The following is a 55,463-nucleotide window of genomic DNA, read 5'->3' as shown; positions in this document are numbered from 1 at the left end:
CGTCATCGCCACGCTTGTGTCGATCGGGCTGAGCCTTGTTCTGGCATCGACGATCTCCAACCCGATTTCAAACCTGGCCGACGCGGCAGAGGTCGGGCGCGACCGCAACCGACGCAATGTGTCCTCCGGCCGAATTCGCATCCCCGACCTGACCGCACGACCCGACGAGATCGGGCGGCTGTCCGGCGCGCTGCGGGGTATGGTGGCAGCCCTTTACGACCGGATCGACGCTAATGAACAATTCGCAGCCGACGTGGCGCATGAAATCAAGAATCCCCTGGCCTCGCTGCGGTCGGCGGTAGGCACCTTGCGTCTGGCGAAACGTCCAGATCAGGTCGAACGCCTTCTAGATGTGATCGACCACGATGTGCGTCGCCTTGACCGGCTTGTCAGCGACATCTCAAACGCGTCGCGTCTGGACAGTGAGCTGGTCAAGGAGGAAGAGGCCGAGTTCAACCTTCTGGATATGCTCAAGAACCTGTCGCAGTTCCTCGGGGACGACGCGAAACGCCGGGGCATCGAATTCATCTCCGACCTGCCGGATCGACCGATCCTTGTCCACGGGCTTGAGGCACGGCTGGCACAGGTCTTCGTCAACCTGATCAGCAACGCGGTCAGTTTCTGCGAAGACGGGGATGCCATTCGAATCTGGGCGCGTCGCCGCGAGAACCGCGTTCTGATCGTGGTCGAGGATACCGGGCCGGGCATTCCCGATGAGGCTTTGACCAAGATTTTCAAACGCTTCTACTCGCAGCGGCCCGAAACCGATTTCGGCAATAATTCCGGGCTTGGGCTGGCGATCTCCAAGCAGATCGTCGAAGCGCATGGCGGCGTGATCTGGGCCGAAAACATCCGCCCGACCGAAGCTGACGCGACATCCGAACCGCTCGGGGCGCGCTTTGTTGTCGGCCTGCCGCTCTAGGCTCCGCGATGGCCTCGACCGACACGCTTGTCCTTCATGCCACGGCAGTTGCCGTCGGTGACCGCGCGGTTCTGATCACGGGCGCGTCCGGCAGTGGGAAATCCTCGCTCGCGCTGGAGATGATGGCGCGGGGCGCGACACTGGTGGCTGATGACCGGGTGATTCTGTCAAAGTCAGGCACGGATGTGATGCTGACATGCCCCGACCCGCTCTGCGGCATGATCGAAGCGCGCGGCGTGGGCCTTTTGCATGCGCATCACCGCTCGCCCGCTGGCCTTGCGCTGGTTGTCGACATGGATCAGACGGAAATCGACCGGCTGCCGCCGCATCGCGTCATCACCTATCTTTCACAAACGTTCCCATTGCTTCACAATGTAGACACGCGGCATTTCCCTGCGGCTGTCCTGCAATATCTACATGGCAAAGGGCGTGCCGATTTGCGGCCCTGAGCGCGGAAACACAGACATGGCGACCCAGCCCAACCCCACGCGCGTGGTTCTGGTGACCGGTCCTTCGGGAGCGGGCAGGAGCACCGCGATCAACGTTCTCGAAGATTTGGGCTTCGAGGCGATCGACAACATCCCCCTTCGCATGATCCCCCGGCTGTTCGAAGGGGAGCCGCTGGCGCATCCGATGGCCCTTGGCATCGACGTGCGGAACCGCGATTTCTCACTGGCGCGGCTGTTGGAGTTGCACGATGACCTGCTGCGCGAGACCGAGGGCAATGCCACCCTGCTGTACCTCGATTGCCGACCGGATATCCTGTTGCGGCGCTATTCCGAAACGCGTCGCAGGCATCCGATGGCGCAGGCGGAAACGCCCGAAATCGGCATCGCCCGCGAAATCGAGCTGCTACGGCCTGTCGAAAGCCGGGCGGATATCCTGATCGATACGTCAAACCTGTCGCCGCATGATCTCAAGGCCGAGTTGCACCAGTGGTTTGCCGATGCAACATCGCAGAAACTGTCGGTGGCGCTGCAGTCCTTTTCGTACAAGCGCGGGATTCCGCATGGTGTGGATATGGTGTTTGACTGCCGATTCCTGTCCAATCCGCATTGGGAAGCGCATCTGCGTGGAAAAACCGGGTTGGATGCCGAGGTTCGGGAGTTCGTGGCGTCGGACAGCCGTTTGTCGACCTTCCTTGGCAAGATCAGCGATATGCTGGCATTTCTGCTGCCCGAGGTGGACCGAGAAGGGAAAACGCATGTTTCCATCGGGATCGGGTGTACCGGGGGGCAACACCGTTCGGTTGTCGTGACGGAACAGGTGGCACGAACCCTTGCAGTACAGGGCTGGCGAGTGTCAATTGGGCACAAGGAACTGGAGCGGCGCGGAATGGTGCCCGCTGTCACCGCAGCGTCGGCTGATCTTGGAGGGACGACAGAGTGATCGGGATCGTGATCGTGGCGCATGGTGGCTTGGCGCACGAATACCTGTCTGCGGTCGAGCATGTCGTCGGTCAGCAACCCGGCATGGCCGCGGTTTCGATCAATGCGGACCACAACCGGGAGGCCAAGCAATCCGAAATCTGTGCGCTGGCTGACGAGGTGGATGTCGGCAAGGGTGTTGTCATCGTGACGGATATGTTCGGCGGCTCACCCTCGAACCTGAGCCTCCGGGCCTGTCAGCCGGAAAACCGCAGGATCGTCTACGGTGCAAATCTGCCGATGCTGATCAAGCTGGCGAAAAGCCGCGACAAGACCGTGCCCGAAGCCGTGCGGGCTGCACTTGATGCTGGTCGGAAATACATTGACAGCCAAGACATTACTCTGGATCAGAACGCCTGATCACGAGGGTTAAGGGAGGCCCGTCATCATGTCCGCCACGGCGCATCGCGTTTTGAAAATCGTTAATGAAAAGGGATTGCACGCCCGGGCGTCGGCAAAGCTTGTCGAGGTCGTCGAAGGCTTTGATGCCACCGCGGAAGTCAGCAAAGATGGCATGAGCGCGTCAGGTGACAGCATCATGGGGCTTTTGATGTTGGCAGCGTCCAAAGGAACCTCTATTGAGGTAGTTACTTCCGGGCCGGACGCCGAGGCCCTTGTCACCGCAATCGAAACCTTGGTGGCCGACCGCTTTGGAGAAGGCAACTGATCTTCCGGGTCAGTCGCGCCAACCGAAAACAGGACGTCTCGCTGCCATATGGTTGATAGCTACCAGCACACATCGACGGACCAGCGCCCTGTGGCGCCCGGAGATGTGCCATATGACAAGCGCAAGCTGAGCTACGCCAACACATTTACCAATCCCTGGAAAGCCAACACCATCCGCACACTGGAATGGATGACGGGCAAGATTCCTTTGCTGCGTCTGGTGCGCAAGTTCGAACGGATGGGTCCCGCCGAAGGGCAGGCGTTCTGGGGACAGGCTTTGGGTTTGATGAAGATCGCGGTTCAGACGCCCGTGGAACAGTTGGCGCGCATTCCCAAGGACGGTCCTGTGATCGTGGTGGCAAACCACCCGCACGGGCTGGTCGACGGGATGGTTCTGGCCGAGCTGATCGGACGCGTCCGGACAGATTACAAGATCCTGACGCGGTCTTTGCTCACCGGTGTGACCGAAGTCGAAGACTTCATGATTCCCGTGCCTTTTCCACACGAGGAAGATGCGAGGGAGCAAAGCCTCGAGATGCGCAGCCGCGCGATGGGGCATTTGAAAGAGGGCGGCGTGATCGCGCTGTTCCCGTCGGGTGTGGTTGCGTCCAGTGACACCCTCTTCGGACCTGCCATAGAGCGCAATTGGAACCCGTTCACCGCCAATCTGATTCAGCGCTCTGGGGCGGCCGTTGTGCCCATTCACTTTCCAGGCCAGAATTCGCGGTATTATCAGATTGCGAACAGGCTTTCGCCGACCCTGCGCCAGGGCTTGCTGATCAATGAAGTCATTCACGCCTGCGGCAAGCCGCAAAAGCCGATTATCGGTGAGCCGATTTCACCCGAACTGATTCAGAGCTTCAACGGCCGCGGTCGCGAATTCATGGTGGAATTGCGCAGAATCACGATGTCCCTGGCCGAAAAGCCCTAACGCGTCGGGACCGGCACGTCGCCGCGATAATCATAGAAGCCGCGTTGCGTCTTGCGACCAAGCCAGCCCGCCTCGACATATTTCGTCAGCAAAGGGCAGGGGCGGTATTTCGTGTCGGCCAGCCCGTCATGCAGCACGTTCATGATCGCAAGGCAGGTGTCGAGACCGATGAAATCGGCCAGTTCAAGTGGCCCCATCGGATGGTTCGCGCCCAGCTTCATCGACTGGTCGATCGAGTTCACGTTGCCGACGCCCTCGTAGAGCGTATAGACCGCCTCGTTGATCATCGGCATCAGGATGCGGTTGACGATGAAAGCGGGGAAATCCTCGGCCGAGGCGGCTGTCTTGCCAAGTTTTTCGACAACACCCAGGCAGGTTTCGTAGGTTTGCTTGTCCGTGGCGATGCCGCGGATCAGTTCGACCAGTTGCATCACCGGAACCGGGTTCATGAAGTGGAAGCCCATGAATTTTTCCGGACGATCCGTGCGGCTCGCCAATCGTGTGATCGAAATCGACGAGGTGTTCGATGTCAGGATCGTGTGTTCGGCCAGATGCGGGAGCAGGCTGTCGAAGATCTTTTGCTTGATCGTTTCCTGTTCTGTCGCGGCTTCGATGATCAGGTCGGTTCCTGCGACATGCGGCAGATCCTGCGTGGTAACGATGCGCCCCATCGCCTGATCCCGTTCGTCCTGCGTGATCTTTTCGCGACTGACCTGGCGGTCCATGTTGCGTCCGATCAGGTCGGTCGCGCGGTCAAGGGCATCTTTGCTGATATCATTCAGGACAACATCATAGCCTGCCAAGGCCATCACATGGGCGATCCCGTTGCCCATCTGGCCAGCCCCGACCACGCCGATTGAATTGACCGTCATGCGAATGCTCCGTCCGTTTCGCCGCAACAATGACTTGTGGGGGAGTGGGCTGCAAGGCGGATCGGGGTGATCCGTCGATTTTTAGCTTTAGCGTTTTGGGAACCGAATCGCGCCAGTTTCATCACCGGGTGAAGAAAAGGGTGTGGTGTATGGATATTTCGTCCACGCGCAATCAAGGTATTGATTATGCGCCGTGTCGCTATGGTGGATCGCGTTTGTGGTTTCGGGGGCCGCGGCGGGCGTTGCGGTCGCCCTATGTGGCCTGTCTTGGGGGCTGTGGCGTCTACGGGCGTTACGTGGCGCATCCCTGGTCACAGCAGCTCGAGGCGCGTGTCGGCAGCACGGTTGTCAATCTGGGTGTCGAAAACGCAGGTATTGACGCCTATTTGAACGATCCCGGTGCGCTTGCCACGGCGGCGCAAGCGCGGGTTGCCGTGATCCAGGTGACCGGCGTGCACAACATGTCGAACCGGTTTTACGCGACCCATCCGCGCCGGAATGACCGTTTCCTCAAGGCGTCTCCGCCGTTGAAATCGCTCTATCCCGAGATGGATTTTACCGAAGTCCATTTTACCCGGCATCTGCTGGGGCGCTTGCACGCCATCTGCCCGGACCGGTTCGACATGGTGGCGCAAGAGGTGAAAGACGCATGGCAGGCGCGGATGCGGTCGATGATTGCGCAAATGAATGGCGAGGTGTTTCTGCTGTGGTTCGCGCCGCAGGCGTTGCCCGAAGATGCCGTTGGCGTGACCGGGAGCGAGCTGTTCCTGACGCGCGGCATGGTCGAGGCGCTTGCGCCGCATGTCCGAGGGTTGATCGAAGTTGTGCCGACCAAGTGGCGTGCCGAGGATGAGTTCCTGGATGTGCCCCCGCTGGAGACGTCTCGCGCGGCCTGTCTGCCTGGTCCGACAGCGCATCATCACGTTGCCGAGGCCGTCGCGCGGGCGATCATTCCGGTGCTGCACTAAAAAACGGCGCGCTTGGCAAAAGCGCGCCGTCTGTATCAAGATTGCAGGTTGGGTCAGCCCAGCTTTTCGGTGAGTTCCGGCACAGCTGTGAACAGGTCCGCAACAAGCCCGTAATCCGCAACCTGGAAGATCGGGGCTTCTTCGTCCTTGTTGATGGCGACGATGATCTTGCTGTCCTTCATGCCGGCAAGGTGCTGGATCGCACCCGAGATACCGACCGCGATATAGAGATCCGGTGCCACGACCTTGCCGGTCTGACCGACCTGCCAGTCGTTCGGCGCAAAACCGGAATCCACAGCGGCACGCGACGCGCCAACTGCGGCGCCCAGCGTGTCTGCCAGTTTCTCGATCATCGCGAAGTCGCTTTCCGACCCGACGCCACGGCCACCAGAGACCACAATCCCTGCCGAGGTCAGTTCCGGACGGTCGCTTGCGGCAACCTTGTCTTCAACCCATTCGGACAGGCCCGGATTGTCGGCGGCTGCAATCGCTTCGACCGAGGCGGAACCGCCGGTCGCTGCCGCATCGAAGGTCGAGGTGCGGAACGAGATCACCTTGGTCGCATCCGAGGATTTGACTGTCTGGATCGCGTTGCCCGCGTAGATCGGACGTTCGAACGTGTCCGCATCGATCACGGCTGTCACGTCGGTCAGGATCATCACGTCAAGCAGGGCTGCCACGCGGGGCAGGATGTTCTTGGCGTCTGTGGTCGCCGGGGCGACGATGTGGGTGTAGTCGCCCGCAATCGACGCGATCAAGATCGAGACAGGCTCGGCCAGGCGGTGACCGTAAAGGTCATCCTCGGCCAGCAGCACCTTCGACACACCGTCGATGGTCGCGGCTTGGTCAGCGGCGGCCTTGGCGCTGGCACCGGCGGCCAGAACCACGACATCCCCAAGCGCCTTGGCGGCGGTCACGGTCTTGGCTGTGGCGTCCATCGAAAGCGCGCCATCGGTAATCTCGGCAATCAGAAGAACGGCCATTATACAGCTCCTGCTTCTTTGAGTTTCGCAACCAGTTCGTCGACCGACCCCACCTTGATGCCTGCCGCGCGCTCTGCGGGCTCGGAGGTTTTCACGATCGCAAGGCGCGGTGTGACATCGACACCGTAATCGGCGGCCGTCTTTTCATCCAAGGGCTTTTTCTTGGCCTTCATGATGTTCGGCAGCGACGCGTAGCGCGGCTCGTTGAGGCGAAGGTCAGTCGAGATGATGGTCGGCATCTTGACCTTCACGGTCTGAAGGCCGCCATCCACTTCGCGCGTCACAACGGCATGATCGCCGTCGATATCCACGTTGTTTGCATACATCGCCTGCGACCAGCCCAGAAGCGCCGACAGCATCTGGCCTGTCGCGTTCATGTCGTTGTCGATGGCCTGTTTGCCGCAGAGCACGAGACCCGGCTCTTCTTCCTTGACGATGGCGGCAAGGATTTTCGCCACGGCCAGAGGTTCGATATCGGTGTGCACGTCATCAGCAGCAATCACAAGGATCGCGCGGTCCGCGCCCATCGCGAGGGCGGTGCGCAGCGTTTCCTGGCTTTGCTTGACGCCGATGCTGACGGCCACGATCTCGTCGGCCTTGCCTGCTTCTTTCAGACGGATCGCCTCTTCGACGGCAATCTCGTCAAACGGGTTCATCGACATCTTCACGTTGGCGAGATCGACACCGGAACCATCCGCTTTGACGCGAACTTTCACGTTGTAGTCGATGACGCGTTTGACAGGTACCAGGACCTTCATGGGCGTGTTCCTCTCGTTGGGATCGCGGGGAAATCCGCGATTCTGACGTTTCTTCCGGGCAAGGGATACCCAACCCTGAACAGCGGAAACAGGGCAAAATCGTCACGTTAGCGCCATTGGACGTCGCGTTTTCCCGTAAACGCGGCTCCGGAGGGCGCAAGCGGCTTCAATCGCAGATATTCTGCAGCGCGCGCCATTCCTGTGCCGTGAGCAGCGGCACCGCGTCGAACCCGGCTGGTGTCGCATCGCGCGCGGCCTGAATCCGGTCGCCAAGGGTGGGGTGGCTCAGGAAATGTGAAACAATGGGGCTGGCATCGCCGCCAAGCGCAAGAAAACGCTCGAACATCGTGGCAAGGGCGGAAGGCGCGATTTGGGCGTCCAGCATGACGGCATGGGCGAATACATCGGCATCCGCTTCCGCCTCCTGGCTGTATTGCGCCTCGATCAGACGCTCTGCCAGCAGCAGCACGGCGGCGCCTCCCGCGAAATCTCCGAACAACAGCCCCAGCACACCCAGAGACCCTGCGGATCGCAGCGCATGGCGTGTCGGATCGCGGCTGACCACGTGGCCGATTTCATGCGCAAAGACCGCAGCCACCTCTTCCGGGGTCTCGGCCTTTTCGATCAGGCCGCGAAAGAACACGATGTAGTTGCCGGGCAGGGCGAAGGCGTTGATCATCTCGTGATCCAGCACCGACACAGTCAGGATCTGCTCTTCAGGCAAAGCAGCCTGCAGCCGCGCCTCCATCTTGGACAGTGCAGCCATCCCCTCGGGGTTGTCGCAGACCGGCACGGGGTTCAGCCCGGTCTGATCCAGCGCGCTGCGGATCTGGTTGAACGTCACCTCGCCCAAGGCGCGTTCGCCTTCGGGTGGGATGAAGCGCGCCAATTGGTTGGCCATGGTGGGCACAAGCACGAAGATGATCAGCGCCACCGAGGTGATGGCAGCCAAGGCCCAGCCGATCAAGGGTCCGCGCTTGGTGACCTTGGGGCGCTTGGAGCGGTTGGGCAGGCGGGGCGTGAGGCTGTGATCGTTCAAAAGGATGCGCTGAACCGGATCATTCGAGAGTTGCAGCAGCATCTGATCGCCGCCCGCCTGATCCGGCACTTCGCGGATGTCTGTCAGCGGCCATGTTATGCGGACGCCGCTGTCGGTCAGTCCGACCAGCGCCTGTGCGTCTTCATCCACCGTCACCGCGACTTGTGTCGCCGCAGCAGCGATACCGTCGAAATAGGTTCCGGTGGCCGAGAACGGTTCCGGGCTGCGACCCACGCGCAAGACGGTCATAGCGACGCCCCCACATCCAGCGCATCGGCGAACCCTTCAGCCTCTTCGAATTCATCGCGCGGGCGTTGGCGGATGCTGTTGGCGGCAGAGGCTGGCGAGAGGGTCAAAGACGAGAAATAGTGACGGATCACGGGCAGGGTGATGAACACGTTGGTCAGCGCCGACCACAGCAGGAAGATGGTGAAATAGATCATGACGCTGGCCGTGATGATGGCATATCGGCCCATCCCCGCAATCGGCGCGATCATGTCCTCAAGGCCCATGTCCGTCAGCATGTCGCCGGATTGGATCAGCAGCATCAGAATGCCCAAAAGGACGAGCGGAAAGAACACGGCAGCCGCAGCCAGCAGCGAGCCCAGGACGTAGATCATCAGCACACGGAACGCGTTGGGCGACAGGGTGAAGCCCACGCCGTTGATCGTCTTCGCCTCGGTCAGCCGCCGCAAGGTGTCGACACGGTAATAGACCAGCCCGTAAAGCCCGATAAAACCGGAAAAGATGCAAATTCCGGAGCCAACGGCGATGTTGTCGGACAGGATCGCGGCACCACCCGCCAAAGCGACCGCAAGGGCCAGGAACATGGGTTTCATCGCGGGATAAAGCATCGTCCACGTGCCGCCTTGCGCCATACGGGCGGTGCCGAAAAAGGTTCGGTCAGCCTTGTATTTCTCAAGCCAGAACGTCATGCGCGGCAAGAGCAGCCCAAGGCTGAGGATCGTCACCGCCCAATGCGTCATGGCGCGCCACGCGTAGCCCCATGCCCCCGGCTCGAGGCCGAAACGCAGGCCGCGCCACCGGGTGCGCGCAAGAACGTAGCGCCGCGCGCGGTACTGGGCATAGAACCAGAGCGGGATCACCCCGACGAGGCTTGTGGCATAGGCCGCAAAATTGTCCTGAAACAGCGAGAAGCTGGCGAACATCAGGATCAGGTTCACGATCCCGATGTAGAAGGCCAGCACGACCACTGCGAACAGGAAGCCCAGCAGTTTTTCAATCGGATCGCCCACGTATTCGAGAGGATGCCCACCGGGACGGATCGCCGACCAGTACCAGCGCCGCAGCCGTGTCCGCATCCAGAAGCGGTAGAAGCCAAGTGTCAGAACGGTCAGGACACCGGTCCTGAGCGCCAGCCAGAAGAGCGTCTTGCGCGTACCGACCACTTCTGTGGCCAGTGTTTCCGTGTCAGTTGAAGAGGTTGTCTCTCGGGAAACCGCGCGGGGCCATGCGTCCGATGCCTGCGCGTTTTCCTGTCCACTCGGCAAGGTCGGCTTCGGTTCTGGTGCGTCCGGCTGGATCGCGCCAGGAGAGGCCTTCTCCCAGGGTGAAGGTGGTTGCATCCGACAGGCCCCCGTCCTTGTACTTTTGCAGCCGCACGCCTTTACCGCGCCCCATTTCAGGTAGTTCGTCCAGAGCAAAAACCAGCACCTTGCGGTTTTCTCCGACGACGGCCACAGAATCACCAGTTACGGGCTTGCACACTCTGGCGCGCACATCGCCCTTTACATTCAACACCTGTTTGCCCGCGCGCGTCTGCGCCACCACTTCGGCTTCAGGCACGACAAACCCGTCGCCCGCGTTCGATGCGACAAGCAACTTGCGGTCGGGCTGGTGGATGAACAGGTCCACAATGGCGGCCTCGTTCGGCAGGTCCACCATCAGGCGCAGCGGTTCGCCCATGCCGCGCCCGCCAGGCAGGTTGGCAGCCGGAATCGTGTAAAAGCGCCCGTTCGATCCGAACACCAGCAGACGGTCGGTGGTTTCGGCATGGAAGACAAAGCGCGGACCGTCGCCATCCTTGAACTTCAATTCGCGATTCAGGTCGATATGACCGGTCATCGCACGGATCCAGCCCATCTCGGAACAGACCACGGTGATTGGTTCGCGGTCGATCATCGCCTCGATCGGCACGTCCTCGACCTCGCCCGCTTCGGCGAAAGTGGTGCGCCGTGCGCCGCCCACGTAATTCTTGCCGAATGTCTTTTTTGTCTCGCGCAACTGGTCTGCGATGGCGTCCCACTGCAACTCGCCACTGTCCAGAAGGTCCTCCAACCCGGCGCGTTCCTCCATCAGGCGGTCACGCTCGGCCACCAGCTCCATCTCTTCGAGCTTGCGCAGCGACCGCAGCCGCATGTTCAGGATCGCTTCGGTCTGAACCTCGGTCAGACCGAGTTCATCCTCGCCCGTGACCGTCGGCGGCGAGACATAATCCCGCTCGTTCATGGCGCGCGGATGGTCCTTGCCCCAATCCTCGCGCATCAGCGCGGCCTTTGGCTCGTCATCGTAACGGATGATGTCGATCACGCGGTCGAGGTTGAGGAAGGCGACGATCAGGCCTTCCAGCACTTCGAGCCGGTGGTCGATCTTGTCCATCCGGTGCTGGCTGCGGCGGATCAGAACTTCGCGCCGGAAATCCAGGAAGGCGCGCAGCACTTCCTTCATCGAACAGACCTTGGGCGTCAGCCCGTCGATCAGCACGTTCATGTTCAGGCTGAACCGCGTTTCCAGGTCGGAATTGCGGTAGAGCATGTTCATCAGGACATCCGGGTCCACGTTCTTGGATCGCGGTTCCAGCACCATGCGGATGTCATCGGCGGATTCGTCGCGGATATCGGCAAGGATCGGCACCTTCTTGGTCTGGATCAGCTCGGCCAACCGTTCCACCAGCTTGGATTTCTGTACCTGGTAGGGGATTTCGGTGACGATGATCTGCCACTGCCCCCGGCCCAGATCCTCGATCTCCCAACGGCAGCGCAGGCGGATCGACCCGCGCCCGGTGCGATAGGCCTGAGCGATGTTCGCGCGATCCTCGACGATCACGCCACCGGTCGGAAAATCCGGCCCCGGCACGTATTTCATCAACGTGTCATCCTGCGCATCGGGCGCCTTGATCAGATGCAGGCAGGCGTCGATCAGCTCGGAAATGTTGTGCGGCGGGATATTGGTCGCCATGCCGACCGCGATTCCGCTTGATCCATTGGCCAGCAGATTGGGGAATTGCGCTGGCAGAACAATCGGTTCTTCCAGTGTGCCATCATAGTTGGGACGGTAATCGACCGCGTTTTCGTTCAACCCGTCGAGAAGCGCTTCGGCGACCGCGGTCAGGCGCGCCTCGGTGTAGCGGGCGGCGGCCGGGTTATCGCCGTCGATATTGCCGAAATTGCCCTGGCCATCGACCAGCGGGTAGCGGACGTTGAAATCCTGCGCCAGCCTCGCCATGGCATCATAGATCGCGGCATCGCCATGCGGGTGATAGTTTCCCATCACGTCGCCACTGATCTTGGCGGACTTTCGGAAGCCTCCGGTGGAACTCAACCGCAGTTCGCGCATTGCATAAAGGATACGACGGTGGACCGGCTTCAACCCGTCCCGCGCATCCGGCAGTGCCCGATGCATGATCGTCGACAAAGCATAAGTCAGGTACCGCTCACCGATCGCGCGGCGCAGCGGTTCCGCAAAGTCGCGGGGGGTCATCTTGGGGTCGTCGACATCATTGGCCATAGATCGTGTGATACTCACCCCCTCTGAGGCCGTAAAGCAATTGCGGGAAAATTTTTTGTCTTTCCCCTTCGGAACGAACGGAGAATCACGGTATTCCACGCCCCGTGGTAGAGTAATCCGGGCTGTGTTTGAGTGGAGTCCGCCCTGGGGGTTGTTATGAACAAATATATTTTGATCGCGTTCGCGGTCATGGCCATGGCATTTTACGAGTTGTCCGGCGGTGCCGATTTTGAACCCGGCGAGACATCACTGGTGGTTTTCGCCGATCCCAAGCTCAGCGTTGTCCCATCGCAGCCGAGGCCCGAAATTGTTGCGAGGTCCGACAATGGCGGTTCTGTCCTGACAGATATCGCGCCCACCCGTGCCCTGATCGAGCCGGTTGTCACGAATGCGGCAGTCACCCCAACGTCGGCCGTGCTTGAAACCGAGGTGGTGCCGGACGCGCCGGGTCAAGATGCTGCTTCGGTCGAAAAGCCCCAGACAATCGCTCAGCGTGACCTGCGATTTGTCGACGGTGACACAGTGAACTTGCGCGGAGGTCCGGGAACGGACTATGCCGTAGTCGGAAGGCTGGTGCGCAATGACATGGTCGAAATCTTGCAGGATGAAGGCAACGGCTGGCTGCATTTGCGCGCGACCGAGACAGGTGATGAAGGGTGGATGGCCGAACGGCTTGTGACGGCTGCCAATTGACGTGAACTCGAAAACAATCCTGATTACCGGCTGCTCTTCGGGGATCGGCCTCGATACGGCGCGGCGGTTCAAATCGCTTGGGTGGACGGTTTTTGCGTCCTGTCGTGGGCAAGAAGATTGCGACGCGCGGGCCGCCGAAGGGTTCAGCGCTCCGCAACTCGATTACCAAGACGCAGCCAGCATCGCCCGCTGTGCCGCAGATGTCTTGCGCCAGACGAACGGCAGGCTGGATGCCCTGTTCCACAATGGCGCTTACGCCTTGCCCGGACCTTTGGAGGACATTCCCGCTGACGGGATGCGCGCGCAGTTCGAGGCGAATTTCCTCGGATGGCATGATCTGAACCGTCACCTGATCCCGGCGATGCGGGCACAGGGTGGGGGCCGTATCCTGTTCAACTCATCCGTCCTTGGCCTTGTCGGGATGAAATACCGCGGGGCCTATGTTGCGACGAAATTCGCGCTGGAAGGCTACGCCGATGTGTTGCGCATGGAGATGGCCGAGACGGGCATCGATGTCGTCCTGATCGAACCGGGGCCGATCGAGACCGATTTCCGCAAGAACGCGATCAAGCAGTTCGACCAATGGGTCGACTGGCAATCGTCACCGCGCCGCGCGCAATACGAATCCACGCTTCTCGACATGCTCAAAAAAGGCAGCAGTTCCAAAGCGCAATGGCCCGCTTCTGCGGTCACCGAGGCGGTCGAGAAAGCCCTGACGGCCAAGCGACCCAAGGCGCGCTACCGCGTGACGACCCCGACCCATGCGATGGCAATTGCCCGCCGGTTGCTTCCGACACGCATGCTGGACTGGGTTTTGTCCAAAGGCTGACTTTTCATTCGCCTTGCGCCGCGCTACGGCTACATCCCCGGGAACACCAATCGAAGGAAGACCCTGCCATGATGCAAGATCCGTTGTTCGTTATTGCCGCCATTGCCTGTTTGGCGGTCGTGGCTGTCCTCTTTTTCGGCATCGGCAGCTTTGCCAAGGGTGGCGAGTTCAACAAGAAATATGCCAACAAGGCGATGCGCTGGCGGATCATCGCACAGTTCGCGGCAGTGGCTCTCATCCTGCTGTTCGTCTGGCTGCGGGGAGAGTAAATCATGGTTGTCCTGAACAAAATCTACACCAAGACCGGCGATGATGGCGAAACCGCGCTGGGCAACGGCGCGCGCGTGGCCAAGCACTCCATGCGAGTGACCGCCTATGGCACGGTGGACGAGCTGAACGCGATTGTCGGGCTGGCCCGTCTGCACACGGACGGAGAGCTTGACGCCAACATGTCGCGGATTCAGAACGATTTGTTCGACCTCGGTGCCGACCTGTGTCGCCCCGATATCGAAAAGGACGCAGAGTCCGAGTATCCACCGCTGCGCATCGTCGGGTCACAGGTGGACCGGCTCGAGTCCGAGATCGACGCCATGAACGCCAAGCTGGAACCGCTGCGCAGCTTCATCCTGCCCGGTGGATCGCCTTTGTCGGCGCATATGCACCAGTGCCGCACCGTGGCGCGTCGCGCCGAACGGCTGACGGTCGAACTGGCAACGATGGAAAGCGTCAACCCGGACGCGGTCAAGTACCTCAACCGTCTGAGCGACTGGTTCTTCGTGGCGGCCCGTGTTGCCAATGACGACGGCAAGGCGGATGTGCTCTGGGTGCCGGGGGCGAACCGCTAACGGGACAGGTGGACCAGTCTTGGTTGACCAGGACTGGCCCTGCCTCGGTCAGCCGTTCTTGTCGGTGACGTTTTCCTTGAACGCGACGTCGAACGCGGCTTTTTGCGTGTCGCTCGCCTCGGTCTGGTAGCGCTCTTTCCACTCCGACATGGACATGCCGTAGAACGCCTCGCGCCCAGCGTCCTTGTCCATCTCGATCCCGCGCTCATTGGCGGCTTCCTGGTACCAGCGGCTCAGGCAGTTCCGGCAGAACCCGGTCAGGTTCATCATGTCAATGTTCTGTACCTCGGGCCGGTCTTCGATCAGGTGCTGACGCAACCGGCGAAATGCGGCTGCCTCGATTTCAAGTTGGGTCTGTTTGTCCATCTCTGCTGTCCTCTGGTTCAGTCGGTCGTTTGGGCCAAGGCCGCCTTCAGCATCGGCGCAAGGCGTTCGCCCCATGCCGCCTGCGTCGCTTCGGTGGCGATCAGATCGTTGCGCAATTCGATAAGTGTGTTCTGCCTGCCGTGATGCAAGGCGTGGCGGTCGATCGCATCACCGGGCAGGTGACCGGGATAGGGCTCGTTGCGCCCGACAACGAGATCGGGCTCTGCCTTCAGCGCGGCGATCAGCGGATCGGACAAGCGGCTGTCATAGCCGTGCAGAATACCGACATGCCAGGGCCGACTGGGACGCGCCCGCAATTGCCGGGTGAAGGAATGCACCGCAACGATCACCGTGTCGTCGCGGCGGGCGGCCAGAGCGGTCAGCGCGTCGTGATAGGGGCGGTAATAGGCATCCAGCCTGCGGGCTTTTTCGGCGGCACCCGCCATGCGATTGCCCGGAATGACCGACCCGTCATAAAGACGCATCAGCAGCGTGGGGTCATCCTCACCCCGGTTCGGGTCGATCACCAGCCGCGAAAAATTCGACAGGATGGCGATGCCGCCAAGTGCATCCGCCAAGGCACGCGTGACACCCGCTGCACCGGGATCGAAGGCGATATGCCGGGCCATGTCGGCCTCTGGCAGGCCCAGCGTGCCGCCCAGATCGGGCGGGACAGTGTTGGTCGCGTGATCGCAAGTGATCAGCCAACGCGAGGACCGGTTCTCTCCGTGCACAAAAAACGGTTCATATGTCATAGCTGTGTGATCTCCCGACCGCATCAGATAGTTGAGTTGCGCCTGAAAGGGAAATGGGCAATAACGCGAACAGCAAGTTAGCGGTAACATGATGCTGTTATCCCGGTGCGGGCAACGCGCCAATGGCAGCGACGGTCGACCAGAACACAGGTGAAGGACGGATATCCCGATGAGACGTTTGCGGAGTGTGAAAATCGTGGCCACCCTTGGCCCGGCGTCAAGCAGCTACGAGATGATCCGTGCGCTGCACGAGGCAGGGGCAGATGTCTTTCGCCTGAACATGAGCCATGGCAGCCATGCCGAGATCGCAGAGCGTCATGCCATCATCCGGCAGATCGAAAAGGATCTCGGCAGCACCATCGGCATCCTTGCCGACCTTCAGGGGCCGAAACTGCGGGTCGGTGTCTTTGCGAATGGCGAGGAAGAACTGGTCGAGGGCGCGGCGTTCCGGCTGGATCTGGCCGACGAGGACGGGTCCATCGACCGGGTCACGCTGCCCCATCCCGAGATTTTCGCGGCGCTCGAACCGGGTGCGCATCTGCTGGTCAATGACGGCAAGATCCGCCTCAAGGTCGAGACATGCGGCAAGGATTTTGCCGATTGCGTCGTGATCGCAGGGGGGACCATCTCCAACCGCAAGGGGGTGAACGTGCCCGACGTGGTGCTGCCTCTCGCGGCGCTGTCGGACAAGGACCGTGCGGATCTGGAATTCGTGGCCGAACTGGGTGTCGATTGGCTCGCGCTCAGCTTCGTCCAGCGCGCTCAGGATGTCATCGAGGCGCGCGAACTGTGCAAGGGGCGCGCCGCGATCCTGTCCAAGATCGAAAAGCCCGCAGGGGTCAAGGCGTTCGAGGAGATCCTCGAAGTGTCCGACGGCATCATGGTCGCGCGTGGGGATCTGGGTGTCGAACTGCCCGTACAGAATGTCCCGCCGATCCAGAAGCGCCTGATCCGCCGCTGCCGTGCCGCTGCCAAGCCGGTGATCGTGGCGACGCAGATGCTCGAGTCGATGATCGAGTCGCCCATGCCCACCCGCGCCGAGGTGTCCGACGTTGCGACCGCGATCTACGAAGGCTCCGACGCGATCATGCTGTCCGCTGAATCCGCGGCAGGCAGCTACCCGGTCGAAGCGGTCACCACGATGAACAACGTGGCCATCGAAGTGGAAAGCGATCCGACCTATACCGAGATCATGGAAGCCTCGCGTGTGGCCAAGCGGGTCACCGTGGCAGATGGCATCGTCGCAGCAGCCCGCGAGATTGCCGAAACGACTGACATCAAGGCGATCTGCTGTTTCACCTCGTCGGGCACAACCGCGCTTTTGACAGCGCGGGAACGACCGCGCGTGCCGATCATCGCCATGACAAGCTCTGTTCGGACCGCGCGCCGGCTTGCTCTGACCTGGGGCACGGAATGTGTCATCACCGGCGAATTGGAGCGGTTCAAGCAGGCCGTCGTGAACGCCGCCCGTGCGGCCCGTGCCGGTGGGTACGCAGAAGCCACAGACCAGATCCTTGTCACTGCGGGTGTGCCGTTCAACACGCCGGGCACAACGAACATTCTTCGTGTGGCACCCTGCGACGAACGTTTGATCTACAACACCGATCCGGAGTAATCTGCCCCACGTGTAACCAGTGGGAGCAGATCGCAATGGATCCTGACACGTTATTTGTCATCGGCCTCGGGCTTGGGGTTTTGTCCATCCCGGCGGTCGTCTCTGCCATTTCCAAGGGCGAAAGGCCCAGGATCGCCACGATCACACTGATGATTGCGGGGGCTATGGTGGTGTGGGCGATGTCGAACAAACCGGGTGGATACGCGATCGAAGCCATCCCGGCGGTGGTCGCCAAGGTGCTTCGGAGCTTTACCTGAGCCCCGTCGCAATGTCTTGTGACGTTCGATCACTATAGATCAATGCGGCAGATGCCTTTAGCACTTCTGTGAACACATTGCCCATGCCGTGGAGGCGACGGGGCGATGCCATGGGAGGAGAAAATGGCATGACAGCTGAGGCGCGTCCGTGGACGGCTTTTTATGGGCCGAATGTCCGGAAGGACATCGAGACCGCATCGTATCGCACGCTTGCGGACCTGATCCGGTCGGTGTCGAACACCTATGGCGATGCGCCGGCGTTCACGACCTGTCTGCCCAATGGCATGAACGGCACGCTGAGTTTTCAGCAGGTCGACGAGATGTCGGATGCCTTTGCGGTCTACCTGCGCGAAGTGGCGGGGCTTGCACAGGGGGATCGTGTCGCGCTTCAGATGCCCAATTGCCTGTCCTTCCCGGTTGCGGCCTTCGGCATCCTCAAGGCCGGGTGCATCCTCGTGAACGTCAACCCGCTTTATACCGCTGACGAGATGGGCAAGCAGTTCGCCGATGCCCAGCCGCATGCGCTGGTGATCGTGGACATGTTCGCCGACAAGATCCCGGCGGCCACTCAGGGCCATCCGATCCCCAACATCATCGTCACGCGGGTTGCCGAATTCCTGCCATCGCTGCCCCGCGGGATCGTCGGGCTGGTGCAGAAGCACTGGGACAAATCCGTCAAGCGGATCGAGGTCGCCCATATCCGCCTGCCGGACGCGCTGGCCGCCGGGCGTGACCACATGAGCCGCCAACGGATCGAGGCGGATGTCTACACCCAGAGCGTCGACGCCAATGACGTGGCCTGCCTGCAATATACCGGCGGGACAACCGGTGTTGCCAAGGGCGCGATGCTGACCCATGCCAATCTGATCCTGAACATGGAACAGACGATGGAGATGCTGGAAGGCGTGGAAAAGGGCAAGGAAATCGCCCTGACCGCGCTGCCGCTCTATCACATCTTCGCCTTCACGGTGAACATGCTGGCCTTCTACTGGTTGGGTGCCCGCAACATCCTGATCCCCAACCCGCGTCCCCTGTCGAACCTCAAACGGGCGTTCGAAAACTACAAGATCACGTGGATGAGCGGCGTCAACACCCTCTTCAACGGGCTGACCAACGAGGTCTGGTTCACCGACAGCCCGCCCAAATATCTCAAGTTCTCGTCGGCCGGGGGCATGGCGCTTCAGGCGGCGGTTGCGCAGAAATGGCAGGGCGTCACCGGCAAGCCGGTGCTTCAGGGCTACGGCCTGACCGAAACCTCGCCCGTACTGACCTTCAACCCCTTGGGCAAGATGCGCGACGGCTCCATCGGCATCCCGGTGCCGGGCACGGACATTGCCTGTCTCGATGAGGCGGGAAACCCGGTGGCGCAGGGTGAAACCGGCGAAATCGCGGCAAAAGGCCCGCAGATCATGGCGGGCTATTGGAACAAGGCCGAGGAAAGCGCACATGCGCTGCGCGATGGCTGGTTCCTGACCGGCGATATCGGTGTGATGGACCCGGACGGGTATTTCCGCATCGTTGACCGCAAGAAGGACATGGTGGTCGTGTCCGGCTTCAACGTCTACCCGAACGAGGTCGAAGACTGCCTTGCCCTGCACCCCGGCATTCTTGAATCAGCCGTGATCGGCGTGCCAGATGACTCCACCGGCGAGGCGGTCAAGGCCTATGTCGTACGGCGCGATCCCGGTTTGTCAGAGGCCGACATCCGCGCGCATTGCAAGCAACATCTCACCGCCTACAAGGTACCGCGGCGTGTCGAATTCCGCGACGAGCTGCCGAAATCGAATGTCGGTAAAATCCTCAGAAAAGACCTGCGCGCCGAAGAACTGGCCCGCATCGCAGCGGAGTAACCGGCATGGTCGGAGCATTCGAACAGGCGCTGCTGGCGCTGATGATCTTTGTGATCATGCTCGGGATGGGCGCATCGCTCACGCCGCGCGATTTCTATCTTGCGCTGCGGCGCCCCTACGGATTGGCCATCGGGGTGATCTCGCAATACGGGTTCATGCCGCTGATCGGCTTCCTGCTGGCGACATTTCTTGTCGTGCCGGAAACCATCGCACTGGGTATCCTCATCATGGCCTGCATGCCGGGCGGGACCACGTCGAACATCTTTACCTATTTTTCCAAGGGCAATCTCGCGCTGTCGGTGCTGATGACAGTGACCTCCACGGTGATCGGTGTGGTGATGATCCCGCTGGTGCTGGTGCTCTATGCCTCGGCGCTGAACCTCGAGATCCCGCGAGAGAACATCATCGTCACGCTGGTCCTGCTGCTGGTTCCGGTGGCCATCGGCATGGTGCTGCGCAAGCTCAGTGCGAATGTGGGCGCGGTGACCGAGTTCTTCGGATCGGCGCTGGCGCTGTTCTTCATCCTGTTTCTGATGGTCAGCTGGATTCCCCGCAACTGGCAATTCCTGCTGGAAACCACATCCGCGACCTACGTGGCCTCCATCGGGCTGGGCGTGTTCGGGATCACCATCGGATACCTGTTCGCCCGCGCGCTTCGGCTGCATCCGCGCAATGCGCGCACCGTGGCGCTTGAGACCGGCATCCAGAACGGGCCATTGGCCATCGCGATCATCGTCTTCACCTTTCAGGGGGCAGAGGCACAGGCGATCATGGCGGTGCCCGTACTTTATTCGCTGTTCATCGTGATCGTGTCGACCTGCGTGACCCTGATCTTCCGTCGGGCCAACACCGCAGCCGAACAGAAAATCCCAGACAGCCTGTTGTGAAACGGTTGCAAAGCCTTCGAACCCCGCCTATACGGCGCGCTCTACCCCGTGCGGCCGGTCGTATTGGCATACCGAGTCGCGCGTAAACCGACCCAATGACAGGAGACGGAAATGCCGAAGATGAAGACGAAGTCGAGCTGCAAAAAGCGGTTCAAGGTGACGGCCACGGGCCGCATCAAGGCGGGACAGGCCGGCAAACGCCACGGCATGATCAAGCGTACCAAGAAATTCATCCGCGACGCGCGCGGAACCACCGTGTTGTCGAAGGCTGATGAACAGATCATCAAGCCGATGATGCCCTACGCGCGCTGAGGAGGATCAGACATGTCCCGAGTAAAAGGCGGAACCACCACACACGCCCGTCACAAGAAGGTCATCAAGGCCGCCAAAGGTTACTATGGCCGCCGCAAGAACACCTTCAAGGTTGCACGTCAGGCCGTCGACAAGGCCAACCAGTACGCCACACGCGACCGCAAGAACCGCAAGCGCAATTTCCGCGCGCTGTGGATCCAGCGGATCAACGCGGCTGTGCGTCTGCATGACGAAGCGCTGACATATTCCCGCTTCATCAACGGCCTGAACCTGGCCGGGATCGAAGTGGACCGCAAGGTGCTGGCCGATCTGGCCGTGCACGAGCCCGAAGCGTTCAACGCGATCGTTGATCAAGCCAAGGGCGCGCTGGCCGCGTAAGCGACCCAGAGTTTCAAATTCAGAAAGCCCCGCTGGTTCAGCGGGGCTTTTTTTGTTGCGGGACCAGACACCCGAAACCACCGATCCCGCAACACGACCAAAGTTTCCCTAGCGTCAAAGGGTCGCTGTTGGCAGTCTCAGATCAGAACGGCAAAAATCTGGGAGGAATTTATGCTCGATTCATCACTGTCCGACACGATGCAGGCCTTTCTTGACGATTTCGGAAAGGCGCTTGAGGACTGCGACATTGCACGCGCCCGCGAGATGTTCGTGGATGATTGTTATTGGCGCGACCTTGTCACCTTCACCTGGAATCTCAAGACCGTCGAAGGCAAGGATCAGGTCGAGGACATGCTGAAACATCAGCTGGTCACGACCAAACCGCACAACTGGGCCATCGCCGAGGGCGAGGTGGTGACCGAGGATGGCGGCATCACAACGGCCTGGATCACGTTCGAGACCGAAGTGGCACGCGGCTATGGCCTGATCCGGCTTCGTGACGGCAAGATCTGGACGCTGCTGACCACGATGGTCGAACTCAAGGGCTTCGAGGAACCCAAGGGTTTTGATCGACCGCTTGGCGCCAAGCATGGCGCGGGAAAGAACCGTGAAACATGGGCAGAAGAACGGGACCGTGAGGCGGCTGAACTCGGCTACACGACCCAGCCCTACACCCTGATCATCGGCGGTGGCCAAGGCGGGATCGCACTGGGCGCTCGGCTGCGGCAACTGGGCGTGCCGACCATCATCATCGAACGGAACGACCGGCCCGGCGACAGCTGGCGCAAGCGCTACAAGTCGCTCTGCCTGCATGACCCGGTCTGGTACGACCATCTGCCCTATATCAAGTTTCCCGAGAACTGGCCCGTCTTTGCCCCGAAGGACAAGATCGGTGACTGGCTGGAAATGTACACCAAGGTGATGGAGCTGAATTATTGGACCCGCACCACCGCCAAATCCGCCACCTATGACGAGGCCAAACAGGAATGGACCGTCGTGGTCGATCGCGATGGAGAGGACGTCATCCTGCGGCCCAAGCAATTGGTGATGGCCACCGGCATGTCCGGCAAGGCGCGCATTCCCGATTTCCCCGGCATGGACACGTTCAAGGGCGACATGCATCATTCCTCGCAGCATCCCGGCCCGGATCGCTACAAGGGCAAGAAATGCGTCGTCGTCGGCTCCAACAATTCGGCCCACGACATCTGTGCGGCGCTTTGGGAACACGATGCCGATGTGACGATGGTGCAGCGGTCCTCGACCCATATCGTGCGCTCGGACACGCTTATGGAGATCGGTCTGGGCGATTTGTACTCTGAACGCGCGTTGAATGCCGGTGTGACCACCGAAAAGGCTGATCTCATCTTTGCCTCGCTGCCCTACGCGATCCTGCACGAATTCCAGATCCCGGCCTATGCCGCGATGAAGGAGCAGGACAAGGAGTTCTACGAGGGACTGGAAAAAGCAGGTTTCTGGCTGGATTGGGGGGATGACGAGTCCGGTCTGTTCCTGAAATACCTGCGGCGTGGGTCGGGCTATTACATCGACGTGGGCGCAAGCCAGCTTATCATCGATGGCGAGATCAAGCTCAAGCGTGGTCAGGTTGAGGAGATCGTCGCGGACGGGGTGATCCTCGATACCGGAGAAAAGCTTGAGGCCGATCTGATCGTCTTTGCCACCGGCTACAATTCGATGAACGGCTGGGTTGCCGACCTCATGGGCCAAGAGATGGCCGACAAGGTGGGCAAGGTCTGGGGTCTTGGGTCGGACACCACCAAGGATCCCGGTCCGTGGGAAGGTGAACAGCGCAATATGTGGAAGCCGACGCAGCAGGACAACCTGTGGTTCCACGGCGGCAACCTGCACCAGTCGCGCCACTATTCCCAGTTCCTCGCGCTGCAGATCAAGGCCCGGATGGAGGGTGTACCGACCCCGGTCTATGCGCTGCAAGAGGTGCATCACCTGTCCTGAGCCATGCGACGGGGCCGGCAATCCTGCCTGCCCCATTGCACGCAGTCGTGATCCCCGCGCTGTGGACATGGAAGGCGCGGGGTTTACACCGAAATCCATGATGAACCGACGGACATTCCTCGCTGGCACCGCTGCAACCCTCGGCGCGCCCTACATTGCCCACGCGCAGACAGATGACCTCCGCAGCGCGATCGACGCCTTGCCGCAATTGCATTCGATCCAGATCAGCCGAGGTGCGGATCCTGTTCTGGCCGAAGCCCCGCGCGGTCCGGGGCTGGAGAGGCTGGCCAATATCAAGTCCTGCTCCAAGAGCCTTGTCGCGCTGCTTCTTGGTGCGGCCATCGACCGGGGCGAGGTGCCCTCGGTGCAGGCATCATTGTCCGAGATTGCGCCGGGCATCCTGCCCTCCAACGCGACCCAAGGCGCGGGCGACATCACGCTGCAAGACCTCGTCACCCTGCGCGCCGGGCTGGAGCGCACGTCGGGCGCCAATTACGGCGCGTGGGTCAATTCCCGGAACTGGCTTGCCGATGCGCTGTCGCGACCGATGGTGGCCGATCCCGGCGGGCAGATGCTCTATTCCACCGGATCGACGCATATCCTTGGCGCTGCCCTGACCGAAGCGACCGGCAAGAGCCTGCTGGAACAGGCGCGCGAACGGCTGGGCGGACCCTTGGGGATCGAGATCCCGCCATGGACCCGCGATCCGCAGGGGTATTACATGGGCGGCAACAACATGGCGCTGCGTCCGACCGCCATGCTGAAGATCGCCAAGCTGATGCGCGATGGCGGGCAGTATGACGGTGAACAGATCATCCCGCAAAGTTGGGTCGCGGCGTCGACCGTGGCCTATGCACGCTCGCCGTGGTCGGGGCTGTCCTATGGCTATGGCTGGTTCCTGTCGCCCTCGGGCTACACGCTGGCGCGCGGCTATGGTGGGCAGGTCATCGCGGCCCATGCGGAGCGCAATCTGGCCGTTGCGATCACCTCCGACCCGAACCAGCCAGCAAGGTCCGGCGGATATTTCGGCGCGTTGATGCAACTGCTGGATGGACCCGTGCTGGCTTTGGCCTGACACCGACACCACTTGCCAACGACCGCATGGCACGCAACAAGAGCCGAACGCTCAAGTTGCGAGTAATTTTATGCCCCTGCCGCCCCTCTGGCTGCTTGTCGCCCTTCAGGCCACCGTTTCGGCGGCCTCCATGGTGGTCGAGATTGTAGCAGGCCGTATGCTCGCGCCTTACGTGGGCATGTCGCTCTATACATGGACCTCGGTGATCGCAGTGGTTCTGGCTGGATTTTCCGCCGGCCACTGGTGGGGTGGGCGTCTGGCCGACCGTCCCGGCATCAACCCTATGGTCGCGACAGGCTGGGCGCTGGTTGCGGCGGCTGTGACCACGGCGCTTGCAGGGCTGGCCTTGCGGGCCTCCGCCGAACCCGTCCTGACCGCGTTTCCGCAACCGGTCTGGGGAATCACCGGGCTGACGCTGGCCGCGTTTTTCCTGCCCTCGCTGTTTGCGGGCATTCCCGCGCCGCTGCTCACGCAGGTGTCGCTGTCCGGCCCGTCGCGGCAGGGACAGGCGCTGGGCGCGATGTTTGCATCGGGGGCGATCGGGGCCATCTTGGGCACGTTGCTGGCGGGATTCGTCTTTATCTCTTGGCTGGGCAGTCTCTGGACTCTCACAACCGTCACCCTCGTCTATGCTGGCGGGGCTGCGCTGTGCTTTGTGCTGGGCAGAGGGTTGCGCGCGCTGCACGGCGCAACCCTTGTCGGGGCGATGGCGCTTGGGCTGTCCTCGGCGCTGTCCAACGGGCCGTGCACCATCGAGAGCCGCTATTTCTGCCTTCAAACGGTGGACGTGTCCGCCGACCCGTCACATGTGACGCGGGCGATGGTGATCGACCATCTGGTGCACGGGATCTCGGCGCAGGATGCGCCCGACATCATGTTCACCGATCACGCGGCGATGCTCGATGCGCTGACGCGGCTGCGCGCGCCGACGGCTGATCCTGCAACGTTCCATATCGGCGGTGGCAATTATGCCCTGCCGCGTGCCTTTGCCCATCGCGGGTTCACGACAACCACCGTTGCCGAGATCGACCCGGCGGTGACCGAGCTGGCGCAGCGGGACTTCTGGTTCGATCCTGCCGGAGTCCAAATCCTTGATATGGACGCGCGGCGGGCTTTACTCGTGGACCCGCGCCGCTATGACGTGGTGATCGGCGATGCCTTTACCGACACGGCGGTGCCGCAGCATCTTGTGACGGCTGAATTCTTTGAACTGGTCCGCGATCGGCTGACGTCGGAGGGCACTTACCTGATGAACGTCATCGACTATTCCGACCGGATGCAGGCCGTCGGCAGCGTTGTCCTCACGCTGCGCGACATTTTCCCGGTGGTCGAGGTCTGGACAGAGGCGCGCCGTCCCGCGCCGGGCGAACGTGTGGTCATGGTGATCGCGGCTGGCACGTCCGAAACGCCGACTGACAGCTTTTCCGTACCGGCACCGGAACGAACGACTTTTGCAGCACTTGGTGCGGGCTTCGTCGATCAGCTTGCCGCGACGGGTGTGCGCCTGACCGACGATTACGCGCCGATTGATCGCCTGGTCGGACCGCGCGATTGACGCGACCCGACCAGACTCATGCCAGCGCCCTCGCCGGAGAGGCGCTGGATGTCTGTGTTACGCAGCCTTGAGCAGCTTTTCGGGTGCGGTCACGTCCATGCCAAGCGCCTGACCCACGGCGACATAGGTCAGTTGACCGGCATGCACGTTCAGACCGGCCAGAAGATGCGGATCGTCGGTGCAGGCCTGACGCCAGCCCTTGTCGGCCAGTGCCAGCATGAACGGCATCGTGGCGTTGCCCAATGCGATGGTCGAGGTGCGCGCCACGGCACCGGGCATGTTGGCAACGCAGTAATGCAGGATGCCGTCCACGTCGTAGATCGGGTTCTCATGCGTGGTGGCGTGGGATGTCTCGAAACACCCGCCCTGATCAATGGCCACATCCACAAGCACCGAACCCGGCTTCATCGTCGCCAGATCGGCGCGGCTGACCAGCTTGGGCGCTGCGGCACCGGGGATGAGCACGGCACCGACCACCATGTCGGCGGAGGTGATCATCTCGGCGATATTGGCCTGGCTTGCATAGCGGGTGCGGAAGGTGCTGCCGAACACGTCGTCCAGATAGCGCATCCGGGGCAGGGACCGATCCAGCACGGTCACGTCCGCGCCCATGCCTGCGGCCACACGAGCCGCATGTGTGCCAACAACGCCGCCGCCGATCACGACGACCTGTGCCGGGCCGACACCCGGAACACCGCCCATCAGCACGCCGCGGCCGCCATTGGCCTTTTGCAGCGTCCACGCGCCCATCTGCGGGGCCAGCTTGCCAGCCACTTCGGACATCGGCGCCAGCAGGGGCAGGCCACCATTGCGGTCGGTCACGGTTTCATAGGCGATGGCGGTACAGCCCGAGGCAAGCAGGTCGCGCGTCTGTTCGGGGTCCGGCGCGAGGTGCAGGTAGGTGAACAGAAGCTGGCCTTCGCGCAGCATCTTGCGTTCTTTCGCCTGCGGTTCCTTGACCTTGACGATCATGTCGGCGCTGGCGAACACCTCGTCGGCGGTGCCGATGATCTGCGCACCTGCGGCGGTGTAGGCCGCGTCGTCAAAACCTGCGCCAACCCCCGCACCTGTCTGGATCAGAACGGTATGGCCATGGGCAACGGCTTCCTGTGCCGCGCTCGGAGTGATGCCGACGCGGAATTCCTGGGGTTTGATCTCTGTGGGGCATCCGATTTTCATGACTGTCTCCTCCGACTGTGTCTGGCGACAGGATGCGCCTTTCCAGACGCAATTCCGTATGGAACTTTGGCGGCAGACAGGCCATCCTGCGAAGATGCTTCGAAAAAACTGACTGAAATCGGAAGAAAGTGAGCGTCATGTCCCTTGATGACACGGATCGGCGGATTCTGCGGGTGCTGCAGCGCAAGGGCCGTATCTCGAATGCCGAACTGGCGGAGTCGATTCACCTGTCCGCATCGGCCTGCCATCGTCGCGTGCAGCGGCTGGAGGCCGACGGCTATATCCGCGAATACGTGGCCCTGCTCAATGCCCGCAAGCTGGGCATGCCCACAACCGTCTTCGTCGAGATCAAGCTGAGCAGCCAGGCCGACGACCTGCTCGAGGCGTTCGAAAAGGCGGTGTCGCGGGTGCCCGATGTTCTGGAATGTCACCTGATGGCCGGAACCGCCGACTACATTCTCAAGATCGTGGCCGAAGACACCGAGGATTTCGCCCGAATCCACCGTCAATACCTCACGCGGTTGCCCGGAGTGGCGCAGATGCAAAGCTCATTTGCGCTGCGCACGGTGTTCAAGACCACCGCGCTGCCGGTCTAGCCCTGCAGATACGTGCAACGCTGCTGAAACACGCTCCTGCATAGGTGGTTTGTGTCTTTGGCCATGTCTTGCTAAACTCCTTCAATACGCCGGAGCACCCGCGAGAGACGCGGCCTCCCACACTCATCCCCCCGACATACGGAGTAGTCATGACCCAGGTAAAAACGGGCGATACCGTTTCGATTCATTACACAGGAACCCTGACGGACGGTTCGACATTCGACAGCTCGACCGGACGCGATCCGCTGGAGTTCACTGTTGGCGCAGGCCAGATCATCCCCGGTCTGGATCAGGCGATCCCCGGCATGGCCGTGGGCGACACGAAAACCGTCACCGTGCCCGCCGATCAGGCTTACGGCCAACGCGATCCCAATGCACAGCAAGCCGTGCCGCGCACCGAGATCCCGGCAGATATCCCGCTCGAGCCGGGCACACAGCTTCAGATGCAGACGCCGACCGGACAGGTTGTTCCGGTCATGGTCGCGGACGTGTCCGAGACCGAAGTGACGCTGGATGCAAACCATCCGCTGGCCGGTCAGGACCTGACCTTCGACGTCGAACTGGTCGACATCAAGGCTGCTTGAGGCACGCGTGCGAGGGGTTCTGCCCCTCGCGCGTCCCAAGGTATTTGCGGATCAAGGACTCGGCAGGCGTCAGGTCCGGACACCTGAAAACTGCTCTTGCCATCCCGCGCGCTCCTCGTCGCTGATCTTGCGGAACGTAACTTCGGGCACAAGGAACGCATGACCAACCGGCAGCGCGGTGATCGCCGAGGCCACATCTGCAGGCCAGGTCGCCTCTTCGTCCTTCATCGCGGTCAAAAGCTGCGCCGATGCGTCCGGAATGAACGGGCTCGAGATGACCGCATAGAAGCGGATGAGGTTCAACGCGATGCGGATCTGCATCGCTGCCGCGTCCGGGTCTTCCTTGAATGTGGTCCAGGGCGCGACATCCTGAAGGTATTCGTTGCCCAGAACCCACAGCCCGCGCAGGGCTGCGGCGGATTTGCGGACCTCGATGGCGTTCATATGCGCTTCGTACTCGCGCAGTCCCTTTTCCAGATCGGCGATCAGCCTGGTCTCGCGGTCCCCGGGCGTGCCGTTCGCGGGCACCTCTTCACTGAACTTGGACCGGCAGAACTTGGTCACACGGCTGGCGAAATTGCCCAGCACATCGGCCAGGTCCTTGTTCACCGAGCCTTGGAAATTCTCCCAGGTGAACTCGCTGTCCGAGCTTTCGGGCGCATGGCTCAGCAACCACCAGCGCCAGTAATCGGCGGGCAGGATGGCCAGTGCCTGATCCATGAACACTCCGCGCCCCTGAGAGGTGCTGAACTGGCCGCCATCGTAGTTCAGGTAGTTGAACGACTTGATGTAATCCACGAGCTTCCAGTCCTCGCCCGACCCGAGGATCGTCGCCGGAAAGCTGAGCGTGTGGAACGGCACGTTGTCCTTGCCCATGAACTGGGTGTAGCGCACATCATCCGCGCCCCGGTCGGTGCGCCACCAGCGTTCCCAATCGGCATCGGTCTTGCCATGCGCCTCGGCCCATTCGCCCGCGCAGGCGATGTATTCGATGGGCGCGTCGAACCAGACATAAAAGACCTTGCCCTCCATGCCGGGCCAGTCTTCCTCGCCCTTCTTGACCGGGATGCCCCAGTCCAGATCACGGGTGATGCCCCGGTCCTGCAAGCCGTCGCCATCGTTCAGCCATTTCTTGGCAATGGAGGTCGTCAGGATCGGCCAATCGGTCTTGCTGTCGATCCAGTCCTGCAACTTGCCGCGCATGTCGGATTGGCGCAGATACAGATGTTTTGTCTCGCGCACCTCCAGGTCGGTTGATCCGGAAATGGCTGAACGCGGGTCGATCAGGTCGGTGGGGTCCAGCTGTTTGGTGCAGTTCTCGCACTGGTCGCCGCGCGCCTTGTCGTAGCCGCAATTGGGGCAGGTGCCCTCGATGTAGCGGTCGGGCAGGAACCGTTTGTCGGCATGGGAATACACCTGCTTTTCGCTGACTTCGCGGATCAGGCCCGCATCGGCCAGACGCCCCGCAAGATGCTGGGTCAGCTTGTGGTTCTGCGGGCTGGAGGACCGCCCGAAATGGTCAAAGGACAGGCGGAATCCCTTGGCGATCTCGGACTGAACCGCGTGCATGTCCTTGCAATACTCGGCCACCGGCTTCCCTGCCTTGGCCGCAGCGAGTTCGGCGGGCGTGCCGTGTTCATCGGTGGCGCACAGAAACATCACCTCGTTGCCGCGCGCGCGCTGATAGCGTGCGTAAAGGTCGGCGGGCAACTGGCTGCCCACGAGGTTTCCAAGATGCTTGATCCCGTTGATATAGGGGATCGCCGACGTGATCAGATGCCGTGCCATAATTCATGCGCCCGCGTGTTTGTCAGAAGTCTGCGCCGCTTTAACGGATCGCAGGCGCACATGCCAGAGGATCAGTCCTTGTCGCGGCTGGGTCGCATCAGGCGCCCGATCAGGAACGATGTGCGCGGCGCATAGACATAGGGTGTCTTGGCCTGGCTCGGGCGAGCGCGCATGCGGATCAGCCCGAAGACCACCAGCACCGCATGTCCGACAGCGATCATTGCGAAAAGCGCCGGAGGACCGTAAAGCCCCATCAGCACCGATGCGAGATAGGGTGCCGCGATCGCACCGCAGGCGAACCAGAACATGAGCGCCGCCGACAGCTCGACCCGTTCGCTGGACGTGGCGAAATCATGCGCATGTGCGGCGGCGACGGAATAGATCGGGAAGGTGGTCAATCCAAAGACCATCGCGGTGAGGAACACGCCCGATGTGGGCAGATCGGTCAGTGTTGCCGTCATGACACAGGATCCGATGGCAGCGACCGACAGCCAGATCAGCACCCAGCGCCGGTCATACTTGTCGGCGAGCCAGCCCACCGGATATTGCGCCAGTGCGCCCCCGGCGACGAAGGCCGCCATGAAAAGCGCGATCTGGTCCAGAGCCAGCCCGACACCCTGCCCGTAGACCGGTCCGACCATGCGAAAGGACGCGGACGAGATCGCGGCGACGATCACGCCAGCGACAGCCAGCGGGGATTTCGAGACCGCCAGCATCGGGCGCAGCCGCGGCGCATCCGGCGTTTCAGGCTGGGGCCGCGTGGTTAGGGCCATGGGCAGCAGCGCCGCACAGCACAGGATGGCCAGCAGGTTGTAGCTCACATAGGCGGCAGGGGTCAGCACGCCGATCAGCAGCTGCGCGATCAGCGATGCCCCCATGTCGGCGATGCGGTAAAGCCCCATCGCCCGGCCACGTGTCTCATTGGTCACTTCGGCCTGCAGCCAGGCTTCGATCACGGTGTAGCAGCCCGCGATGCAGACGCCTGTTGCAACCCGCATGAGCGCCCAGGCCGTGGGATCGGGCAGCATCATGTGGCCGATCAGCCCCATTGCGCCCAACACGGTGAAGGCGGAAAAGGCGCGCGCATGGCCGACCGTGCCCATCAGGCGGGGTGCCCACCAGCAGCCGATGAAGAATCCGACGAAATGCGCCGAGCCGAGCAGGCCGATTTCGGCGGTCGTGAAGCCGAGCGTGATGCCGGAAATGGCATCGAGCGGTCCGACGCCCCCCGAGGAGAGTTGCAACAAGGCAACAGACAGGAAGAGGGCAGCAAAGGACAGAGGCAGACGCATGAGTGTCATCGATAACGCATCACGAGGGCGTCGGTCGATTCTATTCGACCATCTGTGTCGTTTCTTTGGACCCAGCTAAGGGTTTTCGCGGAATGTCACGCGAGGCCTGAGAAATTTCGCACGAAATTTCTTGGGGCGTGCTGCCTTGAGGTGTGGGGCAGGGGGCCAGACCGTCACCGCTTCGCGTCATCAGCCAGTCGCGCGGCGGGGCCATGCGGGCGCGCAGGCGGCTCAGGGTCCAGTGGCCCGGCCCGTTGTGATGCGCAGGATCCAGTGACCAGCGGGTCTCGATCCCCGGCGCGCCCCCCTGGCCCGGCGTCAGCAGCAGGGCAAGCGGGCGGCAGACCCCGATCCCGCTGCCCGCCTCGGCGGCCAGATGCAGGCGGCGGATCGGCACCATCGCCGGGGGGGCTTGCAGATCGGCGATCACCACGGGGGCGTGACCGTCGCGCAGCGCCTCTTCCATCGCCCACAGCAGCATGTCGCGCTTGGGTGGCGTGACAAACAGGACATGGCCGGGGGAGATCTGGTCCGCGATGGCCTCGGGGGAGATGAATTCAGAGGCACCCTGTTGTGCGATCCAGACCACCGGTCCCCCCAGTTTTGCGGCGATCGACACGGCAAGCGTATGGCGCGCCTGTCCGCAGAGTTCGTGCACACGGCCCAGCCGCAGCGCGATTTCCGGATCGCCCAGCGTGATCTGCGGTGCGGGGCGGTGGGGGCGTCGGGACAGGAGGGCGGCGGCATTATGCATGCCACATACTTGCATGTTCACATTTTGTTCTCAAGAGATTCGTCCCACTTGGCGCGGGAGCCCTTGCCTCGGATCGGCGCAGTTGTTCTTGTGGCGCAAGGACAAGACCAAGGACAAGGATCTGCCCGTCGTGACCCCGATACTGCGCACTGCGCTGGCGCTGATCTGCCTCGCGCTTCCGGCAAAAGCCGCCGATCTGACCGTGTTTGCTGCCGCGTCCCTGGGCGATGCGATGGGCGAGCTTGCAACGGTCTGGGAAGGGGAAACAGGGCAGGCCGTGACGCTTGTCCTGGCGGGCAGTTCGACGCTGGCCCGCCAGATCGACGCCGGCGCGCCAGCTGACGTGTTTGTCTCCGCGAACGAGACGTGGATGGATTGGCTGGCCGAGCGTGACCGTCTTCAAGCGGAAAGCCGCGTCGACATCGCCTCCAACCGGCTGGTGCTCGTGGCGCATGATCCGGGCGCTGCCTCGCAGACCGAGGTGACGGCGCAGACCGACATCCTGGCGGCCCTTGGTCCGACGGGCAGGCTGGCCATTGCCCTTCCCGAAGCGGTGCCCGCCGGCATCTACGCCAAGGCGGCGCTGACCGATCTCGGGCTGTGGAACGCGCTGAGCACACGCCTCGCCCCCACCGACAACGTGCGCGCCGCGCTTGCCCTCGTGGCTCTGGGCGAAGCACCTCTGGGGGCCGTCTATGCCACAGATGCTCTGGCCGAACCCCGCGTTGTGGTTGCGGGTGTTTTCTCAGCCCAAAGCCATCCGCCGATCCGCTATCCGGCTGCCGTGGTGACGGATGCGGCTGACCCGGCCGCTGCGGGCGATTTCGTGACCTGGCTGTCCGGGAACACGGCGCAGGAGGTTCTGGGCCGCTACGGGTTCCTGCGCGCCGGACCTGCTCAATGACGACATGGCTCGGGCCGGAGGAATGGCAGGCGGTCGCCTTGTCGCTCAAGGTGTCGTTCTGGGCGACGCTGCTCAGCCTGCCCTTCGGCCTGCTCTGTGCGCACGCCTTGGCGCGGTGGCGGTTTCTTGGCCGGGATGTGCTGAACTGGCTCGTGCATCTGCCCCTCGTGCTGCCACCGGTGGTGACGGGCTATCTGCTGCTGCTGGGGTTCGGGCGCCAAGGCCCCATCGGGTCGGTGCTTGATGACCTGTTCGGTATCACCCTCGCGTTCCAGTGGACGGGTGCGGCGCTCGCGGCGGCTATCATGGCGTTTCCCCTGATGGTTCGGGCGATCCGGCTGGCGATCGAAGCGGTCGATCCGAAACTGGAAGAGGCGGCTGCCACCCTGGGTGCCAGCCGGATCAAGGTGTTCGTCACTGTAACCTTGCCGCTGATCGTGCCGGGGATCATCGCAGGTGCCGTTCTGGCCTTTGCCAAGGCAATGGGCGAATTTGGCGCGACCATCACCTTCGTGTCCAATATCCCTGGCGAAACCCGCACCGTGCCGTCTGCGATCTATGCCTTTCTGCAGGTGCCGGGGGGCGAGACCGGGGCGATGCGCCTTGTGATGGTCTCGGTGGCCATCGCCATCGGCGCGCTGATCCTGTCGGAATTCCTGTCCCGCCGGGTGGCACAGCGGATCTCGGGATCATGAGCCTGACGGTCGACATTCGGCGGGATCTGGGCGGCTTTGATCTGCACACGACGTTCGACGCGCCCGAGGGGGTGACCGTGCTCTTCGGCCGGTCGGGCAGCGGCAAGACCTCGGTGGTCAAATCCATCGCGGGTCTTCTGACGCCGCAACAGGGACGCATCGCGCTAGACGGGCGGGTGCTGTTCGACACCGCTGCGCGGATCGACGTGCCGGTGCACAAGCGGCGGTTGGGATACGTGTTCCAGGACAGCCGTCTGTTTCCGCATCTGACGGTGCGCGACAATCTTTGTTATGCCGCACGCGTCAGCGGTCGCGGGTCGCGGGACCCGAAGGAGGTCGCCGCGCTTCTGGGAATCTCGCATCTGCTGGACCGCCGCACCCATGCGCTGTCCGGAGGTGAGGCGCAACGCGTGGCGATTGGCCGGGCGCTTTTGTCGGAACCCGACATGCTGTTGATGGACGAGCCTCTGGCGTCGCTCGACGGGCCGCGCAAGGCCGAGATCCTGCCCTATCTCGAAACCCTGCGGCGCGAGACCGGGCTGTCGATCCTTTACGTGACCCACAACATGGCCGAGGTGGCACGGCTGGCCACGCATATCGTGCTGATCGACGAGGGGCGTGTCGTGCGGTCGGGCGCTCCCGACGAGGTGCTGACCGATCCCGACATGGTCCGGATGCTGGGCATTCGCGACGCGGGCGCGGTGCTGTCTGCAACGGTCGCGGCGCATCACCCCGATGGGCTGAGCGCCTTGTCGATCTCTGCCGGGCAGCTTTTGCTGCCAGCCGTGGAGGCCCCGGTGGGGGCCAAGCTGCGGGTGCGCATCCTTGCGCAGGACGTGATCCTTGCCCGCACGCGTCCCGAAGATCTTTCGGCGCTCAACATCCTGCCGGTGAGGGTGCTGGCGGTGCGGCGCGGCGAAGGGCCGGGGGTGGTCGTGCAGCTGCAGGCCGGTCAGGACCGTCTTTTGGCGCGCATCACGCGCCGCAGCGCCGACCGGCTGGACATCGTCGATGGGGCCGAATGTTACGCGGTGATGAAATCAGTCGCCGTGTCGCAGACGGACATCGCTGTGGGCTTGCAGACCGGGCTTTAGCCGTTAGGTTGCGCGCGACCGACCGCAAAGGAACGCGCGATGAAGATGAACCGACTGGGCAGGACAGATCTCGTGGTGTCCGAACTGTGCCTCGGCACAATGACCTATGGCAACCAGACGCAAGAGGCGGATGCCCATGCCCAGATGGACATGGCGCTGGATGCCGGGATCAATTTCCTCGATGCGGCCGAGATGTATCCGGTGAACCCGGTGTCCAGGGAAACCATCGGGCTGACCGAGGAGATCCTTGGCAACTGGTTCGCCAAGACCGGTCGCCGCAACGACTGGATCGTCGCCACCAAGCATTCCGGCGAAGGCATGGAGCATGTCCGTGACGGTGCGCCGATCTCGAGCGCGTCGGTGCCCGAAGCTGTCGAAGGATCGCTGAAGCGGCTCAAGACCGATCATATCGACCTGTACCAATTGCACTGGCCCAATCGCGGTTCCTACATGTTCCGCAAGAACTGGACGTTTGATCCGACCTCGCAGGACCGGACCGAGACGCTGCAGAACATGGCCGATGTGCTGGGCGCGCTGGGCCGCGAGATCGAGAAGGGCCGCATTCGCCATATCGGCCTGTCGAACGAAAGCGCCTGGGGCACGATGATGTGGCTTCAGGTGGCGCAGGCGATGGCGGGCCCGCGCATGGAAAGCATCCAGAACGAATATTCTCTGATGTGCCGCATGGCCGACACCGATCTGGCCGAGGTGATGGTGCATGAAGACGTGTCGCTCTTGCCGTTCTCGCCGCTCGCGGCGGGGTTGCTGACCGGCAAGTACCAGAACGGCGCGGTGCCCGACGGGTCGCGCATGGCGATCAACGGCAATCTCGGTGGCCGCAAGACCGACCGCGCCTTCGCGGCAGTCGATGCCTATGCAAAGGTCGCTCAGGAGGCGGGTCTTGATCTGGCGCTGATGGCGCTGGCCTGGTCGGCGCAGCGCCCCTTCGTCGCCTCGTCGATCTTTGGGGCCACCAGCGCCGATCAACTCGCGCATCTGCTCAAGGCTGAAGACATGACCCTGAGCGCCGATGTGCTCAAGGCGCTGGACGAGACGCACAAGCAGCATCCGATGCCGTATTGATCCGCTCCGTCTGACCAAACCAAGAGGCGTTCAGGTCGAACTGCGCGCCTCTTGCGCGCCAATCGGCGGGGCAATCGCGGTGACAGGTTCGGGGATTGGCGCAGGTCGGCTCCCGGTCTTGCCAAGCCGCATGGGCAGGGTTTGCGACAGCGCCCAGGCCCCCAGCAAGGCGGTTCCGCCCGCCGCGAAGATGCCTGCAAGCGGCGCCACGAGCAACACCAGCCACGCCACACCGGGCGTCATGATGCCCGACACGTCTCGGAAACTGGAATAGACGGCGGACATCTCGGTCCGTTCCGACGGTTTGACCGCCAGCAGAAACGGCAACCCCGCCGACACATCCAGCAGGATGAGAAAGAACGACCCCGTCATCATGCACAGAACAGCGATCCACGGCAGCCCTGACAGGATCGCGGCGGTGGTGAACAGCAGGCCGGCCAGCAGGAACCCGGTGCGCACCGCGCGGCGGATCGAATGGCGCTGCATCCAGCGCAGCATGAACGGCGTCACGAACAGGGCCGCGTTGGAGATCGACAGCGCGATCCCGCCCAGTTGATCGCCCAGTCCGGACTGGATCGCAAAGATCGGCAGGTAGACGACATAGACCCACCAGCCACAGGACCGGATCACCGCGAAAAGCCACCCCGCGACCAGACGCGGCTGCGCAAAGAACCGGGGCAGGAACCCCAGAGGGTTTGTCGGTGCCGCACGGCTCTTGGTGATCAGCTTGCCGTTGCCCAGACGCATCGCGAGGAACATCAGCAACATGGTCAGCGACGCGGTCGCCGCCACGAGAAATGGCGCAGGTTCCCACCATTTCAGCAGCGTGACCCCAAGCACCGGGCCGATGGTCCAGCCAGCCGCGCTGTAGAACATGCGCGAGGTCTCGCAGCGGCCCAGTTCGATCTTGGCGATGTAATCGAGAACATAGGCGTTGAAGCAGACAAAGGTGGTGACCGTGGCAATCGAAATCAGCAGCAGCCCGATGATCGTGGCGGGTGCCGATCCGTCTATCGCCAGCAGAGATCCCGCGACGAAACAGGACGCACCGGCCATGTAGACCCAGCGCCGGGGCACGAAGCGGGCAAGGAACGGGACCAGCAGACCGGTCAAAAGCGACATGACCCCGATCATGAAATAGACCTGCGACACCAGCGCGGCGTCCTGAAGCGCGCGGTACATCTGCAACGGGAATACGGAGATCAGGATGCCACGGGCCACCGCCTCGGCGGCAGCCAGCATGGCAAAGCCCCGCACGCTGGGTGCAGGTGCGTGGCGGAGCCACTCGGGAATGCGTCTTTCGTGCATGTCGGGCCTTCAGTGCAGTACCTCCAGCCATACGCCCGTCGGCGCATGATGCATTGCCGTCTGCGACCCGATGTCGTTTTCTTGAAACATGATCGAAGGCGTCCGCCCGCGCCGCGCTGTCGGCTGGGGCCGGATGACCCGGCAAAGACCACAGCTGATCACGGCAGCGACTTGCGCAGCTCGGACAGGTGATCGGGAAAGGACCGCGCGGTGATCTGCGCCTGCCGTACAAGATTGTCGAAATGGTTCGAGAACGCCCGCACACGCTGCGTGTCGCGGAAGGCAAGGTAGTTGCTGCCAATATAGATCACCGCGAGGAACGGTCCGAACACCGTGATCGGCGCCGAATAGATTTGACGGGCGTCATAGAGGTACAGGCGCATCCTTGGATACAGCGCTTTGGTCAGGTCAAGCAGGTGGTCGATTTGCTGCTTGCGGATCTCGATCGGAAGATCGGCATAATAGCCGGAGCCATCGACAAAGCTCTGCATCTCGTAGAGCGGCATCGCGATTTCGTAATCCGACGCCGACTGTCGCATCCACGCAAGCCGCTTGGCGGACGCGGTGATCGCCTGTGCTGTGGTTCGGCCCAGATGAGGGCCGTATTCCCATCTCAGCACCTCGTTGGTCTTGAGCATGTCCGGCAGTGCGGTAGGCACATAGCGGATCTTGTACCCCTCGGCTTCCCGGTGCCAGTCAAAGATCTGCTGATCGGCCAGCGTGCGCGGCGCGTTTGTCAGCGTGAGGGCATTGGCCAGCAGGTCTGCGGCGTTTTCCGGATGTTCGGCAAGCCCCAGAAGCCAATCCGCCGACACGCCCAACGCGCTGGCGCAGGCCCCGACCACCTGTGCATTGGGCAGCCGCGCCGCGTCATCCCGCAAAAGTTGCGAGATCGTCGAGCGGTCGACCCCGGTGCGCCGGGCCAGTTCGCTCTGGTTTGTGCCGACCCGCCGGATTGCGATCAGAAGCCGCGTTCGGAACAGATCGGCGCGTTGCAGTTTGTCCATGGATGTAAACAACCGTTTGGTGATTATAATCACAGTTTAAGACAATTGTGCACTGTTCCCAGAATTCCACAAGTCTTGCCATGCTTCTACTGTGACCTCCGGGAACTTAAGGGGTCAGACTATGACAGACATGCCTTTGCCGAGATCGGCAGAGCTGAGACGCGTGGCCGAATGGCCGACAATCGTCATGTTGGGCGTCACCTACGGGGTGTGGGGCATCGCCACTGTCTGGGTCTCGGACGTGTCCGTTTTTCTGGCGATCCTGCTCTGCGCCTGGACGGCGGCGCAGCATTCCTCGCTGACTCACGAGGCGCTGCACGGGCATCCCAGCCGCAACATGCTGCTCAATGCAGCGCTGGTCTTTCCGCCACTCACGGTGGTGGTGCCGTATCTGCGGTTCCGAGACACGCATTTTGCGCATCACCACGACGAAAGCCTGACCGATCCCTACGACGATCCGGAAACAAACTACCTTGATCCGACGGTCTGGGACCATCTGCCTGCGTGGCGCAAGGCGCTGTACCGGATCAACAACACCCTTGCGGGGCGGTTGATCCTTGGTCCGGCCCTTGGTCAGATCGCGTTCATGGCAACCGACTGGCACCTGATCCGCGCCGGGAACCGCCGGGTTCTGATGGGCTGGCTGCTGCATCTGCCTGCGGTTGCAAGTGTGTTGTGGTGGATGATGGCTGTGGCAAACATGCCGCTCTGGGCGTGGATTGTTTCGGTCTACCTTGCACTTTCCGTGCTCAAGCTGCGCACGTTTCTGGAACATCAAGCGCATGATCGCAGCACAGCGCGCACCGCGATTGTCGAGGATCGTGGCCTTCTGGGATTGTTGTTCCTGAACAACAACCTGCACGTGGTGCACCACCTGCATCCCGGCGTGCCGTGGTACGCGCTCCCGGATCTCTACAGGGCGCGGAAGGCGCAGTACCTGTCGTCCAATCAGGGCTATCGCTATCGCACCTATGCCGAGGTCGCCCGCAAGTACCTGTTCCGCGCCAAGGATCCGGTGCCGCATCCGCTTTACCGGGATGGACACGGCGGCTGACGTGACGCCATAGAGGCGCATGGAGTTCTGGATTTACGCCAGCGTCGCGGCGGCCCTGTTTCAAACCGTGCGGTTCATGCTCCAGAAAATCCTGAGCATGGATGTGCTGAGCACGGCCGGTTCGACCTTCGCCCGCTTTGCCTATGCCGCCCCTGCCGTGCTGCTTGTGACAGCGGTCTATCTGCAGGTTCGGGGCGCACCAATCCCGGCGCTGGATGGCTGGTTCTGGTTCTATGCGTGGCTGGGTGGCCTGTCGCAAATCCTTGCGACGGTCTGCGTCGTCGCGCTGTTCCGACAACGCAATTTCGCCGTTGGCATCACCTTCAAGAAAACCGAAGTGATCCAGACCGCCATCGTCGGCGTTGCGCTGTTCGGGGCAGAGGTGTCATTGGCCGGATGGGGTGCGATCCTGATCGGTCTGGTCGGTGTGTTGCTTTTGTCACGCACTCCGGGGATCGAGCAGGGCTTATGGGCCAGCCTGACCAGCCGGGCCACCGGTCTTGGGCTGACCTCGGGGTTTTTCTTTGCCTTCTCGGGCACCAGCTACCGCGCCGGGTCGCTGCAGATCGACAGTGACGACGCGGTGCTCCGTGCGGCGGTCACGCTGACCTGTGTGACGATATCGCAACTCATCGCGATGGCGCTCTGGTTGCGGTGGTCCGAGCCGGGGCAGATCGGCGCAGTGTGGCGCGCGCGCAAGGTGGCGGTCTGGGTCGGGCTGAGTTCGATGGCGGGATCGCTCTGCTGGTTCACGGCCTTCACCTTGCAGACGGCGGCCTATGTGCAGGCGGTGGGGCAGATCGAGTTGATCTTTTCGCTGATGGCCTCGGTGCTGTTCTTCAAGGAACGGGTGACGGCGCGGGAACTGATCGGAATCGGCTTTCTGGCGCTGTCGATCCTCGCCTTCATCCTCGTGATCTAGTATCCTAGTCGGGCATCGGGCGGCCATAGAGCCGCAGGAACAGGCTTTCCTCGTCATCGTTGCGAAAGAACGGAACAGAGGCCGGAGGGTTCGGATCGGCGGCACGGGCGGCAACCTCGGCCAGCACCACCTCGGTGATGAAGGGCAGATCGAACCCCCGCACCTTGTCCAGCGCGATCCATTGCAGATGCGCCAGCTCGTCCGACGCGGCCGAGAAATCGTCGGGGTCGCTGGCCAGATCGTCTGCGTCGAGCAGAAAGAACCGCGCATCAAAGCGGCGGGGGCGTCCCGGCGGCGTGATTGCGCGGAACACGAATTGCAATGGGGACGCGCTGGGCAGATGTCCCCGTGCCGCAAAGTCGCGCCAGTTCTCCGGCGGTGTGTCCCACGCACCGGGGCGGCCCAGAACCTGTCCGGTTTCCTCCCACAATTCGCGGATGGCTGCCGCGGCCAGCGCCGGTGCGCGGTCGGGCGACACCCCGTCGATCAGGCGGCTGTGGCAAAGCGGTGACAGCGGGTCGGCAAAGGGCACGCCCGCATCCTCGGGGTCCACCGCACCGCCCGGAAAGACGAACTTGTTGGGCATGAAGGCGGCTTTTGCGCCACGTTGCCCCATCAACACACTGGGGCGATGGTTGCGGTCGCGCAACACGATCACGGTTGCGGCGTCACGCAAGGCGGTCTTGTCGATCATTGTTTGTTCGGCCACGCGCGCACCCTTCCTGTGGCGAAAGGGTCAGGATGCGCTATTCGCGAACCCATGCATCTGTCGTGACCACTGAAACGCCACGATCGCCCCTTTCAATCTGGGCAGAAGGTAAAGCGTCAGGGCGACGCAGCCAACCGCGAAGATCGTGAAGAGCACCAGCGGCTCGGGCCGGAAGTTGACGAACACGATATGCAGGAGCGGCGCCATCAGGTGGCCGACGATCAGGATCGTCAGGTAGGCCGGGCCGTCATCGGCCCGGTGGTGATGCAGTTCCTGAAGGCAGACCGGGCAGGTGTCGCGCACCGTGAGGTAGCCGCTCAGCAAGGGGCCGCTGCCGCAGTTCGGGCATTTCCGCCGCCAGCCTTTGCGCAGGGCAGGCCATGTCGGACGCTCGTCCGAGTCGGTCGTGTGTGATGTGGTCATGTTCGCTCTCCTGCAGGCAAAATGGCGACCGCCGATCCGGATGAACAGTCGCCAAACTGTCCTTGCGGCTGGATGTCGCAAATCACGGGCTTGTGAAGCTGGCGCGCAAATTTCTGCGACGGAACCTGACGCGCCACCCGTGGAACGCAGTGGATGCCGGGACAACAGGACATGGTCCCGGTCCATTGGTTGAAAGGCTCCGGCACATTGGCCGGGCATGGAAAGGAAAAGACATGACTTTGAACAAGCAGGTTTCGGCACTGATCATCGCAGCCCTCGCCGCCTCCGGCGTCGCCACCACGGTTGCCGCACAGGACGACACGGGTCGCACGGACCGGCGCGCTCAGATGTTCTTGCAGCTTGACACCAACGGCGATGGTGTTGTCTCGGCAGAAGAATTCGCCAATCCGCCCAGCCGGTTCTCGATCGCGGATGCGAACAAGGATGGTCTGGTCACCGCCGATGAACTTGCTGCCTTGAGCCAGCAGCGCGGCGAACAGCGGATTGCCCGGATGATCGAGCGCATGGATGCGAACGGCGATGGTGCGCTGTCCGAAGAAGAGTTCGCGGCGCGGCAGGGGGGTGGGCGCATGTTCGACCGCCTTGACGCCAACGAGGATGGCGCGATCAGCGAAGAGGAATTTGCGGAAATGCGCCGGGGCGATCACGGCGGCAAGCGCGGCGGCCATTGGAGCGGCAAGCGCGATGGTCACGGCACCCGCTGAGCCTTGAACAAAGCCATGAGCGATATGTGCATCGCTCATGGCACCTGATAGACCGGACCAGACCCAATACGCGCGGTGGAATGACCCAGAGCCAGACCGATCCTGCTGCGGAAGCGGCATTGCTTGAGGCCTATGCCGCCGGGGATACCGACGCGGCGCGCAGCCTTGCGGTGCGCTATACGCCGCTGGTGTTCGCGCATGCCGTGCGGATGCTGAACGACCGGGCCGAGGCCGAGGATGTCGCACAAGAGGCGATGCTGAAGCTGTGGCGGCGGGCTCTGGCTTGGGACGCGGAGGGCGGCGCGTCGGTGCGCACATGGCTTTACCGGGTGACGGCCAATCTCTGCATCGACCGGCTGCGCAAGACACGGCCCGGCGGGATGCCTGACGATCTGGACATTCCCGATGACGGGCCGGGGGCCGAGGCACTGTTGCAGGCCAAGGCGCGCAAACTGGCGCTGGACGAGGCGCTGATGCAATTGCCCGACCGCCAGAGACAGGCGGTGGTGCTGCGCCATATCGAAGGTCTGGGCAATACCGAGATTGCCCAGATCATGGACATTGGGCCTCGTGCGGTGGAAAGTCTGACCGCACGCGGCAAACGGAGCTTGACCGCGCTACTGAGCGGTCAGCGCACAGGCTTGGGGTATACAGATGACACAGTCGAAACCTCCCTTTGACGACCCGCTCGAGGCGGCTTTTGCCGAAGCGCGTCGGATGCCGCCACCGGTGCCGGACGGCTTGCTGGCACGGGTGATCGCGGATGCCGGTGCGGAACGGCCCCGATCCGCCCGCCAGCCTCTCTGGCGGCAGATCTTCGGCACGCTGGGTGGGTGGCCCGCGATGGCGGGTCTTGCCATGACGGCCTGTGTCGGCATCTGGGCGGGGGGCGCGCTGACCGATGATCTGATGCTTGCGCTGACGCCGCTGGATGCCGCCACGCTCGACATCGGAACCGGTCTGGGCGCGTTCGATCTGCTCTTGGTGGATGGCTGACATGGCTGACATGACGAAACCCAAGACACCGCTCTGGATGCGCCTGACGCTGTTCGGGTCGCTTGCCCTGAACGTGCTGGTGATCGGGGCTGTGGTCGGATTTCTTGTCACCGGGGGGCCGGGCAAGCGACCCGACCGGGACCGGTTGGATTTCGGATCGTTCTACACGCGGGCTCTCAGCGATACGGACCGCCGCGCGTTGCGGCGTGAGTTCATGGCAGAGCTGCAACAGGAGGGGCGCGGCCGGGGGGCGTTTGTCACCGACCTGCGCCTGACGCTTGACGTGCTCCGGGCCACGCCCTTTGACCGGGACGCGTTCGTGTCGACGATGGCGGAGCAGTCGCGCAGGCGGGCCGACCGCGAAGAGATGGGCCGTCAGGTTCTGGCCAACCGGATCGCCGCGATGAGTGATGCCGAACGGGCCGCCTATGCCGACCGCATCGAGGAGCGTCTGTCCGAACTGGCTGACCGGATGCGCCGCTGAGGGTCACAGCCCCGCGCTCATGCGTTGTTGCGGAGTGCCCAGAAGGGCCGCGTGGTGCGCGACCTCGATCCGGTTGCGCCCGTTTCTCTTGGCATCATAGAGCGCGGCGTCAGCGGCACGGCGCAGATCTGCGGTCGACAGGCGGTCGCTGCGGCTGGCCATGGCGACCCCGATGCTGACCGTGGCGCGGACATGGGTGCCGTTTTCGATCGCCTTCGGGCTGTCGGCCACCGCGTTGCGCATCCGCTGCGCCACGCTGCGCGCCTCTCCGGGGCCGACATCGGGCAGCACGATCAGGAATTCCTCGCCCCCATAGCGCGCGATGAAATCACCATCGCGCAGTCGGGATTTCATCGTCCGCGCCACATGCGCAAGGATCGTGTCGCCCGCCGCATGACCGTGAGTGTCATTGATCGCCTTGAAGTGATCGAGATCGACGATCATCATCGCGACCGCACGTGGATATTCAGCCAGCGCCCGGTCGGTCCGGACAAGATATTCCTCCATGGCCGTGCGGTTGTTCAGCCCGGTCAGCACATCGACATAGGCCTTTTGTCCCAGTTCGGTCGTGGTCTTGCGCGCGCGGTCGGCATCGCGCTTGCGCCGGGCAAGGCGCTGGATGCGCAGCGCCAGTTCCGTCGGGCTGACGGTCGATGGCACCTGGTCATGCGCGCCGAGGTCCAGAGGTGACGCGCGCTGCGCGCTGCAATCCGTGACAAAAAGGATGCGGCTGTGACGACTGGCGGGATGCGTCAGCAGAGCACCCAGAGTGTCGCGCGCCTCGTCACCCTGCGCAGGCTCTATCAGGACGTAGACATCGGTTTCCGCATCCGGCGCCCGCCGTGCCGCCTGTGCCGCAAGCGCCCGTGCGTCGATCCCGGACTCGGGGGCGATGGCGCTTTGCAGGGGCGGCGCGCTGCCTTGCGCGGGGAAGGTGACAAAGGTGGCGACAATCTTGGGCGCGAAGTCTGGTACCGCTTCGGCCATGCCCTGCGCCGCCTGTGGCACGGACGGGGTCTGCGTGTCTTCGGACAGGTGCCGGGTCCGCAGGAAACTGCGCATCCGCGCCTTGAGGTCGGCGGCATCGGCTGTCTGGTCGATCACGTCATAGGCACCATCACGCAGCGCGCTGACCCGCGCCGAATGGTTCTCGCGCTGCACCGCCACCACGATGGTCGTGAGCTGGGTCATTGGGTTGGAGCGCAGAAGCTTGCAGACCTGCCTGAGACGCAGACCGGGCAGGTCATCGGCGATGATCACGACATCGGGGGGATCCTGACGGATGCGGGCCAGCCCTTCGGCCTGCGATTCGGCCATGTCCACCGGATAGGCGGCAGTGTCCAGCCGGGACCGCAGGTGAATGCGGCGGTTGCTCATGGCGTCGATGATGAGGACAGACCCGGGCATGAACCCTCCGAAGCGTCGGCATGCGTTAAGACTTTGCTCACCAATTCATTGCCGCTATTGGTTAAGAAAGCGTTTGGGAAAAATCTGAAAATGTCGATTTCTCGGGATGGAGCGGAACAGTTCGCGGTCAAGGCCATCGTCTGGCTGGCGGGCAATGACGATCTTTTGCCGGTGTTCATGGGATCGACCGGGGCGGATGAAGCGGCGTTTCGCAACGGGCTTGCGGTGCCGGAGTTTCAGGCCTCGGTTCTGGATTTCCTCATGATGGACGATGCCTGGGTGATCGCGTTCTGCGAAAGCGAGGGCATCCCCTATGACCGGCTGATGCAGGCCCGCGCGGCTTTGCCGGGCGGCGAGCAGGTGCACTGGACATGACGCGCCGTGATATCGGTGCGATCCTGTTCGACAAGGACGGAACGCTGTTCGATTTCGGTGCGACCTGGAATGTCTGGGCGGCCAACCTGTTGACCCGGCTGTCCCAAGGTGATGCGGCGCGGGCGCAGGCTCTGGGCGACCTGATCGGCTTTGATCTGGCCGCGCGCCGATTCTCCCCCGACAGTTTCGTCATCGCAGGCACGCCGGACGATCTGGTCGACGTGTTGTCGCCCGAGTTTCCCGACCTGACCCGCAAGGACCTGATCACGCTGATCAATGACGAGGCTGTATCCGCACCGATGGCCGAGGCGGTTCCGTTGGCGCCCCTGCTGGATCACTTCCTCGCCGAGGGGATCGTTCTGGGTGTGGCCACCAATGATGCAGAGCGCCCGGCGCTGGCGCATCTTGACGAGGCGGGCGTGCGCGGACGGTTCGCCTTTGTTGCAGGATCGGACAGCGGTTTCGGGGCCAAGCCGACGCCGGGACAATTGCTGGCCTTCTGCGATGCGATCGGGATCATGCCGGATCGAGTGGTCATGGTCGGGGACAGCACGCATGATCTGGTTGCGGGGCGGGCTGCTGGAATGTGGACGGTGGCCGTTCTGACCGGCATGGCCGACACCGCCACGCTTGCGCCCCTTGCGGATGTGGTCTTGCCTGACATCGGACATTTGCCAGGCTGGCTTGGACTGGCCTGATCTCTTCTCGAAAAAGACAAAAGCGACCACATGAGTCGTGTTCCGGCAGGATAAGCGGCATCCGCGATGCCTAGCTAAAGGGGCAACGCAAGGGGGCGCCATGACCGATACCATCACACGCAAACGCCGCAGCGGCGGACGGTCCGGACATGCCGTGCGCCGCGGGAGTTCGGTGATCGAGCAGCTTCCCTGGAGCCTGCCGGTCAATATCGACCGCCCGACCGAGCCGCTGAGCCCGGAAGGTGTGCAGCGCATCCACGACACGGCGATGGTGATCCTCGAGGAAATCGGGATCGAGTTCCTGAACCCCAAGGCGGTGCAGATCCTGCGGGATGCCGGATGTATTGTGAACGGCGAAAACGTGCGGATGGACCGCGAGTTCGTGATGGAATGGGTGCGCAAGACCCCGCCGTCGTTCACGATCACGCCGCGCAATCCCGAGCGCCAGATCACCGTCGGCGATGGTCATATCCTTTTCGGAAACGTGTCCTCGCCGCCCAGCTACTGGGACATGGAGGTGGGTCGCAAGGTGCCCGGCACCCGCGAGATGTGCCGCAATTTCCTCAAGCTGTCGCAATACTTCAATTGCATCCACTTCGTCGGCGGCTATCCGGTGGAACCCGTGGATATCCATGCCAGCGTGCGGCATCTGGACGTGCTCTATGACAAGCTGACGCTGACCGACAAGGTGGCGCATGCCTATTCTCTGGGCAAGGAGCGCGTCGAGGACGTGATGGAGATGGTGCGTATCGCCGGGGGGCTGAGCCACGCCGAATTCGACGCCAGCCCGCGCATGTACACCAACATCAACTCCACCTCGCCGCTGAAACACGACTATCCGATGATGGATGGCTGGATGCGCTGCGCCGCGCGCGGGCAGGGCTGTATCGTCACACCCTTCACCCTTGCCGGGGCGATGGCACCAGTGACCATGGCGGGAGCAGTCGCGCAATCGCTGGCCGAAGGGCTGAGCGCGATTGTGTTGGCCCAGATCATCCGGCCCGGAGCGCCCTGCGCGATTGGCACGTTCACCTCGAACGTCGACATGAAATCTGGCGCGCCTGCCTTTGGGACACCGGAATACATGCGCGCGACCCAGATGACCGGACAGTTGGCGCGGTTTTACGGACTGCCCCTGCGGTCCTCGGGTGTTTGTGCGGCCAACGTGCCGGACGCTCAGGCGATGTGGGAAACCGAACACAGCCTCTGGGCCGCGATCCAGTCGGGCACCAACATGGTCTATCATGCGGCGGGATGGCTTGAGGGCGGTCTGATCGCCAGCCCGGAAAAATTTGTCATGGATTGCGAGGTCATCCAGCAGATGATCCGCTACATGGACCCGGCGATTTGTGACGTGAGCGATGACGGGCTTGGCCTTGAGGCGATCCGCGAAGTGGGCAGCAACGGGCACTTCTTTGGCACCAAGCACACGCAGGAACGCTACACGACTGCGTTCTACCAGCCGTTTTTGTCGGATTGGAAAAACTACGAGGCCTGGGAAGTGGCGGGCAGCGTCTGGACCGCCGAACGGGCTCACGTGATGTACAAGGCGATCCTCGAGGAATTCGAAGCGCCGCCGATGGACGCGGCGATCCACGAGGAGTTGCTGGCCTTCGTCGAACGTCGCAAAGCCGAGGGCGGGGCGCCAACGGATTTCTGATCGCAGGCGGTTTGCCGATTGTTAAGACCCTGATGCGATGATGCGTGCCGAACAAGAGGCGCATGTCATGCATGGTTTGATCTTTCGCACGCTCGAAGCGTTCGTTTCCGATGTGTTCGGTGCTGACTGCTGGGCACGGGCGGTCGGCCTGTCGGATCTGCCCGTCACCTCGTTCGAGGCGATGCTGCAATATGATGCGGGCTACTTCCCCAAGCTGCTGGCCGCCTGTGCCGAAGTGCTGGACCGACCGGAATCGGTGATCCTGGAAGACCTTGGCGCGTATCTCATCACGCACCAGAATCATGCCTCGGTGCGTCGGCTGATGCGCTTTGGAGGCGAGACGTTTTCCGAATTGCTGCACTCGCTTGACGATCTGCCGGGGCGCACGCGGTTGGCGGTGTCGGGTCTTGATCTGCCGCAAGTGCATGTGCGTGAACCGATTTCCCAGAGTTTCATCATCGACTGCCGGGGGGAACCGGCGGGGTTCGGCCATGCGCTCGTCGGTCTGTTGCGCGCCATGGCCGATGATTACGGAACGCTTGCCGTGCTCGATCATCGCGGCATCCGCAACGGGTCAGAGGTGATCGAGGTGATCGTTGTCGAAACCGCGTTCGGCGCGGATCGGGGCTTTTCGCTCGGTGGTGCTGCGATGGCGGAGGGGGCATGATCCCGGCGACTGACCTGTTGCTGGCGCTCAGGCCGCTGCATGTCTGCGTGGGACCAACCGGACATATCCGGCAGGTCGGTAAAAGCTTTGTTAAGCTTGGGATTGATGACCCCACGGGGTGCCGGTTTCTTGAAGTGTTCGAATTCCTGCGCCCGATGCAACCCGCGACCATGGCGGATCTGCGGCGCTTGGCAGGGCAGGTCGTGCGCCTGCATGTTCGTTCGGAGCCGGGTATCGGACTGCGCGGTCTGGTGATCGACGATCAGGCCGGTGGCGTGATCTGTGATCTGTCCTTTGGCATCGCCGTGGTGGATGCGGTGCACCGCTTTGGCCTGACGGCCCGGGATTTCGCCTCCAGCGACCTGGTGATGGAGCTGTTGTTCCTGCAAGAGGCCAAGTCCAGTGCGATGGCGGCCTCCTTCAGCCTGAACGCGCGGCTGAACGGCGCACGGCTGGCCGCCGAGACCGAGGCGTTGACCGACGGGTTGACCGGGCTGCACAACCGCCGTGCGCTGGACGGTGCGCTGGCGCGGCTGGGCCAGTCCGACACCGAATACGCGATCCTGCAGCTGGATCTGGACCGGTTCAAACAGGTGAACGACACGCTGGGCCATGCGGTGGGGGATGCGGTGCTCAAACGGGTGGCCATGATCCTGCGCACCCACACACGGCAGGATGATCTGGTTGTGCGCACGGGGGGTGACGAATGCGTCATCGTCTGTCCGGGTCTGACCGACCCGACGCGCCTGTCCGCGCTGGCCGGTGATCTGATCCGGGACGTGTCCGAACCGGTGATGATCGACGGGCAGGAGGTGTCGGTCGGGGCCAGCATCGGCATCGCCGTGTCTGCGCATGCGGCGCGAGGCGATCCGCAGACCCTTATCGCACGTGCGGATGTTGCGCTATACGCGGCGAAACGATCGGGGCGCGGGCGGCATCTGTTCTGGTCGCCTCACATGGGTGACAGCCTTGCAGAACTCGATATGCCCGTGTCGGCAGCACGGGGGTGATCCTGTGACAGGGCTCTTGAAACCCGGTGACCCGTCACGCATGCTTCTCGCCATGGGTCTGATGTTCCGCCTTCTTTTGCTGGTCAGCGTTCTTGTCCTGAGCATCGGTCTTGCACCGCTTCAGGCGCAGACCTCCGATCAGCCGACGGGCACCATCGCCGTGTCGGACAGCGCCGAACAGGATGCGGCGATCGCCAATCGCATCCGCGAAATCTTCATGGAACTGGACGGATACGAAGATGTCACCGTCGCGGTGAATTCCGGCATCGTCACGCTGCGCGGGACCGCGATCGACGGTCCGGCGGTCACGCGCCTGAACGAAATCGCCGGGCGCATCGAAGGGGTGGTCGCGATCGAGAACCGGGTGCAGGAAACCACCGACGTCGCGCGGCGGCTCGATCCTGCCGTGGCGCGGTTTCGCGCCCGATCCGAGCAGTTCATCAACTACCTGCCTCTCTTGGGCATCGCGGTGGCGGCCTTTGCCCTTGTCGTGACGGTCGGTTTCCTGATCGCGCGGATGAAACGGCCATGGGACCGGATCGCGCCGAATGCGTTCATCGCCGACATCTATCGGCAGGTGGTCCGGCTGGCCTTCATTCTCGGCGGTCTGGTGATCGCGCTCGACATCCTTGGCGCGGCCGCGCTCTTGTCGACCATCCTCGGTGCTGCGGGGATCATCGGCCTCGCCATCGGGTTTGCCGTGCGCGACACGGTTGAAAACTTCATCGCGTCGATCATGCTCTCGATTCGTCAGCCGTTCCGCCCGAACGACCAGGTCGAGATCAAAGGCGATATCGGCAAGGTCATCCGCCTGACCAGCCGCGCGACCATCTTGCTGAGCTTTGACGGCAATCACATCCGCATCCCGAATGCGACCGTCTTCAAGAGCCGGATCGTGAACTACAGCCGCAACGATGAGCGGCGCTTTCTCATCAGTCTCGGGGTCGCCTACGAGACCGACCTGCTGCATGCGCAGGACCTTGCGCTGCAGACCGTCGCGTCCTTGCCCTTTGTCATCGACGAACCCGCGCCCGCTGTGTGGATCGAGGACCTGGGCGACAGCGCCGTCATCCTGAATGTCGCGGGATGGATCAGGCAGCATGAAACAAGCTATCTCAAGGCCCGCAGCGAGGCATGGCGCCTGTGCCTTGCCGCCTTTGATCACGCCGGCATCGTGATGCCGGAAACCACGCTGCGCGTCGTGGGTGTGGGCGACGCGCGCGACAGCCAGCCAAGCGCGCCTGCGCCCGCCTCAACCGCCGTTGCCGTCGGCGCGGTGACCGTCAAAGTCGGTGATGTCGAGGCCGCGATGGACAAGGAACTGGAGCGGATCGTGGCGACGGAACGCGCCGAAAAACCCGGTGGCGATCTTCTCAAAAGGGACGCTCCGGAAGAGTAGAACAATTTTCGGATTCCGGGTCTTGATCCCGCTCACAGAGCGTCGTAAGTACGCCCGCACAGTTGGGGTGTAGCCAAGTGGTAAGGCAGCGGTTTTTGGTACCGTGTACCGTAGGTTCGAATCCTACCACCCCAGCCAGTTTCCACTGAACCAGCAGGCAAAGACGTCCTTCGGTACCCATCGTGACCGGGGGTCGAAAATGCCCCAGTTTTGTGCCCCCGCCCGGGTGCTAAGGGTGCCCGAGCGAGGAACGTGGTGAGAGGCTCTCCCACTGGGAGGGCTCAGAGGTAGTCCGGGTCGGTCCCGTACGCCCAGTGCAACCAGTCGTCCTGTTTGTTGTCGGCTTGCGAGCCGAGTACGAGATGGTCCGGGTTGACGCACAGCCGGTTATGGCAGCGATGCCTTACGACCTGCTGCGTCGAAGCCGTGACTTGGTTCACGACACAGTAGATGAAGCGATAGGCCTCAACCTGCCTGCCCAAGAACCGCAGCTTCGAGGGTCGCACCGTCGCTGTGGTTAGGCAGCCATTGTCCTCCTTCCGCGCTGCCTCGATGATCGAGAAGGCCCGCGCTTGGGCCTCCTCTAGGTGATCGCTAATCACCTCTCCGAACCAAGCCTCGCTTTCATCTTCAAAGACGAGGATCATCTTGTCGGTCCTTTGCATCAATGCCCCAGTAAGTCGCCGGATACTTCCAGAACCTTCAGGTGTTCCCCGAGGTCTTGTTCCTCGAAGCCATCCGGCCCCTTCAGCTTACCGCGATCGACCCAGTAGCCTTTGGCTGTCCACACGGCCCTCGCGTAGTCGCAGCCATCCCACTTCACATTGTCCTTGGACCATCCGAGCTCGGTGATGAGATGTTTGGTCTGCGCCAAATTAGCGTGCAGTTCCTTCTTCACGAACTCGGTCAGCTTCGCCTCGCTAATTGCCTTCAACTCTTTCGAGTCCAACATCTCGCGCAGCATTGCCTTACGGGTACCCTCGGAAGCAGCGTGCACTTGCTTCATCAGCGGTGTCGCTTCCTCTTGGACGTTGAGCCATTTTGCGTTGAACTTGGCTGCCTGCCGACGCTCCATCAGCGCTCCATAGAGGCCAGCAATACAACGGTCATCCGCCATAAACTCATTTAGCTCGCCAACCAAAGCCGCAAATTCGCCTCCTTTGGGACCGGTGGCGTGTCCGTCGTGATCGACCTCGATCAGATAGTAACGCCTTTCTTCTTCCTCGATCCACAACGGCAAATGGTTGCTCGTGAACATGAAGCAGCAGAACTGTTCAACTCTTTCCGCGTCTACTCCTTTCCTTTCGACTACCGCGTCCGACTCTGTGATGTAGGTTTTCAGAGCGTTCCCCTGCTTGGAATTGGCTCGGAGATCAACTTCCTCCGAGATGACCAACTTCTTCGACAGGATTGGGCTGTTGAACTTGCCCGTGAGCTTATCGACACTGTTCTCACAAACAGTATTCTGGTCTCCAAAGAGACGCGCCACGAGCTTGCAAAGGGTGCTTTTGCCACTTCCTTTCGTTGCTGAGTAGAAGAAGGGTGCCCACGATGGTTTCTGGTCTTCGTTCTGTAGGTTCCAAGACAACCAGTCCAAGAACTTTTGCTTTTCCTCCTCTCGGGTGAAGAACCAGTCGAAGAAGTCCCCTGCCAGACCGAAGCTGGGATCGACCCCTTCGAGATTACGATATGCGGGCTTATTCCAAGCGTTGATCGCCACCGTCCCAAGATCCCAGATGAACCGCTTAGGATTCCCGGGCTTACAGACAATGCCGCCGTTCCAAACTGGGATCGACGTGTCTGTATCAGAGTGCTTTTTGACGATGGTCAGATGGAAAACCTCCTTCATAATTTCGCGAGTTGGTTTCAAGTGACCGAACTCCTCTTTGATCCGGAAGACACAGGACCTTTGCACGTCTTCCATCGATAGCTTGACGTTCAGCCGGTCAACCGCAAAGTACTTGCTGTCCTTCCTGACGTACCATGAACTGACAGCCTTCGAGATGATCTGAACGACCTCCTCGCTGTCGTCTTTCGGTTGAGCTTCTGTTTCGCCAACGTCGGTTTCTTCCGACTTTTTTAATAATTTGATCATGCCCATTTCGGTTTCTTATTCTCTTTATAATGGGTTGAAATTGGCCGCCTTGAGGACGGCGATGGGAAATAATTTGCTCCTTTGTTTGATGGACCGTCGAGTACTCGGTCCTCAGTCATCGGGTTGTGCCCACGAATAATAGGGCACGCTCTCCAACGCGCTTTCAAAGGCCGCCTTGTTCGAGCGACGCCAAAATGGTGACGCTGGGTCAGGATTTCAAGAGNCGACTGGTTGCACTGGGCGTACGGGACCGACCCGGACTACCTCTGAGCCCTCCCAGTGGGAGAGCCTCTCACCACGTTCCTCGCTCGGGCACCCTTAGCACCCGGGCGGGGGCACAAAACTGGGGCATTTTCGACCCCCGGTCACGATGGGTACCGAAGGACGTCTTTGCCTGCTGGTTCAGTGGAAACTGGCTGGGGTGGTAGGAAACCCTGTGAGCCCATACTATTCATCAACTTACCCGACGACCCTGAAAAACTGGGGCCTTTCGTGGAGCAAAAACGGACCGGAAGGGTGCCACGGGTGTCGGACCGACGATCAGCGACGGGGCTAACCCTCAGGGGTCGCTCAGAGGGTTGACCGAAGCATCTACAGCCCCGACGAACGCCCGAGTTACTGATCCCGGTGACCCGACCGGAGGACGCTGGGAGAGACGTGGGGGCCGCAACCCGGTCGGGCCTTCTGTGGTGTGGCGTGAGTGGCTACTCGACCACCCAGTCGTAAAGTTCTTTCCCACGCAACATACCGTCACCCCAACGACCCGCGACACCCGCGCGTATTCCAGACCAGAGCGCCCAAAGGTCCTGCCGAGATGGAAGTTCGAACGATTTGAGATCCTCTAACTTCGGAACAGCATCCTTCGAGTACTCCCACGCGGCCCCTGGAGCCGAAACTGTTGCGTTCCAGAGTTCCTGACGAGAGGGAACGGGCATCGAACAGACCGTGAGCTCTTCCTCCGATGGGGCGAGTGACGGGTTGAACGCGCGTTTCAAGGCATTCATATCCCTTATCGTTTGGCACAGATCGCTGATTTCCAACGCGGTGACACCGACGATGACAGCAGTACCGACATAGGGCAGGGCTTCACCCGCCATTGAAGCAGTTTCGCGCGTGGCTGACTTCGCGGCTCTGGACGAAACAGTATCAGCCGTCTCGCCGACCGCATCACGTAATGCGATCCGCCTCCCGCCAAAATCCACCAATCCGTCACCGATTTCTTCCCGCAGTTGACGCGTAGCCAACCGTTCTGCGGCAATGTTGTCCGTGAGGTCCGTTATCTCGCTGCGCGCCTGTCGTAGGGCCAGTCGAGATGTGGCCATGTCCTCACCGAGCTCTGTCACCTGTTCGCGAAGTTCTCGATTTGCTGTTCGCGCGACAGCGAGGTTTCCCGAGAGATCGGCAACTTCAGTGCGGAGCTCGCGCTGAACCCTACGCTCGGCGACAAGGTCGGTATTCAGCTCAGCAATTTCATCTGCATGGCTTGCGATGAGCGTTCGAGCCCCGGTCACGCTTCCCACCGCTGCGGATACTGCACTGAACAGCGCGCCCCCAAACACCGCGACTACATTGAACATCAGCGAGAGAGCAAAAATAGATACGAACACCAATCGCCAAACCCATCTCGCGGATCCTGCCGCCATTCCTACAAATTTTTTCACTTCGATTTCCTTCCTTCAGGATTGTCCCGATTTCAGCTGTTGCGGGATTAAATTGCAATCTTAGACCCCGGCCAGTTGGCAACAGCCGAGGTCTTTTTCAGGGCAGTCTCCGGTTGACCACATAATCAGCCAGCCACTGCCAGTACGCTTGGGCATCCGCGAAGCCCTGACCCCGCGCCGCTAGGTTCTCGGCCTCAGAACGAGAAAGACCGCCATCGTATTCAGCGATAGCGGCCCTCTCTTCGAATGCCTCGATGTCCGGAATCTGGGTCATGATGCGTTGCCTCGCCCCGGAAGCTTGATCCGGTCGACAATCTCACGCTTTTGTTCGTCCGAGATTCCCGCTGAGTAGATGCCGTAGGTCAGACCGTTCTCGGACCGCGCTGACTGGTGCCCGACAAGAGACGCCGTAAAGTGTTCGGGAACGCCGGTTCGCTCGCACTGGGTCACAAACCATTTTCGGGTCGAATGAAACACCAGTCCGGGACGATCGATACCCAGCTTCTCTCTCAGGACAGCGAACCTTTTGGTAACGTCATTGACGCTCAGCTTCGGGAACAGCGGACCTTGCTTCGGTAACTTGGCCAAGATCGGCTTGAGGTCGGTATGCACGGGCACCTGCCGTTCTGCCGCTTCAGTCTTCAGCAGTCTCTGATCATTCGGGCGAACGTGGAAGAACAGCCCAGCCTTCCCTTTTTCGACCAAATCCTCGGCTTCTAGTCCGGCTGCTTCACCCGCGCGCATTCCCGAAAGAAGACAGATGATCAGGACAGGGTGAATCACTGGGTCCTTTCGGGTCAGCAACCACCGAACCTCCTCGTCCGAGGGCACTTCATAGGGGTTGGGTCGAACCTTGCCTTCGAACCGGACAGTCTTGAAGGGGTTCGCCTCCAGCAGGCCGTCGTAAACGATCCAGTCGAGCCAGTGGTTCACCTGAGACCAGATGCGACGTTGGGTCCGAGCGGTGATCCTGAGATCCGAACCCTCTGACCACTTCAGAGACCAGTCCAGACTCCTGTGTCGGGTGTCCGGCGATTTGCCGAGATGCGGTGAGAGCTGCAAGATCGGGTAGCGTCCGTCAAGCTGGTGTAAATTCGGGTATGGCCAATCGAGGGCATCGGTCAGGCGGCCTGTGTTGATATGCTGAGAAGCGGGTCGATCTGTGCGGTGTCGATGAGCCCGAACGCCTCGAC

At 62.1% G+C, this 55,463-nt stretch carries 60 protein-coding genes and 1 tRNA gene (1 of these 61 running past the window's edge); 39 read left to right on the top strand and 22 right to left on the bottom strand.

Annotated features, from left to right (window positions below):
• The 6 genes in view from IEV82_RS00305 to IEV82_RS00280 are tightly spaced (at most 48 nt apart) and all read left to right on the top strand, a layout consistent with a single transcriptional unit that may run on beyond the window.
• Positions 1-922 carry the 3' portion of a sensor histidine kinase gene (locus IEV82_RS00305; RefSeq protein WP_188479954.1) on the top strand. The gene continues 794 nt to the left of window position 1, outside the view, so 922 of the gene's 1,716 nt are visible here — the last part of the coding sequence; its start codon lies off the left edge, out of view; it ends in the stop codon at positions 920-922.
• A gap of 8 nt (positions 923-930) precedes the next feature.
• Complete coding sequence (locus IEV82_RS00300; protein WP_188479953.1) at positions 931-1,371, top strand: HPr kinase/phosphorylase; 441 nt, start codon at positions 931-933, stop codon at positions 1,369-1,371.
• 16 nt (positions 1,372-1,387) lie between these two features.
• On the top strand, positions 1,388-2,311 hold the full coding sequence (gene rapZ, locus IEV82_RS00295) for an RNase adapter RapZ (RefSeq protein WP_188479952.1): 924 nt from the start codon (positions 1,388-1,390) through the stop codon (positions 2,309-2,311).
• Positions 2,308-2,709 carry a PTS sugar transporter subunit IIA gene (locus IEV82_RS00290; protein ID WP_188479951.1) on the top strand — a complete coding sequence of 134 codons (402 nt, stop codon included), beginning with the start codon at positions 2,308-2,310 and terminating at the stop codon, positions 2,707-2,709. Before rapZ ends, IEV82_RS00290 begins: the two co-directional genes overlap by 4 nt.
• Positions 2,710-2,737: 28 nt before the next feature.
• Entirely contained in the window at positions 2,738-3,016 is a 279-nt protein-coding gene (locus IEV82_RS00285; protein WP_188479950.1) for an HPr family phosphocarrier protein, read from the top strand.
• Between the two features lie 48 nt (positions 3,017-3,064).
• Positions 3,065-3,946 carry a lysophospholipid acyltransferase family protein gene (locus IEV82_RS00280; RefSeq protein WP_188479949.1) on the top strand — a complete coding sequence of 294 codons (882 nt, stop codon included), beginning with the start codon at positions 3,065-3,067 and terminating at the stop codon, positions 3,944-3,946.
• Here IEV82_RS00280 and IEV82_RS00275 read toward each other — a convergent pair.
• Entirely contained in the window at positions 3,943-4,818 is an 876-nt protein-coding gene (locus IEV82_RS00275) for a 3-hydroxybutyryl-CoA dehydrogenase (protein ID WP_188479948.1), read from the bottom strand. The genes IEV82_RS00280 and IEV82_RS00275 overlap by 4 nt on opposite strands.
• Before the next feature lie 149 nt (positions 4,819-4,967).
• On the opposite strand from IEV82_RS00275, the gene IEV82_RS00270 reads away from it, so the two are divergent.
• The gene (locus IEV82_RS00270) at positions 4,968-5,786 is read left to right on the top strand and encodes a DUF6473 family protein (protein WP_188479947.1); all 819 of its coding nucleotides are present in this window, start codon (positions 4,968-4,970) and stop codon (positions 5,784-5,786) included.
• Positions 5,787-5,839: 53 nt separating this feature from the next.
• On the opposite strand, the gene IEV82_RS00265 is transcribed toward IEV82_RS00270, so the two are convergent.
• The 5 genes from IEV82_RS00265 to IEV82_RS00245 form a co-directional block, all read right to left on the bottom strand.
• Entirely contained in the window at positions 5,840-6,769 is a 930-nt protein-coding gene (locus tag IEV82_RS00265) for an electron transfer flavoprotein subunit alpha/FixB family protein (RefSeq protein WP_188479946.1), read from the bottom strand.
• Positions 6,769-7,527: an electron transfer flavoprotein subunit beta/FixA family protein gene (locus IEV82_RS00260; protein WP_188479945.1), complete on the bottom strand. Its 759-nt coding sequence runs from the start codon at positions 7,525-7,527 to the stop codon at positions 6,769-6,771. The genes IEV82_RS00265 and IEV82_RS00260 overlap by 1 nt, the downstream gene beginning before the upstream one ends.
• Before the next feature lie 166 nt (positions 7,528-7,693).
• On the bottom strand, positions 7,694-8,815 hold the full coding sequence (locus IEV82_RS00255) for a M48 family metallopeptidase (protein ID WP_188479944.1): 1,122 nt from the start codon (positions 8,813-8,815) through the stop codon (positions 7,694-7,696).
• Entirely contained in the window at positions 8,812-9,987 is a 1,176-nt protein-coding gene (locus IEV82_RS00250) for a DUF898 family protein (protein WP_188480765.1), read from the bottom strand. The genes IEV82_RS00255 and IEV82_RS00250 overlap by 4 nt, the downstream gene beginning before the upstream one ends.
• A 10-nt stretch (positions 9,988-9,997) precedes the next feature.
• Positions 9,998-12,313 (bottom strand): DNA topoisomerase IV subunit A, encoded by a 2,316-nt coding sequence (locus tag IEV82_RS00245; protein WP_188479943.1) that lies wholly within the window; start codon positions 12,311-12,313, stop codon positions 9,998-10,000.
• A gap of 156 nt (positions 12,314-12,469) precedes the next feature.
• Between IEV82_RS00245 and IEV82_RS00240 the strand changes: the two genes are divergently transcribed.
• From IEV82_RS00240 to IEV82_RS00225, 4 genes are all read left to right on the top strand, one after another.
• Positions 12,470-13,006 (top strand): SH3 domain-containing protein, encoded by a 537-nt coding sequence (locus IEV82_RS00240; protein WP_188479942.1) that lies wholly within the window; start codon positions 12,470-12,472, stop codon positions 13,004-13,006.
• Position 13,007: 1 nt separating this feature from the next.
• Positions 13,008-13,835: an SDR family NAD(P)-dependent oxidoreductase gene (locus tag IEV82_RS00235; protein ID WP_188479941.1), complete on the top strand. Its 828-nt coding sequence runs from the start codon at positions 13,008-13,010 to the stop codon at positions 13,833-13,835.
• 68 nt (positions 13,836-13,903) lie between these two features.
• A complete protein-coding gene (locus tag IEV82_RS00230) occupies positions 13,904-14,104 on the top strand; it encodes a twin transmembrane helix small protein (RefSeq protein ID WP_188479940.1) in 201 nt (66 codons plus the stop codon).
• A 3-nt stretch (positions 14,105-14,107) separates the two neighbouring features.
• Entirely contained in the window at positions 14,108-14,680 is a 573-nt protein-coding gene (locus IEV82_RS00225; RefSeq protein ID WP_188479939.1) for a cob(I)yrinic acid a,c-diamide adenosyltransferase, read from the top strand.
• A gap of 48 nt (positions 14,681-14,728) precedes the next feature.
• Here IEV82_RS00225 and IEV82_RS00220 read toward each other — a convergent pair whose 3' ends face one another.
• The gene (locus tag IEV82_RS00220) at positions 14,729-15,046 is read right to left on the bottom strand and encodes a DUF1244 domain-containing protein (protein WP_188479938.1); all 318 of its coding nucleotides are present in this window, start codon (positions 15,044-15,046) and stop codon (positions 14,729-14,731) included.
• Positions 15,047-15,063: 17 nt separating this feature from the next.
• Positions 15,064-15,801: an N-formylglutamate amidohydrolase gene (locus IEV82_RS00215; RefSeq protein ID WP_188479937.1), complete on the bottom strand. Its 738-nt coding sequence runs from the start codon at positions 15,799-15,801 to the stop codon at positions 15,064-15,066.
• A 169-nt stretch (positions 15,802-15,970) separates the two neighbouring features.
• On the opposite strand from IEV82_RS00215, the gene pyk reads away from it, so the two are divergent.
• The 9 genes from pyk (at position 15,971) to IEV82_RS00170 (ending at position 25,701) form a co-directional block, all read left to right on the top strand.
• Positions 15,971-17,416, top strand: coding sequence for a pyruvate kinase (gene pyk / locus IEV82_RS00210; protein WP_188479936.1), 1,446 nt, complete (start codon positions 15,971-15,973; stop codon positions 17,414-17,416).
• Between the two features lie 35 nt (positions 17,417-17,451).
• Positions 17,452-17,673: a hypothetical protein gene (locus IEV82_RS00205; RefSeq protein WP_188479935.1), complete on the top strand. Its 222-nt coding sequence runs from the start codon at positions 17,452-17,454 to the stop codon at positions 17,671-17,673.
• Positions 17,674-17,801: 128 nt separating this feature from the next.
• Positions 17,802-19,523 (top strand): AMP-binding protein, encoded by a 1,722-nt coding sequence (locus tag IEV82_RS00200; RefSeq protein ID WP_188479934.1) that lies wholly within the window; start codon positions 17,802-17,804, stop codon positions 19,521-19,523.
• Positions 19,524-19,528: 5 nt separating this feature from the next.
• Positions 19,529-20,410, top strand: coding sequence for a bile acid:sodium symporter family protein (locus tag IEV82_RS00195; RefSeq protein WP_188479933.1), 882 nt, complete (start codon positions 19,529-19,531; stop codon positions 20,408-20,410).
• A 111-nt stretch (positions 20,411-20,521) separates the two neighbouring features.
• Complete coding sequence (gene rpmI, locus IEV82_RS00190; protein ID WP_188479932.1) at positions 20,522-20,722, top strand: 50S ribosomal protein L35; 201 nt, start codon at positions 20,522-20,524, stop codon at positions 20,720-20,722.
• Between the two features lie 12 nt (positions 20,723-20,734).
• Positions 20,735-21,100 (top strand): 50S ribosomal protein L20, encoded by a 366-nt coding sequence (gene rplT / locus IEV82_RS00185; RefSeq protein ID WP_085628114.1) that lies wholly within the window; start codon positions 20,735-20,737, stop codon positions 21,098-21,100.
• Positions 21,101-21,271: 171 nt separating this feature from the next.
• Complete coding sequence (locus tag IEV82_RS00180) at positions 21,272-23,071, top strand: NAD(P)/FAD-dependent oxidoreductase (RefSeq protein WP_188479931.1); 1,800 nt, start codon at positions 21,272-21,274, stop codon at positions 23,069-23,071.
• Between the two features lie 97 nt (positions 23,072-23,168).
• Entirely contained in the window at positions 23,169-24,146 is a 978-nt protein-coding gene (locus tag IEV82_RS00175; protein WP_188479930.1) for a serine hydrolase domain-containing protein, read from the top strand.
• A 70-nt stretch (positions 24,147-24,216) separates the two neighbouring features.
• Complete coding sequence (locus IEV82_RS00170) at positions 24,217-25,701, top strand: fused MFS/spermidine synthase (RefSeq protein WP_188479929.1); 1,485 nt, start codon at positions 24,217-24,219, stop codon at positions 25,699-25,701.
• Positions 25,702-25,758: 57 nt separating this feature from the next.
• Here IEV82_RS00170 and ald read toward each other — a convergent pair whose 3' ends face one another.
• Positions 25,759-26,880 carry an alanine dehydrogenase gene (gene ald / locus IEV82_RS00165; protein WP_188479928.1) on the bottom strand — a complete coding sequence of 374 codons (1,122 nt, stop codon included), beginning with the start codon at positions 26,878-26,880 and terminating at the stop codon, positions 25,759-25,761.
• Positions 26,881-27,017: 137 nt separating this feature from the next.
• Between ald and IEV82_RS00160 the strand changes: the two genes are divergently transcribed.
• Together IEV82_RS00160 and IEV82_RS00155 are read left to right on the top strand one after the other, a co-directional pair.
• Positions 27,018-27,476, top strand: a complete 459-nt coding sequence (locus tag IEV82_RS00160) for an Lrp/AsnC family transcriptional regulator (RefSeq protein WP_188479927.1) — start codon at positions 27,018-27,020, stop codon at positions 27,474-27,476.
• Between the two features lie 149 nt (positions 27,477-27,625).
• Positions 27,626-28,060 (top strand): FKBP-type peptidyl-prolyl cis-trans isomerase, encoded by a 435-nt coding sequence (locus IEV82_RS00155; RefSeq protein WP_188479926.1) that lies wholly within the window; start codon positions 27,626-27,628, stop codon positions 28,058-28,060.
• Between the two features lie 69 nt (positions 28,061-28,129).
• On the opposite strand, the gene metG is transcribed toward IEV82_RS00155, so the two are convergent.
• From metG to IEV82_RS00140, 3 genes are all read right to left on the bottom strand, one after another.
• Positions 28,130-29,848 (bottom strand): methionine--tRNA ligase, encoded by a 1,719-nt coding sequence (gene metG / locus IEV82_RS00150; protein WP_188479925.1) that lies wholly within the window; start codon positions 29,846-29,848, stop codon positions 28,130-28,132.
• A 71-nt stretch (positions 29,849-29,919) separates the two neighbouring features.
• Complete coding sequence (locus IEV82_RS00145; RefSeq protein ID WP_188480764.1) at positions 29,920-31,140, bottom strand: MFS transporter; 1,221 nt, start codon at positions 31,138-31,140, stop codon at positions 29,920-29,922.
• A gap of 40 nt (positions 31,141-31,180) precedes the next feature.
• Complete coding sequence (locus IEV82_RS00140) at positions 31,181-31,894, bottom strand: ImuA family protein (protein ID WP_188479924.1); 714 nt, start codon at positions 31,892-31,894, stop codon at positions 31,181-31,183.
• A gap of 88 nt (positions 31,895-31,982) precedes the next feature.
• On the opposite strand from IEV82_RS00140, the gene modA reads away from it, so the two are divergent.
• From modA to IEV82_RS00120, 4 genes are read left to right on the top strand one after another with little or no spacing between them, the layout of a single operon-like run.
• Complete coding sequence (gene modA, locus IEV82_RS00135) at positions 31,983-32,798, top strand: molybdate ABC transporter substrate-binding protein (RefSeq protein WP_229747620.1); 816 nt, start codon at positions 31,983-31,985, stop codon at positions 32,796-32,798.
• Positions 32,795-33,493 carry a molybdate ABC transporter permease subunit gene (modB, locus tag IEV82_RS00130; protein ID WP_188479922.1) on the top strand — a complete coding sequence of 233 codons (699 nt, stop codon included), beginning with the start codon at positions 32,795-32,797 and terminating at the stop codon, positions 33,491-33,493. Before modA ends, modB begins: the two co-directional genes overlap by 4 nt.
• Entirely contained in the window at positions 33,490-34,587 is a 1,098-nt protein-coding gene (gene modC / locus IEV82_RS00125) for a molybdenum ABC transporter ATP-binding protein (protein WP_188479921.1), read from the top strand. Before modB ends, modC begins: the two co-directional genes overlap by 4 nt.
• A gap of 39 nt (positions 34,588-34,626) precedes the next feature.
• A complete protein-coding gene (locus IEV82_RS00120; protein ID WP_188479920.1) occupies positions 34,627-35,670 on the top strand; it encodes an aldo/keto reductase in 1,044 nt (347 codons plus the stop codon).
• Positions 35,671-35,700: 30 nt separating this feature from the next.
• Here the strand turns inward: IEV82_RS00120 and IEV82_RS00115 are convergent, their stop codons facing one another.
• Positions 35,701-36,978 carry an MFS transporter gene (locus IEV82_RS00115; RefSeq protein WP_188479919.1) on the bottom strand — a complete coding sequence of 426 codons (1,278 nt, stop codon included), beginning with the start codon at positions 36,976-36,978 and terminating at the stop codon, positions 35,701-35,703.
• Between the two features lie 158 nt (positions 36,979-37,136).
• The gene (locus IEV82_RS00110; RefSeq protein ID WP_373285149.1) at positions 37,137-37,985 is read right to left on the bottom strand and encodes a helix-turn-helix domain-containing protein; all 849 of its coding nucleotides are present in this window, start codon (positions 37,983-37,985) and stop codon (positions 37,137-37,139) included.
• A 121-nt stretch (positions 37,986-38,106) separates the two neighbouring features.
• Between IEV82_RS00110 and IEV82_RS00105 the strand changes: the two genes are divergently transcribed.
• Together IEV82_RS00105 and IEV82_RS00100 are read left to right on the top strand one after the other, a co-directional pair.
• Complete coding sequence (locus IEV82_RS00105; RefSeq protein WP_229747619.1) at positions 38,107-39,039, top strand: fatty acid desaturase; 933 nt, start codon at positions 38,107-38,109, stop codon at positions 39,037-39,039.
• 19 nt (positions 39,040-39,058) lie between these two features.
• Positions 39,059-39,961 (top strand): DMT family transporter, encoded by a 903-nt coding sequence (locus tag IEV82_RS00100; protein WP_188479917.1) that lies wholly within the window; start codon positions 39,059-39,061, stop codon positions 39,959-39,961.
• Between the two features lie 4 nt (positions 39,962-39,965).
• Here IEV82_RS00100 and IEV82_RS00095 read toward each other — a convergent pair whose 3' ends face one another.
• Together IEV82_RS00095 and IEV82_RS00090 are read right to left on the bottom strand one after the other, a co-directional pair.
• Positions 39,966-40,655, bottom strand: a complete 690-nt coding sequence (locus IEV82_RS00095) for an NUDIX hydrolase (RefSeq protein WP_188480762.1) — start codon at positions 40,653-40,655, stop codon at positions 39,966-39,968.
• Positions 40,656-40,697: 42 nt separating this feature from the next.
• Positions 40,698-41,093: a DUF983 domain-containing protein gene (locus IEV82_RS00090; RefSeq protein ID WP_188479916.1), complete on the bottom strand. Its 396-nt coding sequence runs from the start codon at positions 41,091-41,093 to the stop codon at positions 40,698-40,700.
• 233 nt (positions 41,094-41,326) lie between these two features.
• On the opposite strand from IEV82_RS00090, the gene IEV82_RS00085 reads away from it, so the two are divergent.
• From IEV82_RS00085 to IEV82_RS00070, 4 genes are all read left to right on the top strand, one after another.
• Entirely contained in the window at positions 41,327-41,818 is a 492-nt protein-coding gene (locus IEV82_RS00085; protein WP_188479915.1) for an EF-hand domain-containing protein, read from the top strand.
• Between the two features lie 80 nt (positions 41,819-41,898).
• Positions 41,899-42,498 carry a sigma-70 family RNA polymerase sigma factor gene (locus IEV82_RS00080; protein WP_188479914.1) on the top strand — a complete coding sequence of 200 codons (600 nt, stop codon included), beginning with the start codon at positions 41,899-41,901 and terminating at the stop codon, positions 42,496-42,498.
• On the top strand, positions 42,473-42,814 hold the full coding sequence (locus tag IEV82_RS00075) for a hypothetical protein (protein WP_188479913.1): 342 nt from the start codon (positions 42,473-42,475) through the stop codon (positions 42,812-42,814). The genes IEV82_RS00080 and IEV82_RS00075 overlap by 26 nt, the downstream gene beginning before the upstream one ends.
• Position 42,815: 1 nt before the next feature.
• On the top strand, positions 42,816-43,298 hold the full coding sequence (locus tag IEV82_RS00070) for a periplasmic heavy metal sensor (protein ID WP_188479912.1): 483 nt from the start codon (positions 42,816-42,818) through the stop codon (positions 43,296-43,298).
• A 3-nt stretch (positions 43,299-43,301) separates the two neighbouring features.
• Here IEV82_RS00070 and IEV82_RS00065 read toward each other — a convergent pair whose 3' ends face one another.
• A complete protein-coding gene (locus IEV82_RS00065; RefSeq protein WP_188479911.1) occupies positions 43,302-44,705 on the bottom strand; it encodes a GGDEF domain-containing response regulator in 1,404 nt (467 codons plus the stop codon).
• Between the two features lie 90 nt (positions 44,706-44,795).
• On the opposite strand from IEV82_RS00065, the gene IEV82_RS00060 reads away from it, so the two are divergent.
• The 7 genes from IEV82_RS00060 (at position 44,796) to IEV82_RS00030 (ending at position 50,652) form a co-directional block, all read left to right on the top strand.
• Positions 44,796-45,080, top strand: a complete 285-nt coding sequence (locus IEV82_RS00060) for a DUF3572 domain-containing protein (protein ID WP_188479910.1) — start codon at positions 44,796-44,798, stop codon at positions 45,078-45,080.
• On the top strand, positions 45,077-45,778 hold the full coding sequence (locus tag IEV82_RS00055; protein ID WP_188479909.1) for an HAD family hydrolase: 702 nt from the start codon (positions 45,077-45,079) through the stop codon (positions 45,776-45,778). Before IEV82_RS00060 ends, IEV82_RS00055 begins: the two co-directional genes overlap by 4 nt.
• 100 nt (positions 45,779-45,878) lie before the next feature.
• On the top strand, positions 45,879-47,438 hold the full coding sequence (locus tag IEV82_RS00050; protein ID WP_188479908.1) for a trimethylamine methyltransferase family protein: 1,560 nt from the start codon (positions 45,879-45,881) through the stop codon (positions 47,436-47,438).
• A 37-nt stretch (positions 47,439-47,475) separates the two neighbouring features.
• Positions 47,476-48,105 (top strand): heme NO-binding domain-containing protein, encoded by a 630-nt coding sequence (locus tag IEV82_RS00045; protein ID WP_229747618.1) that lies wholly within the window; start codon positions 47,476-47,478, stop codon positions 48,103-48,105.
• Positions 48,102-49,115, top strand: a complete 1,014-nt coding sequence (locus IEV82_RS00040) for a GGDEF domain-containing protein (protein WP_188479907.1) — start codon at positions 48,102-48,104, stop codon at positions 49,113-49,115. Before IEV82_RS00045 ends, IEV82_RS00040 begins: the two co-directional genes overlap by 4 nt.
• A gap of 40 nt (positions 49,116-49,155) precedes the next feature.
• Entirely contained in the window at positions 49,156-50,514 is a 1,359-nt protein-coding gene (locus IEV82_RS00035) for a mechanosensitive ion channel family protein (RefSeq protein ID WP_229747617.1), read from the top strand.
• Positions 50,515-50,577: 63 nt separating this feature from the next.
• A tRNA-Gln gene (locus IEV82_RS00030) sits at positions 50,578-50,652 on the top strand.
• A 143-nt stretch (positions 50,653-50,795) separates the two neighbouring features.
• Here IEV82_RS00030 and IEV82_RS00025 read toward each other — a convergent pair.
• From IEV82_RS00025 to IEV82_RS00005, 5 genes are all read right to left on the bottom strand, one after another.
• Positions 50,796-51,161, bottom strand: coding sequence for an HNH endonuclease (locus IEV82_RS00025; RefSeq protein WP_188479906.1), 366 nt, complete (start codon positions 51,159-51,161; stop codon positions 50,796-50,798).
• Between the two features lie 17 nt (positions 51,162-51,178).
• Positions 51,179-52,615, bottom strand: a complete 1,437-nt coding sequence (locus tag IEV82_RS00020) for a primase-helicase family protein (RefSeq protein ID WP_188479905.1) — start codon at positions 52,613-52,615, stop codon at positions 51,179-51,181.
• A gap of 698 nt (positions 52,616-53,313) precedes the next feature.
• Entirely contained in the window at positions 53,314-54,270 is a 957-nt protein-coding gene (locus tag IEV82_RS00015; RefSeq protein WP_188479904.1) for an MreC domain-containing protein, read from the bottom strand.
• A gap of 97 nt (positions 54,271-54,367) precedes the next feature.
• Positions 54,368-54,544, bottom strand: coding sequence for a hypothetical protein (locus IEV82_RS00010; RefSeq protein ID WP_188479903.1), 177 nt, complete (start codon positions 54,542-54,544; stop codon positions 54,368-54,370).
• The coding region (locus IEV82_RS00005; protein WP_188479902.1) for a tyrosine-type recombinase/integrase at positions 54,541-55,463 on the bottom strand (923 nt) is incomplete at its 5' end. The genes IEV82_RS00005 and IEV82_RS00010, both read right to left, overlap by 4 nt.

It is taken from the genome of Marivita lacus (assembly GCF_014637725.1).
GTDB classification, from domain to species: domain Bacteria; phylum Pseudomonadota; class Alphaproteobacteria; order Rhodobacterales; family Rhodobacteraceae; genus Marivita; species Marivita lacus.
Note: the sequence above shows the minus strand (reverse complement) of the source record. Positions and strands in the feature narration are given on the sequence as shown.

Bases quoted from the DNA above. Each gene is read 5' to 3' on its own strand.
- IEV82_RS00300 (WP_188479953.1), top strand. From the start codon at position 931: ATGGCCTCGACCGACACGCTTGTCCTTCATGCCACGGCAGTTGCCGTC.
- rapZ (WP_188479952.1), top strand. From the start codon at position 1,388: ATGGCGACCCAGCCCAACCCCACGCGCGTGGTTCTGGTGACCGGTCCT.
- IEV82_RS00285 (WP_188479950.1), top strand. From the start codon at position 2,738: ATGTCCGCCACGGCGCATCGCGTTTTGAAAATCGTTAATGAAAAGGGA.
- IEV82_RS00280 (WP_188479949.1), top strand. From the start codon at position 3,065: ATGGTTGATAGCTACCAGCACACATCGACGGACCAGCGCCCTGTGGCG.
- IEV82_RS00275 (WP_188479948.1), bottom strand. From the start codon at position 4,818: ATGACGGTCAATTCAATCGGCGTGGTCGGGGCTGGCCAGATGGGCAAC.
- IEV82_RS00270 (WP_188479947.1), top strand. From the start codon at position 4,968: ATGGATATTTCGTCCACGCGCAATCAAGGTATTGATTATGCGCCGTGT.
- IEV82_RS00265 (WP_188479946.1), bottom strand. From the start codon at position 6,769: ATGGCCGTTCTTCTGATTGCCGAGATTACCGATGGCGCGCTTTCGATG.
- IEV82_RS00260 (WP_188479945.1), bottom strand. From the start codon at position 7,527: ATGAAGGTCCTGGTACCTGTCAAACGCGTCATCGACTACAACGTGAAA.
- IEV82_RS00255 (WP_188479944.1), bottom strand. From the start codon at position 8,815: ATGACCGTCTTGCGCGTGGGTCGCAGCCCGGAACCGTTCTCGGCCACC.
- IEV82_RS00245 (WP_188479943.1), bottom strand. From the start codon at position 12,313: ATGGCCAATGATGTCGACGACCCCAAGATGACCCCCCGCGACTTTGCG.
- IEV82_RS00240 (WP_188479942.1), top strand. From the start codon at position 12,470: ATGAACAAATATATTTTGATCGCGTTCGCGGTCATGGCCATGGCATTT.
- IEV82_RS00230 (WP_188479940.1), top strand. From the start codon at position 13,904: ATGATGCAAGATCCGTTGTTCGTTATTGCCGCCATTGCCTGTTTGGCG.
- IEV82_RS00225 (WP_188479939.1), top strand. From the start codon at position 14,108: ATGGTTGTCCTGAACAAAATCTACACCAAGACCGGCGATGATGGCGAA.
- IEV82_RS00220 (WP_188479938.1), bottom strand. From the start codon at position 15,046: ATGGACAAACAGACCCAACTTGAAATCGAGGCAGCCGCATTTCGCCGG.
- IEV82_RS00215 (WP_188479937.1), bottom strand. From the start codon at position 15,801: ATGACATATGAACCGTTTTTTGTGCACGGAGAGAACCGGTCCTCGCGT.
- pyk (WP_188479936.1), top strand. From the start codon at position 15,971: ATGAGACGTTTGCGGAGTGTGAAAATCGTGGCCACCCTTGGCCCGGCG.
- IEV82_RS00205 (WP_188479935.1), top strand. From the start codon at position 17,452: ATGGATCCTGACACGTTATTTGTCATCGGCCTCGGGCTTGGGGTTTTG.
- IEV82_RS00200 (WP_188479934.1), top strand. From the start codon at position 17,802: ATGACAGCTGAGGCGCGTCCGTGGACGGCTTTTTATGGGCCGAATGTC.
- IEV82_RS00195 (WP_188479933.1), top strand. From the start codon at position 19,529: ATGGTCGGAGCATTCGAACAGGCGCTGCTGGCGCTGATGATCTTTGTG.
- rpmI (WP_188479932.1), top strand. From the start codon at position 20,522: ATGCCGAAGATGAAGACGAAGTCGAGCTGCAAAAAGCGGTTCAAGGTG.
- rplT (WP_085628114.1), top strand. From the start codon at position 20,735: ATGTCCCGAGTAAAAGGCGGAACCACCACACACGCCCGTCACAAGAAG.
- IEV82_RS00180 (WP_188479931.1), top strand. From the start codon at position 21,272: ATGCTCGATTCATCACTGTCCGACACGATGCAGGCCTTTCTTGACGAT.
- IEV82_RS00175 (WP_188479930.1), top strand. From the start codon at position 23,169: ATGATGAACCGACGGACATTCCTCGCTGGCACCGCTGCAACCCTCGGC.
- IEV82_RS00170 (WP_188479929.1), top strand. From the start codon at position 24,217: ATGCCCCTGCCGCCCCTCTGGCTGCTTGTCGCCCTTCAGGCCACCGTT.
- ald (WP_188479928.1), bottom strand. From the start codon at position 26,880: ATGAAAATCGGATGCCCCACAGAGATCAAACCCCAGGAATTCCGCGTC.
- IEV82_RS00160 (WP_188479927.1), top strand. From the start codon at position 27,018: ATGTCCCTTGATGACACGGATCGGCGGATTCTGCGGGTGCTGCAGCGC.
- IEV82_RS00155 (WP_188479926.1), top strand. From the start codon at position 27,626: ATGACCCAGGTAAAAACGGGCGATACCGTTTCGATTCATTACACAGGA.
- metG (WP_188479925.1), bottom strand. From the start codon at position 29,848: ATGGCACGGCATCTGATCACGTCGGCGATCCCCTATATCAACGGGATC.
- IEV82_RS00145 (WP_188480764.1), bottom strand. From the start codon at position 31,140: ATGCGTCTGCCTCTGTCCTTTGCTGCCCTCTTCCTGTCTGTTGCCTTG.
- IEV82_RS00140 (WP_188479924.1), bottom strand. From the start codon at position 31,894: ATGCATAATGCCGCCGCCCTCCTGTCCCGACGCCCCCACCGCCCCGCA.
- modB (WP_188479922.1), top strand. From the start codon at position 32,795: ATGACGACATGGCTCGGGCCGGAGGAATGGCAGGCGGTCGCCTTGTCG.
- modC (WP_188479921.1), top strand. From the start codon at position 33,490: ATGAGCCTGACGGTCGACATTCGGCGGGATCTGGGCGGCTTTGATCTG.
- IEV82_RS00120 (WP_188479920.1), top strand. From the start codon at position 34,627: ATGAAGATGAACCGACTGGGCAGGACAGATCTCGTGGTGTCCGAACTG.
- IEV82_RS00115 (WP_188479919.1), bottom strand. From the start codon at position 36,978: ATGCACGAAAGACGCATTCCCGAGTGGCTCCGCCACGCACCTGCACCC.
- IEV82_RS00110 (WP_373285149.1), bottom strand. From the start codon at position 37,985: ATGGACAAACTGCAACGCGCCGATCTGTTCCGAACGCGGCTTCTGATC.
- IEV82_RS00105 (WP_229747619.1), top strand. From the start codon at position 38,107: ATGACAGACATGCCTTTGCCGAGATCGGCAGAGCTGAGACGCGTGGCC.
- IEV82_RS00100 (WP_188479917.1), top strand. From the start codon at position 39,059: ATGGAGTTCTGGATTTACGCCAGCGTCGCGGCGGCCCTGTTTCAAACC.
- IEV82_RS00095 (WP_188480762.1), bottom strand. From the start codon at position 40,655: ATGATCGACAAGACCGCCTTGCGTGACGCCGCAACCGTGATCGTGTTG.
- IEV82_RS00090 (WP_188479916.1), bottom strand. From the start codon at position 41,093: ATGACCACATCACACACGACCGACTCGGACGAGCGTCCGACATGGCCT.
- IEV82_RS00085 (WP_188479915.1), top strand. From the start codon at position 41,327: ATGACTTTGAACAAGCAGGTTTCGGCACTGATCATCGCAGCCCTCGCC.
- IEV82_RS00080 (WP_188479914.1), top strand. From the start codon at position 41,899: ATGACCCAGAGCCAGACCGATCCTGCTGCGGAAGCGGCATTGCTTGAG.
- IEV82_RS00075 (WP_188479913.1), top strand. From the start codon at position 42,473: ATGACACAGTCGAAACCTCCCTTTGACGACCCGCTCGAGGCGGCTTTT.
- IEV82_RS00070 (WP_188479912.1), top strand. From the start codon at position 42,816: ATGGCTGACATGACGAAACCCAAGACACCGCTCTGGATGCGCCTGACG.
- IEV82_RS00065 (WP_188479911.1), bottom strand. From the start codon at position 44,705: ATGCCCGGGTCTGTCCTCATCATCGACGCCATGAGCAACCGCCGCATT.
- IEV82_RS00060 (WP_188479910.1), top strand. From the start codon at position 44,796: ATGTCGATTTCTCGGGATGGAGCGGAACAGTTCGCGGTCAAGGCCATC.
- IEV82_RS00055 (WP_188479909.1), top strand. From the start codon at position 45,077: ATGACGCGCCGTGATATCGGTGCGATCCTGTTCGACAAGGACGGAACG.
- IEV82_RS00050 (WP_188479908.1), top strand. From the start codon at position 45,879: ATGACCGATACCATCACACGCAAACGCCGCAGCGGCGGACGGTCCGGA.
- IEV82_RS00045 (WP_229747618.1), top strand. From the start codon at position 47,476: ATGATGCGTGCCGAACAAGAGGCGCATGTCATGCATGGTTTGATCTTT.
- IEV82_RS00040 (WP_188479907.1), top strand. From the start codon at position 48,102: ATGATCCCGGCGACTGACCTGTTGCTGGCGCTCAGGCCGCTGCATGTC.
- IEV82_RS00035 (WP_229747617.1), top strand. From the start codon at position 49,156: ATGCTTCTCGCCATGGGTCTGATGTTCCGCCTTCTTTTGCTGGTCAGC.
- IEV82_RS00025 (WP_188479906.1), bottom strand. From the start codon at position 51,161: ATGATCCTCGTCTTTGAAGATGAAAGCGAGGCTTGGTTCGGAGAGGTG.
- IEV82_RS00020 (WP_188479905.1), bottom strand. From the start codon at position 52,615: ATGGGCATGATCAAATTATTAAAAAAGTCGGAAGAAACCGACGTTGGC.
- IEV82_RS00010 (WP_188479903.1), bottom strand. From the start codon at position 54,544: ATGACCCAGATTCCGGACATCGAGGCATTCGAAGAGAGGGCCGCTATC.